At 72.1% G+C, this 52,353-nt stretch carries 73 protein-coding genes and 1 tRNA gene (1 of these 74 only partly in view); 54 read left to right on the top strand and 20 right to left on the bottom strand.

The window, feature by feature from the left end; all coding sequences use genetic code 11:
• The first annotated feature begins 180 nt into the window (after nucleotides 1-180).
• On the top strand, nucleotides 181-1,236 hold the full coding sequence (locus DQE82_RS31255; protein ID WP_233514800.1) for a hypothetical protein: 1,056 nt from the start codon (nucleotides 181-183) through the stop codon (nucleotides 1,234-1,236).
• 91 nt (nucleotides 1,237-1,327) lie between these two features.
• Here DQE82_RS31255 and DQE82_RS26990 read toward each other — a convergent pair whose 3' ends face one another.
• Complete coding sequence (locus tag DQE82_RS26990) at nucleotides 1,328-2,101, bottom strand: CPBP family intramembrane glutamic endopeptidase (protein WP_030499361.1); 774 nt, start codon at nucleotides 2,099-2,101, stop codon at nucleotides 1,328-1,330.
• Nucleotides 2,102-2,223: 122 nt separating this feature from the next.
• Here DQE82_RS26990 and DQE82_RS26985 point away from each other — a divergent pair, with 122 nt between their 5' ends.
• Nucleotides 2,224-3,345, top strand: a complete 1,122-nt coding sequence (locus DQE82_RS26985) for a globin domain-containing protein (RefSeq protein ID WP_043327787.1) — start codon at nucleotides 2,224-2,226, stop codon at nucleotides 3,343-3,345.
• Between the two features lie 66 nt (nucleotides 3,346-3,411).
• Here the strand turns inward: DQE82_RS26985 and DQE82_RS26980 are convergent, their stop codons facing one another.
• The gene (locus DQE82_RS26980) at nucleotides 3,412-4,944 is read right to left on the bottom strand and encodes a peptide deformylase (RefSeq protein WP_064448840.1); all 1,533 of its coding nucleotides are present in this window, start codon (nucleotides 4,942-4,944) and stop codon (nucleotides 3,412-3,414) included.
• A 320-nt stretch (nucleotides 4,945-5,264) separates the two neighbouring features.
• On the opposite strand from DQE82_RS26980, the gene DQE82_RS26975 reads away from it, so the two are divergent.
• Nucleotides 5,265-6,047 (top strand): hypothetical protein, encoded by a 783-nt coding sequence (locus tag DQE82_RS26975; RefSeq protein ID WP_113974597.1) that lies wholly within the window; start codon nucleotides 5,265-5,267, stop codon nucleotides 6,045-6,047.
• A 4-nt stretch (nucleotides 6,048-6,051) separates the two neighbouring features.
• Here DQE82_RS26975 and DQE82_RS26970 read toward each other — a convergent pair whose 3' ends face one another.
• The gene (locus tag DQE82_RS26970; protein WP_113974581.1) at nucleotides 6,052-7,830 is read right to left on the bottom strand and encodes a hypothetical protein; all 1,779 of its coding nucleotides are present in this window, start codon (nucleotides 7,828-7,830) and stop codon (nucleotides 6,052-6,054) included.
• 208 nt (nucleotides 7,831-8,038) lie between these two features.
• Between DQE82_RS26970 and DQE82_RS26965 the strand changes: the two genes are divergently transcribed.
• Nucleotides 8,039-8,743, top strand: coding sequence for a class I SAM-dependent methyltransferase (locus tag DQE82_RS26965; RefSeq protein WP_043327784.1), 705 nt, complete (start codon nucleotides 8,039-8,041; stop codon nucleotides 8,741-8,743).
• 53 nt (nucleotides 8,744-8,796) lie between these two features.
• Here DQE82_RS26965 and DQE82_RS26960 read toward each other — a convergent pair whose 3' ends face one another.
• The 4 genes from DQE82_RS26960 to DQE82_RS26945 all read right to left on the bottom strand — a co-directional run bounded on the left by DQE82_RS26960 (nucleotide 8,797) and on the right by DQE82_RS26945 (nucleotide 12,006).
• Entirely contained in the window at nucleotides 8,797-9,330 is a 534-nt protein-coding gene (locus DQE82_RS26960) for a YbhB/YbcL family Raf kinase inhibitor-like protein (RefSeq protein WP_043327783.1), read from the bottom strand.
• Between the two features lie 40 nt (nucleotides 9,331-9,370).
• A complete protein-coding gene (locus tag DQE82_RS26955) occupies nucleotides 9,371-10,060 on the bottom strand; it encodes a DNA alkylation repair protein (protein ID WP_113974596.1) in 690 nt (229 codons plus the stop codon).
• Between the two features lie 336 nt (nucleotides 10,061-10,396).
• The gene (locus DQE82_RS26950; protein WP_113974580.1) at nucleotides 10,397-11,581 is read right to left on the bottom strand and encodes a site-specific integrase; all 1,185 of its coding nucleotides are present in this window, start codon (nucleotides 11,579-11,581) and stop codon (nucleotides 10,397-10,399) included.
• Nucleotides 11,582-11,586: 5 nt separating this feature from the next.
• Complete coding sequence (locus DQE82_RS26945; protein WP_158560017.1) at nucleotides 11,587-12,006, bottom strand: helix-turn-helix transcriptional regulator; 420 nt, start codon at nucleotides 12,004-12,006, stop codon at nucleotides 11,587-11,589.
• Between the two features lie 264 nt (nucleotides 12,007-12,270).
• On the opposite strand from DQE82_RS26945, the gene DQE82_RS26940 reads away from it, so the two are divergent.
• The 37 genes from DQE82_RS26940 to DQE82_RS26760 all read left to right on the top strand — a co-directional run bounded on the left by DQE82_RS26940 (nucleotide 12,271) and on the right by DQE82_RS26760 (nucleotide 36,501).
• Nucleotides 12,271-12,516, top strand: a complete 246-nt coding sequence (locus DQE82_RS26940) for a MerR family transcriptional regulator (RefSeq protein WP_113974578.1) — start codon at nucleotides 12,271-12,273, stop codon at nucleotides 12,514-12,516.
• Between the two features lie 78 nt (nucleotides 12,517-12,594).
• On the top strand, nucleotides 12,595-13,029 hold the full coding sequence (locus DQE82_RS31525) for a hypothetical protein (protein ID WP_113974577.1): 435 nt from the start codon (nucleotides 12,595-12,597) through the stop codon (nucleotides 13,027-13,029).
• Nucleotides 13,026-13,373, top strand: coding sequence for a hypothetical protein (locus DQE82_RS26930; protein ID WP_113974576.1), 348 nt, complete (start codon nucleotides 13,026-13,028; stop codon nucleotides 13,371-13,373). Before DQE82_RS31525 ends, DQE82_RS26930 begins: the two co-directional genes overlap by 4 nt.
• Entirely contained in the window at nucleotides 13,370-13,675 is a 306-nt protein-coding gene (locus DQE82_RS26925; protein ID WP_113974575.1) for a hypothetical protein, read from the top strand. The genes DQE82_RS26930 and DQE82_RS26925 overlap by 4 nt, the downstream gene beginning before the upstream one ends.
• Nucleotides 13,672-13,899: a WhiB family transcriptional regulator gene (locus tag DQE82_RS26920; RefSeq protein WP_233514799.1), complete on the top strand. Its 228-nt coding sequence runs from the start codon at nucleotides 13,672-13,674 to the stop codon at nucleotides 13,897-13,899. Before DQE82_RS26925 ends, DQE82_RS26920 begins: the two co-directional genes overlap by 4 nt.
• Complete coding sequence (locus DQE82_RS26915) at nucleotides 13,896-15,188, top strand: hypothetical protein (RefSeq protein WP_113974574.1); 1,293 nt, start codon at nucleotides 13,896-13,898, stop codon at nucleotides 15,186-15,188. Before DQE82_RS26920 ends, DQE82_RS26915 begins: the two co-directional genes overlap by 4 nt.
• Nucleotides 15,188-16,831, top strand: coding sequence for a UvrD-helicase domain-containing protein (locus DQE82_RS26910; RefSeq protein WP_199496119.1), 1,644 nt, complete (start codon nucleotides 15,188-15,190; stop codon nucleotides 16,829-16,831). Before DQE82_RS26915 ends, DQE82_RS26910 begins: the two co-directional genes overlap by 1 nt.
• Nucleotides 16,824-17,075, top strand: coding sequence for a hypothetical protein (locus tag DQE82_RS26905; RefSeq protein WP_233514798.1), 252 nt, complete (start codon nucleotides 16,824-16,826; stop codon nucleotides 17,073-17,075). Before DQE82_RS26910 ends, DQE82_RS26905 begins: the two co-directional genes overlap by 8 nt.
• Nucleotides 17,075-17,302: a hypothetical protein gene (locus DQE82_RS26900; RefSeq protein ID WP_113974573.1), complete on the top strand. Its 228-nt coding sequence runs from the start codon at nucleotides 17,075-17,077 to the stop codon at nucleotides 17,300-17,302. The genes DQE82_RS26905 and DQE82_RS26900 overlap by 1 nt, the downstream gene beginning before the upstream one ends.
• Nucleotides 17,299-17,493, top strand: coding sequence for a hypothetical protein (locus DQE82_RS26895; protein WP_113974572.1), 195 nt, complete (start codon nucleotides 17,299-17,301; stop codon nucleotides 17,491-17,493). The genes DQE82_RS26900 and DQE82_RS26895 overlap by 4 nt, the downstream gene beginning before the upstream one ends.
• The gene (locus tag DQE82_RS26890; RefSeq protein WP_113974571.1) at nucleotides 17,490-18,191 is read left to right on the top strand and encodes a hypothetical protein; all 702 of its coding nucleotides are present in this window, start codon (nucleotides 17,490-17,492) and stop codon (nucleotides 18,189-18,191) included. Before DQE82_RS26895 ends, DQE82_RS26890 begins: the two co-directional genes overlap by 4 nt.
• Entirely contained in the window at nucleotides 18,188-18,760 is a 573-nt protein-coding gene (locus DQE82_RS26885; protein ID WP_113974570.1) for a hypothetical protein, read from the top strand. The genes DQE82_RS26890 and DQE82_RS26885 overlap by 4 nt, the downstream gene beginning before the upstream one ends.
• 86 nt (nucleotides 18,761-18,846) lie before the next feature.
• Nucleotides 18,847-19,722, top strand: a complete 876-nt coding sequence (locus DQE82_RS26880; protein ID WP_113974569.1) for a hypothetical protein — start codon at nucleotides 18,847-18,849, stop codon at nucleotides 19,720-19,722.
• The gene (locus DQE82_RS30590; RefSeq protein WP_147265174.1) at nucleotides 19,719-19,934 is read left to right on the top strand and encodes a hypothetical protein; all 216 of its coding nucleotides are present in this window, start codon (nucleotides 19,719-19,721) and stop codon (nucleotides 19,932-19,934) included. The genes DQE82_RS26880 and DQE82_RS30590 overlap by 4 nt, the downstream gene beginning before the upstream one ends.
• On the top strand, nucleotides 19,927-20,280 hold the full coding sequence (locus DQE82_RS26870; protein ID WP_233514797.1) for a hypothetical protein: 354 nt from the start codon (nucleotides 19,927-19,929) through the stop codon (nucleotides 20,278-20,280). Before DQE82_RS30590 ends, DQE82_RS26870 begins: the two co-directional genes overlap by 8 nt.
• Before the next feature lie 11 nt (nucleotides 20,281-20,291).
• Entirely contained in the window at nucleotides 20,292-21,506 is a 1,215-nt protein-coding gene (locus DQE82_RS26865) for a hypothetical protein (protein WP_113974567.1), read from the top strand.
• A 3-nt stretch (nucleotides 21,507-21,509) separates the two neighbouring features.
• Nucleotides 21,510-21,704 (top strand): hypothetical protein, encoded by a 195-nt coding sequence (locus DQE82_RS26860; protein ID WP_113974566.1) that lies wholly within the window; start codon nucleotides 21,510-21,512, stop codon nucleotides 21,702-21,704.
• A gap of 8 nt (nucleotides 21,705-21,712) precedes the next feature.
• Nucleotides 21,713-22,375, top strand: coding sequence for a hypothetical protein (locus DQE82_RS26855; RefSeq protein ID WP_113974565.1), 663 nt, complete (start codon nucleotides 21,713-21,715; stop codon nucleotides 22,373-22,375).
• On the top strand, nucleotides 22,372-22,854 hold the full coding sequence (locus DQE82_RS26850) for a hypothetical protein (protein ID WP_113974564.1): 483 nt from the start codon (nucleotides 22,372-22,374) through the stop codon (nucleotides 22,852-22,854). Before DQE82_RS26855 ends, DQE82_RS26850 begins: the two co-directional genes overlap by 4 nt.
• Complete coding sequence (locus DQE82_RS26845; protein ID WP_113974563.1) at nucleotides 22,845-23,171, top strand: helix-turn-helix transcriptional regulator; 327 nt, start codon at nucleotides 22,845-22,847, stop codon at nucleotides 23,169-23,171. Before DQE82_RS26850 ends, DQE82_RS26845 begins: the two co-directional genes overlap by 10 nt.
• Before the next feature lie 64 nt (nucleotides 23,172-23,235).
• Entirely contained in the window at nucleotides 23,236-23,454 is a 219-nt protein-coding gene (locus DQE82_RS26840) for a hypothetical protein (RefSeq protein WP_113974562.1), read from the top strand.
• Between the two features lie 211 nt (nucleotides 23,455-23,665).
• Entirely contained in the window at nucleotides 23,666-24,190 is a 525-nt protein-coding gene (locus DQE82_RS26835; protein ID WP_113974561.1) for a response regulator transcription factor, read from the top strand.
• On the top strand, nucleotides 24,180-25,466 hold the full coding sequence (locus tag DQE82_RS26830; RefSeq protein ID WP_113974560.1) for a PBSX family phage terminase large subunit: 1,287 nt from the start codon (nucleotides 24,180-24,182) through the stop codon (nucleotides 25,464-25,466). The genes DQE82_RS26835 and DQE82_RS26830 overlap by 11 nt, the downstream gene beginning before the upstream one ends.
• A gap of 21 nt (nucleotides 25,467-25,487) precedes the next feature.
• The gene (locus tag DQE82_RS26825) at nucleotides 25,488-25,739 is read left to right on the top strand and encodes a hypothetical protein (RefSeq protein ID WP_113974559.1); all 252 of its coding nucleotides are present in this window, start codon (nucleotides 25,488-25,490) and stop codon (nucleotides 25,737-25,739) included.
• On the top strand, nucleotides 25,739-25,984 hold the full coding sequence (locus DQE82_RS26820; protein WP_113974558.1) for a hypothetical protein: 246 nt from the start codon (nucleotides 25,739-25,741) through the stop codon (nucleotides 25,982-25,984). The genes DQE82_RS26825 and DQE82_RS26820 overlap by 1 nt, the downstream gene beginning before the upstream one ends.
• Nucleotides 25,985-26,010: 26 nt before the next feature.
• Nucleotides 26,011-27,597 carry a phage portal protein gene (locus DQE82_RS26815; protein WP_113974557.1) on the top strand — a complete coding sequence of 529 codons (1,587 nt, stop codon included), beginning with the start codon at nucleotides 26,011-26,013 and terminating at the stop codon, nucleotides 27,595-27,597.
• A gap of 3 nt (nucleotides 27,598-27,600) precedes the next feature.
• On the top strand, nucleotides 27,601-28,731 hold the full coding sequence (locus DQE82_RS26810) for a phage minor capsid protein (protein ID WP_113974556.1): 1,131 nt from the start codon (nucleotides 27,601-27,603) through the stop codon (nucleotides 28,729-28,731).
• Between the two features lie 55 nt (nucleotides 28,732-28,786).
• Nucleotides 28,787-29,521 (top strand): hypothetical protein, encoded by a 735-nt coding sequence (locus DQE82_RS26805; protein WP_113974555.1) that lies wholly within the window; start codon nucleotides 28,787-28,789, stop codon nucleotides 29,519-29,521.
• 19 nt (nucleotides 29,522-29,540) lie between these two features.
• On the top strand, nucleotides 29,541-30,551 hold the full coding sequence (locus DQE82_RS26800; RefSeq protein ID WP_113974554.1) for a major capsid protein: 1,011 nt from the start codon (nucleotides 29,541-29,543) through the stop codon (nucleotides 30,549-30,551).
• A gap of 8 nt (nucleotides 30,552-30,559) precedes the next feature.
• Complete coding sequence (locus tag DQE82_RS26795) at nucleotides 30,560-31,207, top strand: hypothetical protein (protein ID WP_147265173.1); 648 nt, start codon at nucleotides 30,560-30,562, stop codon at nucleotides 31,205-31,207.
• A gap of 64 nt (nucleotides 31,208-31,271) precedes the next feature.
• Nucleotides 31,272-33,557, top strand: coding sequence for a glycine-rich domain-containing protein (locus DQE82_RS26790; protein WP_113974552.1), 2,286 nt, complete (start codon nucleotides 31,272-31,274; stop codon nucleotides 33,555-33,557).
• A 43-nt stretch (nucleotides 33,558-33,600) separates the two neighbouring features.
• Nucleotides 33,601-34,005, top strand: coding sequence for a hypothetical protein (locus DQE82_RS26785; RefSeq protein WP_370446812.1), 405 nt, complete (start codon nucleotides 33,601-33,603; stop codon nucleotides 34,003-34,005).
• Nucleotides 34,006-34,008: 3 nt separating this feature from the next.
• The gene (locus DQE82_RS26780) at nucleotides 34,009-34,356 is read left to right on the top strand and encodes a hypothetical protein (RefSeq protein ID WP_113974551.1); all 348 of its coding nucleotides are present in this window, start codon (nucleotides 34,009-34,011) and stop codon (nucleotides 34,354-34,356) included.
• 3 nt (nucleotides 34,357-34,359) lie between these two features.
• Nucleotides 34,360-34,710 (top strand): hypothetical protein, encoded by a 351-nt coding sequence (locus DQE82_RS26775; RefSeq protein ID WP_113974550.1) that lies wholly within the window; start codon nucleotides 34,360-34,362, stop codon nucleotides 34,708-34,710.
• A 2-nt stretch (nucleotides 34,711-34,712) separates the two neighbouring features.
• Entirely contained in the window at nucleotides 34,713-35,159 is a 447-nt protein-coding gene (locus DQE82_RS26770) for a minor capsid protein (protein ID WP_113974549.1), read from the top strand.
• Between the two features lie 14 nt (nucleotides 35,160-35,173).
• Nucleotides 35,174-35,941 (top strand): phage tail tube protein, encoded by a 768-nt coding sequence (locus DQE82_RS26765; RefSeq protein ID WP_113974548.1) that lies wholly within the window; start codon nucleotides 35,174-35,176, stop codon nucleotides 35,939-35,941.
• Nucleotides 35,941-36,501 carry a hypothetical protein gene (locus DQE82_RS26760; RefSeq protein ID WP_113974547.1) on the top strand — a complete coding sequence of 187 codons (561 nt, stop codon included), beginning with the start codon at nucleotides 35,941-35,943 and terminating at the stop codon, nucleotides 36,499-36,501. Before DQE82_RS26765 ends, DQE82_RS26760 begins: the two co-directional genes overlap by 1 nt.
• 184 nt (nucleotides 36,502-36,685) lie before the next feature.
• Here DQE82_RS26760 and DQE82_RS26750 read toward each other — a convergent pair whose 3' ends face one another.
• On the bottom strand, nucleotides 36,686-37,093 hold the full coding sequence (locus tag DQE82_RS26750; protein ID WP_147265172.1) for a hypothetical protein: 408 nt from the start codon (nucleotides 37,091-37,093) through the stop codon (nucleotides 36,686-36,688).
• Between the two features lie 69 nt (nucleotides 37,094-37,162).
• Here DQE82_RS26750 and DQE82_RS26745 point away from each other — a divergent pair, with 69 nt between their 5' ends.
• The 8 genes from DQE82_RS26745 to DQE82_RS26710 all read left to right on the top strand — a co-directional run bounded on the left by DQE82_RS26745 (nucleotide 37,163) and on the right by DQE82_RS26710 (nucleotide 43,850).
• Entirely contained in the window at nucleotides 37,163-39,121 is a 1,959-nt protein-coding gene (locus DQE82_RS26745; protein WP_113974545.1) for a phage tail tape measure protein, read from the top strand.
• Between the two features lie 9 nt (nucleotides 39,122-39,130).
• Complete coding sequence (locus tag DQE82_RS26740) at nucleotides 39,131-41,089, top strand: LamG domain-containing protein (RefSeq protein ID WP_147265171.1); 1,959 nt, start codon at nucleotides 39,131-39,133, stop codon at nucleotides 41,087-41,089.
• A 10-nt stretch (nucleotides 41,090-41,099) separates the two neighbouring features.
• On the top strand, nucleotides 41,100-41,654 hold the full coding sequence (locus DQE82_RS26735; protein ID WP_113974543.1) for a hypothetical protein: 555 nt from the start codon (nucleotides 41,100-41,102) through the stop codon (nucleotides 41,652-41,654).
• Nucleotides 41,654-41,965: a hypothetical protein gene (locus tag DQE82_RS26730; protein WP_147265170.1), complete on the top strand. Its 312-nt coding sequence runs from the start codon at nucleotides 41,654-41,656 to the stop codon at nucleotides 41,963-41,965. Before DQE82_RS26735 ends, DQE82_RS26730 begins: the two co-directional genes overlap by 1 nt.
• Nucleotides 41,962-42,816 carry a hypothetical protein gene (locus DQE82_RS26725; RefSeq protein WP_233514796.1) on the top strand — a complete coding sequence of 285 codons (855 nt, stop codon included), beginning with the start codon at nucleotides 41,962-41,964 and terminating at the stop codon, nucleotides 42,814-42,816. The genes DQE82_RS26730 and DQE82_RS26725 overlap by 4 nt, the downstream gene beginning before the upstream one ends.
• A gap of 51 nt (nucleotides 42,817-42,867) precedes the next feature.
• The gene (locus DQE82_RS26720) at nucleotides 42,868-43,131 is read left to right on the top strand and encodes a hypothetical protein (protein ID WP_113974541.1); all 264 of its coding nucleotides are present in this window, start codon (nucleotides 42,868-42,870) and stop codon (nucleotides 43,129-43,131) included.
• Nucleotides 43,128-43,364 carry a hypothetical protein gene (locus DQE82_RS26715; protein WP_113974540.1) on the top strand — a complete coding sequence of 79 codons (237 nt, stop codon included), beginning with the start codon at nucleotides 43,128-43,130 and terminating at the stop codon, nucleotides 43,362-43,364. The genes DQE82_RS26720 and DQE82_RS26715 overlap by 4 nt, the downstream gene beginning before the upstream one ends.
• A 231-nt stretch (nucleotides 43,365-43,595) precedes the next feature.
• Nucleotides 43,596-43,850, top strand: coding sequence for a holin (locus DQE82_RS26710; RefSeq protein WP_113974539.1), 255 nt, complete (start codon nucleotides 43,596-43,598; stop codon nucleotides 43,848-43,850).
• A gap of 59 nt (nucleotides 43,851-43,909) precedes the next feature.
• On the opposite strand, the gene DQE82_RS26705 is transcribed toward DQE82_RS26710, so the two are convergent.
• Entirely contained in the window at nucleotides 43,910-44,092 is a 183-nt protein-coding gene (locus DQE82_RS26705; protein WP_113974538.1) for a hypothetical protein, read from the bottom strand.
• Between the two features lie 102 nt (nucleotides 44,093-44,194).
• Nucleotides 44,195-44,443 (bottom strand): hypothetical protein, encoded by a 249-nt coding sequence (locus DQE82_RS26700; RefSeq protein ID WP_113974537.1) that lies wholly within the window; start codon nucleotides 44,441-44,443, stop codon nucleotides 44,195-44,197.
• A 133-nt stretch (nucleotides 44,444-44,576) separates the two neighbouring features.
• On the opposite strand from DQE82_RS26700, the gene DQE82_RS26695 reads away from it, so the two are divergent.
• The gene (locus DQE82_RS26695) at nucleotides 44,577-44,783 is read left to right on the top strand and encodes a helix-turn-helix domain-containing protein (RefSeq protein WP_113974536.1); all 207 of its coding nucleotides are present in this window, start codon (nucleotides 44,577-44,579) and stop codon (nucleotides 44,781-44,783) included.
• Nucleotides 44,784-44,844: 61 nt separating this feature from the next.
• Here DQE82_RS26695 and DQE82_RS26690 read toward each other — a convergent pair whose 3' ends face one another.
• The 7 genes from DQE82_RS26690 to DQE82_RS26665 form a co-directional block, all read right to left on the bottom strand.
• Nucleotides 44,845-45,141: a hypothetical protein gene (locus DQE82_RS26690; RefSeq protein WP_113974535.1), complete on the bottom strand. Its 297-nt coding sequence runs from the start codon at nucleotides 45,139-45,141 to the stop codon at nucleotides 44,845-44,847.
• A gap of 214 nt (nucleotides 45,142-45,355) precedes the next feature.
• Complete coding sequence (locus tag DQE82_RS26685) at nucleotides 45,356-47,353, bottom strand: hypothetical protein (protein ID WP_113974534.1); 1,998 nt, start codon at nucleotides 47,351-47,353, stop codon at nucleotides 45,356-45,358.
• Nucleotides 47,353-47,712 (bottom strand): hypothetical protein, encoded by a 360-nt coding sequence (locus tag DQE82_RS26680; RefSeq protein ID WP_113974533.1) that lies wholly within the window; start codon nucleotides 47,710-47,712, stop codon nucleotides 47,353-47,355. Before DQE82_RS26680 ends, DQE82_RS26685 begins: the two co-directional genes overlap by 1 nt.
• Nucleotides 47,713-47,726: 14 nt before the next feature.
• On the bottom strand, nucleotides 47,727-47,957 hold the full coding sequence (locus tag DQE82_RS26675; protein ID WP_113974532.1) for a hypothetical protein: 231 nt from the start codon (nucleotides 47,955-47,957) through the stop codon (nucleotides 47,727-47,729).
• Between the two features lie 76 nt (nucleotides 47,958-48,033).
• Nucleotides 48,034-48,213, bottom strand: coding sequence for a hypothetical protein (locus DQE82_RS26670; protein ID WP_233514795.1), 180 nt, complete (start codon nucleotides 48,211-48,213; stop codon nucleotides 48,034-48,036).
• Nucleotides 48,214-48,221: 8 nt separating this feature from the next.
• On the bottom strand, nucleotides 48,222-48,365 hold the full coding sequence (locus tag DQE82_RS30730; protein WP_158560016.1) for a hypothetical protein: 144 nt from the start codon (nucleotides 48,363-48,365) through the stop codon (nucleotides 48,222-48,224).
• 1 nt (nucleotide 48,366) lies between these two features.
• Nucleotides 48,367-49,677, bottom strand: coding sequence for a hypothetical protein (locus DQE82_RS26665; RefSeq protein ID WP_113974530.1), 1,311 nt, complete (start codon nucleotides 49,675-49,677; stop codon nucleotides 48,367-48,369).
• A gap of 54 nt (nucleotides 49,678-49,731) precedes the next feature.
• Here DQE82_RS26665 and DQE82_RS26660 point away from each other — a divergent pair, with 54 nt between their 5' ends.
• On the top strand, nucleotides 49,732-50,022 hold the full coding sequence (locus tag DQE82_RS26660) for a hypothetical protein (protein ID WP_113974529.1): 291 nt from the start codon (nucleotides 49,732-49,734) through the stop codon (nucleotides 50,020-50,022).
• A gap of 205 nt (nucleotides 50,023-50,227) precedes the next feature.
• On the opposite strand, the gene DQE82_RS26655 is transcribed toward DQE82_RS26660, so the two are convergent.
• A complete protein-coding gene (locus DQE82_RS26655; protein WP_147265169.1) occupies nucleotides 50,228-50,416 on the bottom strand; it encodes a hypothetical protein in 189 nt (62 codons plus the stop codon).
• Nucleotides 50,404-50,574, bottom strand: a complete 171-nt coding sequence (locus DQE82_RS30725) for a hypothetical protein (RefSeq protein WP_158560015.1) — start codon at nucleotides 50,572-50,574, stop codon at nucleotides 50,404-50,406. The genes DQE82_RS26655 and DQE82_RS30725 overlap by 13 nt, the downstream gene beginning before the upstream one ends.
• A 206-nt stretch (nucleotides 50,575-50,780) precedes the next feature.
• On the opposite strand from DQE82_RS30725, the gene DQE82_RS26650 reads away from it, so the two are divergent.
• Nucleotides 50,781-51,020 (top strand): winged helix-turn-helix domain-containing protein, encoded by a 240-nt coding sequence (locus DQE82_RS26650; protein ID WP_113974527.1) that lies wholly within the window; start codon nucleotides 50,781-50,783, stop codon nucleotides 51,018-51,020.
• A gap of 212 nt (nucleotides 51,021-51,232) precedes the next feature.
• A complete protein-coding gene (locus tag DQE82_RS26645) occupies nucleotides 51,233-51,658 on the top strand; it encodes a hypothetical protein (RefSeq protein WP_113974526.1) in 426 nt (141 codons plus the stop codon).
• Between the two features lie 81 nt (nucleotides 51,659-51,739).
• Here the strand turns inward: DQE82_RS26645 and DQE82_RS26640 are convergent.
• Nucleotides 51,740-51,826: transfer RNA gene (locus DQE82_RS26640), tRNA-Ser, on the bottom strand.
• Nucleotides 51,827-51,922: 96 nt separating this feature from the next.
• On the opposite strand from DQE82_RS26640, the gene DQE82_RS26635 reads away from it, so the two are divergent.
• A protein-coding gene (locus DQE82_RS26635; protein WP_233514794.1) for an AAA family ATPase crosses the window boundary here: on the top strand, nucleotides 51,923-52,353 show its 5' portion. The gene runs 109 nt beyond the window's last position; the window shows 431 of its 540 coding nt (coding positions 1-431); its start codon is at nucleotides 51,923-51,925; its stop codon lies off the right edge, out of view.

Raw genomic sequence — 52,353 nt, 5'->3', positions numbered from 1 at the left:
CAGCCGCCGGCGGCCGACGCCGCAGCGCCGGCACCGCGACCACGCCCGGCCGCCGAGCCTTCGACAAACGATCCGGGTACGCCTGCCGCCGCGCAGCCCGACCCCGTGCCCGCGGAGGCCGAAGCGAGTACGCCTTCCCCCGAGCCGGCCGCGCGATCACGCCGTCCGGCCAAGGAGTCGGTGCCGACCGAGCCGCCGAGCGAGGACGAGACGCCGAAGCGGACCCGCCGTGCGACCACCGCGAAGAAGGCCGTCTCGAAGAAGGCCGCTCCCCCGGTCAAGAAGGCCGCTCCCGCCGTCAAGAAGGCAACCCGGACCGCCAAGAGCGCCAAGACCCCCACGACCACGGAGGCCTCGACGGCGGCCACGGACGCCACCGCCGTCACGGCGACCCCTCCGGCACCGGAGACACCCGCGTCAGCGGTCGACGCCGCCGAGCCCGCAGCCGCAGCCGGCGATCAAGCCCTGGCCGTCGATCACCCCGCCGTCGACGAGAGTCGCAAGACCGAACCGCCCGCCCTGGACCCGCCGGAAGAAGAGCAGCCGCACGACAAGACCGAGACCTCACCGGCCACCGTCGACGGCCGGCACGCTGCGCGTACCCCGGAAAGGGGCTGGCGGGCGGTGGGGCCGCAGCTGCGCGACCACCCCGGGTTCGCGCCGGAGCTGCTGGCCCTGGCGGCGGTGGACGCGCTCGGGCCGCGCGCCCGGGACTGGGTGGCGCAGGTCCGGCGGGCCTACCCGGAGGCGGACGCCGACGGGGTGGCCCGGCTGGCGACGCGGCGGTTCGTCCGGATGGCCGGTACGGGTGGAGCGCTGGCGGCCGGCGCCGGGATGTTCGCGCCGGTCGCGGAGCTGGCAGCGGTGCTGTGGACGCAGGCGAACCTGGTGCTGCACCTGGCCGCCGCGTACGGGCGGGATCCGGCGCATCCGGATCGGGCGGCCGAGCTGCTGGTGCTGACGTTGGTGCACCCGGACGAGGGCACCGCCCGGGCGGCGCTGGCGGCGGCTCGCGCGGCCGACGAGCCGGCGGACGGGCCGTGGGGGCGGGTGGCGGAGGCGGCGTGGCGGCTGGCGACGCCGGTGGCGGCGCAGGCGGGCGGGTGGCTCGGGCTGCGGCTGGCCGCCCGGCGCCTGCCGGGTGCGGCGGCGTTGGCGGCGGCGATCGGCGGCACGGCGACGGCCGAGCGGGTGGCCGCGCGGGCGGTCGCCCGGTACCGGCCCGGCCGTACCTGATCGACGCCGGTTCGGCGAGGTGGCGGGGGCCGTCGGGCCGCGACACCGCCACCTCGCCGACCCGGCGAAGCCATCAGGCCGGCAGCCGGGATCAGAGCCAGTCGAACCAGGACTTGGGCAGCATCGCGTACCCGACGAACGCGAAGATGTCGAGCAGCGTGTGCGCGACGATCAGCGGGGCGACCCGGCGGGTGCGCAGGTAGAACAGCCCGAAGATCACACCCATGACGGCGTTGCCGACGAACGCGCCGAAGCCCTGGTAGAGGTGGTAGGAGCCGCGCAGCAGGGCGCTCGTGGCCAGCACCGCGCCGATCCGCCAGTTGAGCTGCCGCAGCCGGGTGATGAGGTAGCCGACCACGATCACCTCCTCCAGCACGGCGTTCTGCACGGCGGCGAGGATCAGCACCGGCACCGTCCACCAGAGGTCGGGCAGCGCGGCCGGGACCAGGGTGGCGTTGAGGCCGAGCTGCGCCGCCGCCCAGAACAGCGCCAGCCCGGGCAGGCCGATGAGCGCGGTCAGGCCCGCGCCCCGCGCCAGGTCCGAGCCGGGCCGCCGGAAGTCGACGCCGAGCGTCCGCGCCGGGTCGCCGGGGTCGCGCGCCAGCAGGTGTACGGCGAGCAGCACCGGCAGCAGCGCGAAGACGATCCCGAGCAGCTGGTACGTCAGGTCGAGGTAGGGCCGGGCCGACGCGGAGGTGTTCAGCGCGGCGGTCTGCTTGGACAGCCCACCGGTAGCGGTCAGCTTCGCGATCAGCGACACCAGCGCGTACACGGCCGACTGGCCGAGGGACAGACCGAGCACGAGCAGCGTCTCGGTGCCCAGCATCCGGCGGGAGACCGGGCGGGCCAGCTCGTCAACCGTCACCGGACCATGAAATCACTTCGGCGTCCCGGCCCGGCGATCGCACAGTCTGTGCGACCGACGTACACGCTCCGTGGAGATTCTATGGCTGCCGATCCGCCCGTACGGAGAAGGAGCGTGCCCCTGTGGAGAACTTCGCGCGGCTGCTGAAGGAGAGCTGGGCCCTGGTCGAGGAGGACCGGGAGCGGCTCAGCGGTCACTTCTACGCCCGGCTGTTCCTCCTCGACCCGGAGCTGCGCAAGCTCTTCCCGGTGCAGATGAACGGGCAGGGCGACCGGATCCTGGAGGCGATCGTCACCGCCACCCAGACCGTGGGCGACCCGGAGAGCTTCGACGAGTACCTGCGGGCGCTGGGCCGGGACCACCGGAAGTACCACGTGACGGCCGAGCACTACGCGACCATGGGTGTCGCGCTGCTGGACGCGCTGCGCAGCACCGCCGGGGACGGCTGGAACCTGGAGTACGACCAGGCGTGGCGGGAGGCGTACGCGAGCATCAGCGCGCGGATGCTGGCCGGCGCGGAGGCCGACGGCAACCCGCCGTACTGGCACGCCGAAGTGCTCACCCACGAGCGGCACGGCCCGGACACGGCGGTGCTGACCGTACGCGCGCTCCAGCACCCGCTGCCCTGGCAGGCGGGGCAGTACGTCAGCGTGGAGGTGCCCCGCTACCACCCGCGGGTGTGGCGGACGTACTCGGTGGCGAACGCCCCGAACGAGGAGAACGTGCTGGAGTTCCACGTGCGTACGCCGCCCGGCGCGGCCGGCTGGGTGTCCGGGGCGCTGGTGCGCCGCACCAAGCCGGGTGACCTGCTGCGGGTGGCCGCGCCGATGGGCTCGATGACGCTTGATCCGGAGTCCACCCGGGACGTCCTCTGCGTGGCCGGCGGGGTCGGGCTGGCGCCGATCAAGGCGCTGGTGGAGGAGCTGACCCGGGTCAACCGCACCCGCTGGGTGCACGTCTTCTACGGCGCGCGCCGCCCGGACGAGCTGTACGGGCTGGCCGGCCTGGAGGACCTGGTCGCGACCCACCCGTGGTTGTCGGTGACGCCGTCGTGCAGCGAGGACCCGGACTTCGGCGGCGAACTCGGTGACGTGTCCGAGGTGGTCACCCGGTACGGGCCGTGGACCACGCACGACTGTTACGTCTCCGGCTCGGCCGCGATGGTCCGGGCCACCCTGCGGGCGCTCGCCGCCGACGACGTCCCGCCGGACCACATCCGGTACGACACGTTCGGCAACCTCTGAACCTTGCTCCCCCCGAGCCGGGTCGCGTGCCCCCGCCCCCTGGGGCACGCGACCCGGCCCCCCGTTTCAGTAGCGCCAGGGGGTGCCGGTCTCGCGGTACTCCTCCACCGGCACGAGCGGCACGCCGGGCGCCATCCGGTCGACGTAGAGCCGCCCGTCCAGGTGGTCGATCTCGTGCGCGACCAGCCGCGCCATCGCGTACTCGAACGAGGTGATCACCCGGCTGCCGTCCCAGAGCGCGTGTTCCACGTCGATCCGCAGCGGCCGGGGCACCAGGCCGCGGTGGTCGAAGAAGGAGAGGCACCCCTCGTACTGCTCGTCGGTCTCGGCGGCGGTGTCCACGACGCGCGGGTTGAGCAGCACCACCGGTTCGGCCGCGCGGTCGGCGGGCCGGACCAGCGCGGCGGACCAGCCGATGCCGAGCTGGGGCGCGGCGAGGCCGACGCCCTTGCTGAAGGGGTGCAGCTCGTCCAGCCGGGCCAGCATCGCGGCGAGCCGGTCGATGACCTGCCGGGCGTGCCGTTCCTCGGCCGGCAGGTCGAACTGGCGGGCCGGCTGCCGCAGCAGGTCGTCGCCGCGCTGCACGATGCCCACGGCACGCATCCGGTCGCTGGCCCGAACCCGGGCGCCGCCGGTGGGCGCGCTGTCCGGCTCGGCGTCCGCCTGCGGGCTGCGGAACCGCCACTGCATCCGGTAGCGGGCGTTGAGCGGCGGGTCGTCGGTCCCCCAGTCGAAGATCACCCGGTCGCCGTCGGAGGCACGCTGGATCGGCGTACGCAGCGGTCCTTCCTCGGCCGACAGCGAGGTCTCCGCGCCCCACACCTTGGGGTCGAGGTCCGCGGGCAGGTCGAGCCGCACCGCCAGGTGCCGGGTGGGCAGGCGTACGGCCCGCTGGAACCAGGGGCCCCACTTGTCCTGGCCGACCCGGTACGCGTACTCGATGGTGACCCGGTCGCCCGGGTAGAGCGGGAAGCGTCCCTCGTCGTTCTCGAAGAGCAGCCAGATCTCCTTGAACGCGTCCCGGTCGTGCTTGGCCCGCCAGTGCATCGGCTCGCGTCCGTTGCCGTCGTCCCGGTACGCGGTCAGTTGCAGCTCGGCGAAGGTGAGCGGGTGTTCCCGGTGGTGCCGGTTGGAGCGGCCCGGGTCGTTCGGGTAGCGGTCGACGGCGACCCGGACCAGGTAGCGGGTGACCGGTTCGGTGCCCGCGTTGTACAGCTCCCGCCGGATCGCGCAGTGGTAGCCGTCGCCGATGTGGGTGAGCGTGGCCACCTCGCGCTCGACCACGAGGCCGGTGCCGGGCGGCAGCCACTGCCCGGGGACCGGCGGGTCGCGGTGCGCTCCGCCGGCGCGGCCGTGCCGCAGCTCGTCGTACTCCCGGAAGCGCTGCCAGATCGCGCCGCTGGCCTCCAGGACGGCCTCGGCGCGGCGGGCGAAGTCCTCGGTGGGCCGGTGCCGGCGCCCTTCGACGTGGCTGACGTAGGACGGGTCGAAGCCCATCAGCGTCGCCAACTGCTTCTTGGACAGCCCTCGGCCGGTCCGGTGCCGGGCAAGTTCCGCCGCGAACGAGTCCGCGGCACGCTCGATCGGTGAGGTCGTCATCAGCTTCCTCGTGGCGGGAAGCCCATTTTCACGTTGGGTGGCCGAACGTGTACGGAAACTGCCTCATATTCGACATACACCTTGACATCTGAACGGAGCGCATCGATCCTTACACCGTGCGTCGCCGTTTCCGGCGGCGTTTTTCGTCTTCCGGGCCGGGTAGTACGCGACCGGCGCCGGAGTGACCGGGACCTCCCCGCGACACCGCGACGTCACTTCCCCTCCCGCCGAGGGAGTGGTTAGGCTAGCCTTAGCTTCGGTCGACGGCACGCGCCGGCCGACAGGGCGACCAGACAGGGGACGGCCAGGTGACTGCGGTGATGCCGGGGCGCGACGCCGCCACCCCGTTCGCCCCGGTGACCGCGACCCTGCGCGCCATGTTCGGCACCGACGACCTGCCCGGGCTCGCGCCCGGCCTGCTGGTCCGCGACGAGCTGGACCGCTGGTCCCCGGCCGCCCGGCTGATCGACGGCACGCTGCTTCCCGAGTTCCTGACCCGCGCCGGCCGCCGCTGGGGCGGCACCCCGCACGCCTGTGCCGCGCTCGCGTGGAAGTCCTACAGCTACTGGACGGCGCTCCCAGCGGTGCTCGGCTGGGCGTCGGCCCGGCGGGTGCCGCTGCTCGACCCGGCCGACGTCCTCGTGCACTTCGAGGACCACCACCAGCTGCTCACGCTGGGGCTGCGCGCGTCCACCCCGGTGGCGATGCTGCCCGGTGACCCGCTGGCGCTGGCCGGCGCGCCCGGTGTGGTCGTGGTGCCGGACGAGGCCGCCCTGCTCGGCGCGCTGCGCGCGTCCCTGCTCGACGCGCACTTCGCCCCGCTGATCGCCGCCATCCAGGGCGAGGTGCGGATCGGCACCCGTACGCTGCTCGGCTCGGTGGCCTCCGGCATCGCGCACGGCATCCTGCGCGCGGCGGACGCGCTGCCCGGCTCGTCCGTGGCGACCGTCGGCACGCTGCTCGGCGCGCTCGACCTGAACGACCTGGTCGAACTGGTGCCCGGCCCGGCCGGCGAGCCGACAGTGCAGCGGCGCACCTGCTGCCTGGCGTTCACGCTGCCCCGGCCCAAGGTGTGCCAGGGCTGCTGCGTCCGCCAGGGCTGACCGCTCAGTCGGCCAGCGGCCGGACGTCCCACAACCACACCCCGCCGGTACGGGTGGGCGTGATCCCGCTCAGCTCCGTCATCGCCCGGCGCAGCGCGTCGGCCTGCGGCAGCCGGGGATCGAGGATCACCGCGCCGGCCCGCCAGTAGCGCAGGTCGTCGACGGCGGCCACCCGGTCCTGCGGCGTGATCGGCGGAACCGCGTCGGTGCGCCGTACCGTCTCGAAGAACGTGCTGGTGGGACGCGGCGGCGCGGTGAACAGCGCGATCCGGTCCCCGCCGGGGCGGGTGTCCGGATAGAGGAAGTAGCCGCGGGCCAGCGGCATGTCCAGCCGGGTCTCGGCGGACCAGCGCAGCGGAACCGCGTACGTGGTGTCGGGCAGCGGCAGCGTGACGATGCTGCGTCCGTCGGCGACGTAGGGGCGCCAGGCGCCGGAGGTGACGAACGTCGGGGTCGGTTCGAGGCGCTTGGCCGGCAGCGGGGTGGGCAGGATCGGCAGCAGCGCCATCGCGAGCACGGTGACGGTGGCGAACCGGATCTGCCCGCGTGCGTCCGGATGCCGGGCGGCCAGCCGGCGGACCCGCTCGGCGCCGAGCGCGAGCAGCACGCCGATGATCGGGGTGAGCGCGAGTGACCAGCGGGTGGGCACCACCGAGTGCAGGACCGGCAGGTTCTCCAGCGCGGCCCACGGGCCGGGGATGCCGGTGTCGCGTCCGTCGTAGCGGATCTCCCGGCCGAGCGAGAAGAGCGCGAACACGAGGCCGACCGCGGCCAGGCCGAGCACCGCCGCGTTGCGGCGCATCCACCAGACCAGCGCGGCCACCAGGATCACCAGCGGCCAGCCGAAGAACGCGTTCTCCTCGGTGGCGTTCTTGACCAGCGGTTCACTGCCCCGGGCGTCACCGGCCACCGACTCCCGGGACCAGGCGACGTACGCGGCGAGGTCGGTGGAGTAGCCCCGGATCAGCGTGGAGAGCCCGCTGTACGCGCCGGGACCGAAGAACTGGACCCAGAGCGGGTACGCGAGCAGCGCCCCGGCGACCACCGCGGCCACGGCGAGTCCGGCGGCGAACGGGCGGGCCGCCGAGCGCAGCGCGGGACGGCCGAGTACGAGCGCGAGCACCACCACACCGAGGCCGATGGCGGTCATCAGCAGGATCTCCAGGTTGAGGAACGCCTGCCAGACGATCACCAGGGCAAGGAGTACGCCGTTGCGCAGCCACCGGCCGGGCTCGGCCAGGCGCAGCGTCCGCCAGATGATCAACGGCACCACGAACTGGCTGACGATGTTGGGGTGCGAGTTGGCGTGCGAGATCATCGCCGGCGCGAACGCGCAGAAGGCGGCACCCAGCCAGGCCGGACCGCGAGACCGCACGACAACTCGGGAGAGAAGGAAATACCAGGACACGCCGGTGGCGGCGAGCCCGAGGGTGAGGAAAATCAGGAATGACCAACGCGGACCCGCCCAGAGCGTGACCGGGGTCAGCGGTAATGAAACAGATAATACGGACGTATTGGCCATGAGATTGACGACATCCGGCACATTCATCCGGGCCGAGGTGAACGGATAGGCGAAATCGGTGACGACGCGCGCACCATGCGCCATCATCCATTCGAATTGCGCCTGATCTGTCCGATTGTCCCGGATCCCGTTGCGGGGGTCCACCCACAACCGGGCGGTGACCCAGAGCGCGAGCAGCACGAAGCTGAGCACGGCGAGCACATCGATCCGCCTGCCGTGCCCCGTTTTCGCCGGGTCCGCCGCTGATTCCGGAGTAGTCATGACATTTCAGAGCGTAGTCAGGGTATGACCGGCAGGTGCAATGTTCCGCAGACTCACGTACTATGTGCCGAGTTCGCCGACCGCCGATCAGGCACCCCTCCGCATCACAATTCGGCCCCCCTCCGTCCCCCGATTTCCCCCTCAGCCATCCAGATGGTTGACTCTGACGGTCCAGGCGCGGGTCAGTCATATCGTGAGGAATCGACGCATGGCAGAAATCACTGGGGACCAGCGCGTCCAGTCCGAGGTGCTCGAAGGCCTCGCGACCGCTGTCAACCACCGGCAGTGGTTCGTCGAGCTGGCGGTGCCCTACCTCGGTGACAACCCGATCGAAATCGGCAGCGGCCTGGGCGACTACGCCTCCGCGTGGGCCGAGCAGGTGCCCCGGATCACCGCCACCGAGGCGGACCCGGACCGGCTGGTCCAGCTCAAGGAGCGGCTGGCCGACCACCCGGGCGTCGAGGTCCGGCAGATGCTGCTCCCGCACCACGAGCGTGGCGACTACAGCGCGGCCGTCTCGTACAACGTGCTGGAGCACATCGACGACCACGTGGGCGCGCTGCGCAGCATGCGCGACCTGGTCCGCCCCGGCGGCGCGGTGGTCATCATCGTGCCGGCGTTCCAGTTCGCCATGAGCCCCGCCGACATCGCCACCGGCCACGTCCGCCGCTACACGAAGAAGACGCTCGCCGCGGCCATGACCGAGGCCGGCCTCACCGTGGAGCGGATCCACTACGCCAACGCGCTCGGCCTGATCGGCTACTTCATGGCCACCAAGGTCTTCCGGCTGATGCCGAAGGAGGGCCCGATGGTGAAGGTGTACGACACGCTCGTGCTCCCCGTCACCAAGGCCGCCGAGCAGCGCGTCCGCCCGCCGTTCGGCCAGTCCGTCTTCGCGGTCGCCCGCGTGTAAGGAAGGGCCCCTTGTTAACAGACGTCTGTTAACAAGGGGCCCTTCCTTACACCTCACTCCTTGATCTGGTACGTCGGGCGGATGACCGCCCGGGCCAGGGTGTGGAACGCCAGGTTGAAGCCGACGAAGGCCGGGCTCGCCCCGGCGGGAATGTCGAGGCGGTCCACGTCCACGGCGTGCACCGCGAACACGTACCGGTGCGGGCGGTCCCCGGCGGGCGGCGCGGCGCCGCCGTAGCCGGTCTCGCCGTAGTCGTTGCGGACGCTGAACGCGCCGCCCAGGTCGCCCTCGTCAACGCCGCTGGGCAGCTCGGTGACGGACGCGGGCACATTCACCAGCACCCAGTGCCAGAAGCCGCTGCCGGTCGGGGCGTCCGGGTCGAAGCACGTGACCACGAAGCTCTTGGTCTCGGCCGGGAAGCCCGACCAGGACAGCTGCGGGGAGACGTTCTCGCCGCCGGTGCTGCCGTGCGCGTACCGCGCGTCCATCGGCTCGCCGTTGTGCACGTCCTCGCTGGTCAGGTCGAACGACGGCACCGTCGGCAGCAGCTCGTACGGGTCCGGGGCGATCGGTCGTTCCAGGGTCATCGAAACGGTCCTTCCGGGTACGCGAATGTCCTGCGCCCCTTCATACCCCGTTGTCCGGGCCGCCGTGCTGTCGGCGCACCATCTCGTTGATCCAGACCGGCGCGTACGGCGACGTGCAGCCCGGCGGCGTGGGGTAGTCCTTGAGCACCCCGAGCCGCTCGCCGATGCCGATCGCGCGTTCCCGGTACGCCGGATGTTCGATCCCGATCTGCGCGAGGCAGTGGTTCATCGCCCACTGGAGGCGCTCCGGCGCGCCGGCCATCTGCGCCTCGATCTCGTCGAGCAGACCGGCCAGGTCCAGCCCGTCCGGATTGCGCGCCACCCGCTCGGTGGTCAGCGCCCAGCCGGCGCTCGCCACCACCGGATCGGGATCGGCCGACCAGGCCAGGCGCAGCGGCTCCGCGTGCGGGCTCTTCTTCACCACGTAGCTGACGAGCCAGTCGTGCACCTTCGGCGTACGCGCCTCGCGCAGCATCGCGTCCAGCTCGTCCCGCCCGTACGCCTTCGGCCGGCAGATCAGCAGCGCCAGCAGCCGCGCCGCACTGTCGCCGGTCGCCCACAGCTCCCGCGCGAGGTCCTGCTGCGTCTTCAGCCGCTTCGCGACCGCCCGCAGCTTGCCCAGGTTGACCCCGTGGTCGTCGCCGTGCCGCTCGTTGACCGCGCGGATCTTCGGATCGTCGAGCGCGGCCAGCTCGGCCGTCACCTCGGCCACCGTCGTCGTCTCCGCCACCAGGCCCTCCCGCCGCATCCGTGTCCCGCAGCCTACGGCCGCGCCCGGCGCTCCCGCTGTTCCGCCGCCCCGCCGGTCAGCGTCGTCCCGTCTCATCGCGTTCCCCCGATTCCGGCAACTCGCGCGGTGTCAGGCACATCCGGTGCGGCCGAGACTCGCCGTGGGGGTCGCCGAAGAAGAGAGCAGTCATAAGCCGCAGAGGCGATGGTTACTTCCGGGGCGACACGCCCATGTGTCCGCACGCGCGGCAGACCGAGGCGAGGCGGGGTGGGAGTTGGCGGAGGGTGTGGGATTCGAACCCGGTTCACGTCCCAGGTCAGGGGGCCGGAAGCGCCTTCACCTGCTCGTGGGATCAGGTGAGATCAGTCGATCTCCGCCCTGCTCAGTTCCCACTCCCCCCACGATCCCCCCACGGGGGGCGGGCAGCATCCCGGCCACGGCGGTGAGGATCCCCTCGTCGACCTCCGTGAGGAGATGCCCGTACACGTCCGAGGTGACGGAGATCGAGGCGTGGCCCATCCGCCGGGAGATCGCCGTCAACGGGCGGCCCGCGCTGATCAGGTGCGCGACGTGGGTGTGCCGCAGGTCGTGCAGCCGTACCCGTCCCAGCCCCGCCTCCGCCAGGATGCGGGGCCAGACGCGCTGGCGGAAGTTCCGCGTCACCGGCCGCTTCCCGTCGAGGTCGGTGAAGAGCAGATCGTCGTGCTGCCGGTCGACGAGCAGCGGCGCCAGGGCGTGCCCGACCACCGGCGGGAACGTCACCGTGCGGCGGCTGCGCTCGCTCTTCGGGTCGGTGAAGATCGGCACACCGCCGATGCCGTCGTGCATCGCCTCGACGACCTCGAGGCGGCCGGCGAGCACGTCGACCCGGCCGACTCGCAGCGCGGTCGCCTCCCCGTACCGCAGGCCGGTGGCCACGAGCAGCAGCACCAGGGGCCGCCAGTGGTCGGGGCAGGCCGCCAGGAGCCGCTCGATCTCGGGTGTGGTGAGGAACCGCATCTCCTGGCGGCGCACCTTCGGCAGGCCGGTCGACCCGGCCGGGTTGACCCGGATGAGCCGCTGCGCGACCGCAGCGTCGAGCAGTTTGTGCAGGATGGCGTGCACGTTGCGGGCCGTTTTCGGCGCCACCGGCCGGCGCAGCCACCGACCCGGCTCGGTGGGGTGCTTCTCACCGGCGACGAGCTGCCACACGAACCGCTGGATCGTCAGGGTGTCCAGCTCACCGAGCGGGATGTGGCCGAGCAGCCGCAGGATGTGGTTGCGGATCCGGCTGCCCTCGGTCCGCTGGGTGGTCGGCTTGAGCGTGCTGGCGTACGACGGCCACCACGCGTCGATCCACACGCCGAGCAGGATCTGGCCGGCCTTGGGGTCGATGTACTCGCCGCGGGCCCGGTCGGTGCTCATCCGGGCGACGGCGGCCTTGGCGGCGGTCTTGTTCGGGTAGCCGGATTCGATCGTGACCTTCCGGCCGCCGACCTGCTCACGGATCCGCCAGCCGGGCCCATGCCGCTCGACCCACACAGGGTTTAGCCAGCCCTGCGCGCGCGGCCGTCACCCGGCCGTGGAGTCGTCGCCTCGAACCACTCGGTGACGAACTGCACGCGGGCGAGCAGCTCGACGCGCCGGTTGGGGTCGGCGGTCTGCCACTGGTCGATGAGTAGCTCGATCTCGTCCGGGAGCTGGGTGGGCACCGAGGCGCGGGCGAGCCCTTCGGCTACGCCGGCGCGGGCGGCCAGGTCGTACTTGTCGACGTCGAGCGCGTCGGCGAGCTGCACGATTGACGACAGGCTGGGGCGCTGCTTGCCCGACCGCCAGTTGCTGATCACCGAGGGGTGGAACTCGGCCATCTCGGCGATGGCGGCGTCGTACCGGATGCCCCGGGCCTGCTTGAGCCGGTCGAGGTGGGCGATGAACGCCTCTCGTTCCGGCCAATCGACTGTGCGCACGCGCGCATCTTGCCGCACCGTTGCGCGCGCTGTCACATGCGTGTGATCACGCAATATGCCCTGGTCATGGCGCGGATTGTTCGGCTCGGCGGCCATCCTGTTGCCTCCCAGGGCATAGACAGTTGTGCGCTTGCGCGGCTAGCACTTTCAGATGATGCCAGAGCTACCCCCTTGTCCGGGTGTTGCGCGTGCGCAATCAAGTGCTACCTTGCATGTGCGCTCGCAACTGAGCACGACTGAGAAGCACTGAGGAAGGGAGGAATTGTGGGCGAGCAGCCGCTGACCATCAAGCAGGCCGCCGCAGTGCTCGGCATGTCGCCGTGGACGCTGCGGGACCGGGTCACCGCGGGCACCGTTCCGCACCGTCGCACCGGCAAGGTGCGCGGGGTCGTCTTCGACCCGGAGCACATCGAGGCCATCAAGAGGGCGGACTCGCGCCCGGCTCTCGGTACGCCGTCCCGGGCCGCGGCCCGTACGCGGGTTCCCCGCCAGCGGCGCACCGCCGCCTGAAAGACGCGAGCCCCCGGCCGCCGCGAACGGCCCAGGGGCTCCCTTCACCCGGATCCAAGACGCGATCAAGGAGTCCAGATGCACCCGCAGAGTACCGAACCGATCGCCTGGGCCGCTGGAGCCCAGCCGGCGCCGAAACCGGTGCCGCAGCCGAAGCCGACCGTCGAGAACCCGATGCCGTCCCGCATCGGCCCCCAGCACAACGCGATGCGCTACGACCGCGCCGACCTCGACGACACCGTCCCCGTCCCGCCCGGCGTGCAGACCATCCCCGCTGGCACCCGCCACCCGGCCACCGTCACCGTCGCGGACCCGCTGTGCGGGCACCTGCCCGGCGAGCCCCACGACGATGAGTGCGCGTACTGGCGCGGGGTGGCGCTCGGCGAGTACCCGGCCCCCGACGGCACGTACATGACGCCGGTGGTGTCGCTGCCGCCGTTCGACCTGCGGGCTCTGGCCGAGCAGCACGTGACGGCCGCCGAGCAGGACCGCCGCGAGCGAGGTGCCGCGTGATCACCCTGATCCTCGCCTACCTCGCCGTCGTGCTGCTCCTGACCACCGCCGGTCTCGCCCTGGCCCTGCACCGCAGCGACCGACAGATCACCGGCCTGTCCCAGCGGTGCGCCCGCCAGGCCGCCCGGATCCGCTCCTACCGCGCCAAGGCGCAGCTGCTCGGCGAGGCATGCGACCGGCTCGCCGCCGACCTGGACCGCGAGCGGGCGAAGGTCCGCCACCTCCAGGAGCGCAACGCCGACCTGCGCGACGAGCTGGACATCGCCACCGGTGCTGTCGAGCCGTCCGCGATCGCGGAGATGACCGCGTTCCTCGCCAACGTCGACCCCGAGGACTTCCGATGACCACCACGACGCCGCGCCGGATCACGACCCTTCAGTACCTCAAGGCCGCCGTCGCCACCCGCCTCGGTCTGGAGCCGGAGCACGAGGGCGCGACCCCCGAGTGGGCCGAGCTGCTCCGCAACGGCCTCGCCGAGCGTCCCGCCGCCGGCCGCCGCCGACTCGCCGCCCCGGCCCGCCCGGCGCTGCCCGCCATCGCCGCCGTCCCGCACCGCGAGGTCGTCGACGAGCACCTGGGCGTCCTGCGGGTCGCGGGCCTGGAGCCCGCCCGCATCCACGACGCGCTCGCCGGAGGTGCCCGGTGAGCACCGAGGCGTGGATGGCCGAGGGCATCTGCCGCCAGGTGGACGGGGACCTGTGGTTCCCGGAGAAGGGCGGCTCGCCCCGGGCCGCAAAGGCCATCTGCTTTCGCTGCCCGGTCCAGGAGCCGTGCCTGCGGTACGCGCTCGACCACGACGACCGGTTCGGCATCTACGGCGGCAAGACCAGCGAGGAGCGCCGCGAGCTCAAGAGGAAGGCAGCAGCATGACCGCCCTGAAGACCCGCAAGCCGACCGGCCGCGTCCCGTGGCCCCTCATCCTCATCGAGGGCGGCGAGAAGTCGGGCAAGTCCTGGGCCTGCGCCCAGTTCTCCACCTCGCCCCGGATCGGTCAGATGTACTGGATCGACCTCGGCGAGGGCGCAGCCGACGAGTACGGTGCGATCCCCGGCGCGAACTACCTCGTCGTCGAGCACGACGGCACGTGGGCGCAGATCCAGGGCGCGGTCGACGCCGTGAAGGCCGAGGCCGCCCGCGCCGCCGACGCCGGTCAGCCGCCCGTCGTGCTGGTCATCGACTCGATGACCGCCGAGTGGGACCTGCTCAAGGACTGGGCGTCCGACAAGGCCCGCCAGCGGCACAACGCCAAGGCCCGCAAGTACAACAAGCCGCTGCTGGCCGCCGACGAAGAGCCGAAGATCAGCATGGACCTGTGGAACGAGGCCGGCGCCCGTCACCGCAAGCTCATGACCACCCTGATGACCTTCCCCGGCATCGTCCTCCTGACGGCCCGCGGCAAGGACGTCGCGGCCCTCGACGACAAGGGCGCGCCGATCGCGGGCACGAAGGACTACCGGGTGGAGGGCCACAAGACGCTCGGCTTCGACGTGTCGTGCTGGATCCGCCTCGACCGGTCGAAGCCCGGCACGGTGATCGGTGTCCGGTCGGTGCACGTCGGAATCCGGCCCGGCTACGACGACCCGATCGAGCTGGCCCGGGACTGGACCGTCGAGAACATCGTCTTCGAGACGTTGCGGTGCGCGCCGGCTGAGGCGCACACCCGGGACCTGGTCGCGTTGCAGCCGGCCGAGCCGGACGACGAGCGGCCCGTGTCGGCGCCGCCGGCCGCCCGGCCCGTCTCCGGCCCGCCCGCCGCCCTCTCGGCCGCCGCGACCGGGCTGCTCGACGATCTCGCCCAGTGCACCGACGAGACCGGGCTGCGCCGGGTCTGGCGGGCCGCCGGTGAGGCCGTCAACGACGGCCGGATCAGCCAGGCCGAGGCCGAGCACTTCCAGGGCCAGTGGCGGATCCGCAAGGAGCAGCTCATCCCGTCCAACCCGGCCACCGAGCCGATGCACAAGAAGATCCACGCCTTGTGCCGCGAGGTCGACCTCACCGACCGGGATGACCGGCTCCGGTTCCTGTCCGAGGTCACCGGCCGGCAGATCACCACGCAGCGGCAGCTCAGCCTCCCCGAGGCCGACAAGGTCATCACCCGGCTGGAGGCCGTCGTCGCGCAGAGCAACCCGCCCGCCGAGCAGGAAGGCCAGGCCGCCTGATGAGCCACACCCCGACCCCGGAACAGGCCGAAATCATCGACGCCGCCCGCGCCGGCCACGACCTCACCATCGAGGCCGGCGCCGGAACCGGCAAGACCAGCACCCTCAAGATGCTCGCCCGCGAAGCCGGACGCCGCCGCGGCGCCTACCTCGCCTACAACCGCAGCATCGCCACCGACGCCGCCAAGGAGTTCCCCGCCTCGGTGACCTGCAAGACGGCACACTCCTTCGCCTACGGTGCCGTCGGCCGGCAGTACGCCCACCGCCTCAACGGCCCCCGGGTGCCCGCCCGGCAGGCCGCGATCATCCTCGGCCTCAACGAGCCGGTGAAGGTCGGCCAGGTCACGCTCGCCCCGCAGCAACTCGCCCGCCTCGTCGGCGAGACCATCCAGCGGTTCTGCTACAGCGACGACCGCACCGTGCAGCGGATGAACGTGCCGCTCGTCAACGGCCTCGACCGGGCAGGCCAGGCCGAACTCGCGAAGTACCTCGTGCCGGTCGCCCAGCGCGCCTGGGACACCGACCTGACCCGCCTCGACGGGCAGCTCCGCTTCACCCACGACATGTACCTGAAGATGTGGATCCTCGCCGACCCGGTGATCCACGCCGACTACGTGCTGCTCGACGAGGCCCAGGACTCCAACCCGGCCGTCGCCGGTCTCGTCTCCCGGCAGCCCGCCCAGCGGATCCTCGTCGGCGACCGCGCGCAGGCCATCTACGGCTGGCGCGGCGCCACCGACGCCATGGCCAGCTTCGACGGCCGCCGCTTCCAGCTCAGCCAGTCCTTCCGGTTCGGGCAGGCGGTCGCGGACGAGGCCAACAAGTGGCTGTCGCTGCTCGACAACACCGACCTGCGGCTCACCGGCTACGACCGGATCCCGTCGCGGGTGGAGCCGGTCGCCGTACCGGACGCGGTGCTGTGCCGCTCCAACGGCGGCGCGATGGTCCGGGTGATGGACGCCCTGGGGCAGGGCCGCCGTCCGGCGCTGGTCGGCGGCGGGCAGGACATCCGCCGCATGGCCGAGGCCGCCCAGCGGTTGCAGGCCGGCGCGCCGACGGACCACCCGGAGCTGTTCGCCTTCGCGACCTGGCGGGAGGTGCAGGAGTACGTCGAGATGGACGCCGCGGGCGCGGACCTGCGGGTGTTCGTCCGGCTGATCGACCGGCACGGCCCGCACGAGGTGATGCGGGTGTGTGACGCCCTGGTCGACGAGCGGTACGCCGACGTGGTCGTGTCCACCGCGCACAAGGCGAAGGGCCGGGAGTGGCAGTCGGTGAAGATCGCCGACGACTTCCCGGAGCCGAAGGTGCAGGAGGACGGGTCGGCGCGGATCGCCGCCGACGAGGTGATGCTGGCGTACGTCGCGGTGACGCGGGCGCAGCGGCAGCTCGACCGGTACGGGCTGGCCTGGGTGGACCGGTACACCAGCGGTGGCCGGTCGCCAGATCCGGTGACGGGGAAGGTGTACCCGGAGCACGCGATCCTGCCGGACGCCCCGGACCCGCTCGCCGAGCTGGCCGACGAGCACGCCGGCAGCAGCCCGGCGCCGCGGTGCACGGGCTCCCGGCCGTGCTTCCTGTGCGACCCGGCCGTGCGCGCCACCTGGCCGGCCCCGGTCACCGCCGGAGCCCCCCGTGGCTGACGTCATCCAGTTCCCCGGGGTCGGCGCGCTGCCGGCCCCGGGCCCCCGGCCCGCCCCGGCCGACCTCGACGCGATGGGGGAGCGGTACGTGGCGTACTGCGAGGCCCGCGACACCCCCGGCCGGGAGCGGGACGCCGACCTGCTCGCCCGGGCGGTCGCCGACGACACCCCCGCCTGGCTGGGGGAAGTGGCCCGGCTGGAAGCCCGCATCGCCGAGCTGGCCCAGGCCCGAGGCGGCGCGTGATGACCGACCAGCGACCCGGCCACATGGGCTACTGCAACACCCACGCCAAGCGGCTCTACTCCAGCCGCCGCCAGGCCCGCAAGGTCATCCGCGAGCACCGCAACCGCGCGGGCATGCGCGAGTACCCATGCACCCTCGTGGCCGGCCACTTCCACATCGGCCACCTGCCCAAGGACGTGGTGAAGGGCCGGATCACCGCCCCCGAGATCTACGGGGACCGGCCGTGACCCGCCGCAGCCGCCGGCCGGTCCGGACGCACCCGTACACGCCGTCCGGGGTGATCCCCGCGGACCACAACGGCAACCGGCCGTGCATCTGCGGCCGCGCCGAGGCCAACGCCGCACACGACCAGGCGGCCGTCGAGCAGGTCGACGCCGCCCACGCCGAACAGCTCCGCCGCATCGGAGGCGACCAGTGACCCGCCGACTCCCCGACCTGGGACGCATCGACCCGAACTGCGCCGCGCCCCGGCACGGCGACAACTCCGCATACCGGCAGCACTGCCGCTGCCCCCACGCCCGCGAAGACCACCGCCTCTACAACAAGCGCCACCGGCAGGGCCGACCCCAGCCGGCGTACATCGACGGCACCGGCACCCGCCGCCGCCTCCAGGCCCTCGCCGTCCTCGGCTGGCGGTGGGAAGACCTGGGGCAGCGGCTGGGCACCAGCTGGCGCGGGGCGCAACACCTCGCCCTGGACACGGGCGGTGTCCACCACAGCAGCGCCGCCCGCGTGGCCGCCGTGTACCGGGAGCTGTGTGACCGGCCCGGGCCGTCGCCGATCGCCGCTCAGCGGGCCGTGGCGAAGGGCTGGCATGGGCCGCTGGCCTGGCACGACATCGACGACCCCACCTGCGAGCCGGACACCACCGACCCGGACGCGCCGGTCATCGACGAGTGGGCGGTGACGGAGCTCCTCGCCGGTCGGCTCGGCGCGGACCGGCTGGGCGAGGTGGACCTGATCGAGGCGATGCGTCGCCTCCTGGCCGACGGGCTGACGCCGGGGCAGGCCCGGTACCGGCTTCGGCTGACCAACGCGCACGCCCGCCGCCTGATCAAGGCGATCAACACCACGACCCGCACCATCCCGCCCACCGAGGAGACCCGAGCCGCATGAGCACCGACACCCCGACCACCGACCCGCAGACCGTCGTCGACGAGTTCAACGCCGAGCACGGCAGCGTGACCTGGGTCCGCTACTGGACCGGCACCCGCGACGACGCCCCCAAGTACGACCTCACCGACGGCAAGGCGTGGCTGCTCGGCGGACACACCCCCGTCGTCCGGGTGCGCGGCGAGTCGTCCTGCATCGCCCTGACCCACGTGGACGTCCTGCCGGGCCAGCCCGACGACATCGCCGACGACAGCCGCGACCTGCCCGACCCGGTCGACGCCGCACAGCGCGTGAAGGAGTACATCTCCGCCACCGGCGACGGCATCTACGACGTGGTCGACGGCGAGGTGCTGTACGCCCGCGACCTGGAGGCGCTGCGCCGCGCAACCGAACGGGCCAGCGAGGTCGAGATGTGCGCCGAGAAGACGCAGGCCGAGCTGGAGAAGGTCCGCGCCGACCTGGCCGCCGAGCGCCGGATCGCCGACGAGCTGCGCAACGACCTCCGCGTCTCCGATCAGCAGTACGCCGACCTCCAGCAGTCCCTCGCCGCCGCCCGCAACGCCGACGAGTGACCCGGTGGCCCGGGCGTCACGCCGGCGCCCGGGCCACCACCCCGCACCAGACCGCACCAGACCGCACCAGCAGACCAGGAGCACCGGTGACCGACCTTGAGAACGCGACCGTACGCGAGTGGACCGACCTACTCGCGCGGATCCGCTTCGGCACGGTCAAGGTGGCCGGCAAAACCATCACCGGCCGCGTCATCAAGGCCGTCGGCTACCGCGCCGCGAACTACGCCGACGCCGACGGCTCCCGTGTCCGCCCCGGCCTGCCCCGCCTCGCCGTCGACCTCGAAATCGACCACGGCACCGCCAAGCGAGCCGTCCAGGTCATCGTCCGCGCCGGACTGCTCCGCCTCGTGCGAGCCGGAGCCCGCCCCGGCCTCGCCGACGAATACCAGCTCACCATCCCGAACGACCTGCTCGACCGGACCGGCCTGGAGGTGTGGTCGCCCGCGAAGCACCGCCTGGAGGTCGAGCGGGTGCGCGAGCAGACCCGAGGCCGGTACCGGAAGCGCCCCGAGCCGTCCGCAGACGCCGACACCTGCAGGTCCCAGGAGGACCCGCAGAAATCCGACCTGCAGGTCCCGGAGGGACCCGCAGACACACCCGCCGCCGACCGACCTGCAGGTCCCGCAGGGACTGACATCACCCGACCTGCAGGTCCCGTGAGGACTGACCTGCAGGTCCCGGAGGGACCCGCCACCCACCACGGACCTAGACACAACACCACCCACCCAACCGACGAAGAGGTCCGTACGGCCCTGACAGGTCCGCGCGCGACCGAGCCCGAAGAGCCGGAATTTGTCGATGAGGTAACGCCGGACCCGCAGCCCTCCGGCTGCCCGACACACGGCCGCGCCTTCGCCGCCGGCAACCGCCCCGACGGCCGACCCCGCTGCCCGCTCTGCCGCCGCGCCCCCGCAACCGGACTCGCCCCCGTCATCCCCCTCAGCCGCCGGAGCGCCGGATGACCACCCCATACCGACACCTGACCCCCGGCATGAAGCGCGCCCGCGCCTCCGCCCAGGAAGCCATCCGCCGCGCCCAAGCCCACGCCACCCCGCCGCCGGCCGCCGACCCAGACGACCCCTGGGACGGCGCATGGCCACCCAGCCCGCAGGCCTGGCGCGCCCGCTGCCGCCAGATCCGCCACGACATCGAGGAGACCCGCCGCCATGGCTGAAATCCGCACCATCCGCACCGCCCGCAAGCCCCACGACTGCCAGGCCCAGCCCTGCGAGAACACCATCCAGCCCGGCGAGCAGTACCTGTACGCCGAGATGCCCCCAGGCGACGAGTACATCGGCAACACCGCCTGGGAGCGCATGAAGGTCTGCCAGCCGTGCGCCGAGCGGTGGGGCCAGAGCATGGCCGAGCAGGTGACGCCACGGCGCGCGCGCCGTTCCCGCCGGGGACAGATCGCCCGCCAGGCCGACGCACTCGACACCGCGCCGTCCCGCCGACACGTCGACGAGCCCCGCCTCCACCGCCCCATCCAGACCATCCACGCCCCCGCCCTGAGCGCCTGAGGAGACCCGCCGTGACCACCAACCCGACCCCCGACCACCGCACCCCCGCCCGACGCCTCGCCGACCTCATCGGACCCGACAACGCCCGCAACGCCATCAACACCGCCGCCCACGCCCTCCAACGCCTCAACAACGACCAGACCATGCCGATCGTCCACCCCGGCCGCGTCGACTACGTCGCCACCATCGCCCTCCTCGCCGCACTCCCCACCACCCGGCACGCCACCCAGCCGACCCCGGCCAACGACCGCATCCCCACCCGCGACCTCGGACTACCCCTCGTCGAGCAACTCCGCCGCGAGCGTGACGAGGCCCGAGACGACCTCCGCGACGCCCAAGCCGACCGCAACCACAAGAGCGCCGTCCTCAACGCCACCGCCCAAGCCCTCGGCATGCTCCCCGGCGACAAGGTCGACGACACCCCGGCCGCCGCCAGCCGACTCCGCGCCGAGCTGGACGAGATGCGCGAAGCCCGCGACGTCCTCCGCCAGCAACTCACCACCCACAAGACCACCATCAAGGCCCTCAACGAGCAGGTCGCCACCGCCCACGGCACAATCCGCAGCCTCGCCCGGGCGTACGCCGACGCGGTGCCCGGCGCCCCGGAGCCCGTCCTCGGTTCTGCCGATTCCCACGCGCGGGGTATCCGTCCGGCCGCCTGGGAGCAGCACGCCATCGACGCCGCACAGGACGGCCTCGGCGAAGCCTGGTCGATGCTCGCCACCGACCCCACCGCCACCCGCCGGCTCGCCACAGCCGCCGTCCGCGCCATCGTCGACGCCGGGCTGGCCGGTCCGGGCGGCCGCTGCCCGACGTGCGGGGAGACGTACCCGCGCACCATGCCGGCGGGCGAGGACCAGCGCTGCTGGACGTGCTCGACGCAGGAGGTGGTGGGGCTGCCGGAGTACGGCGGGACGGCCGAGGATGCTCGGCGTCGTCACGCCGTGGTGTTCAACGCCCTCAGCCGCACGCTGACCCTCGTGGACCCGTTCATGCCGTTGTCGGTGCGGGAGCGGTGTGCGGAGGCTGTCCTGGCCGCCCTCGACGCGCTGGAGGACGCCGCCGAGGCGCAGACGCAGGACGGCCGCCAGCACGACGCCATCACCCGGCTGATCCGCGCCGCCCTAGGCGTGCACGCCGCCCGCGACACGGTCCTGCCCCGCAGAGAAGCTCTCGGCGAGCTGGCGGCAGCAGCCGACGCCTACGGCTCTCAGTGGGAGGACTGACCGGTGCCCGCCCGCACCGCCGCCGCCGTCATCGCCCTCGCCCTCATCGCCGGGGTGACAACCGTCCTCGCCCTCGCAGCCGCCAGCGACGCCCACCTCAACCCCGCCGGCGCCATCCTCACCGCGCTGGCCGCCGTGTGGGTGTCCCTCGCCATCCGCCCGCTGTTCCGCCTCATCCGCACCCGCACCACCCGCTGAGGAGCACCGTGACGCCGCACCACCTGCACGCCCTGGCCGCCGCCTGGTCCCTCCAGGCGGCCCGCCAGACCCTCGCCGACCTCGCCCGCGACGAGGCCGCCCAGATCGCCGCAGAGCACCTGGAAGCCCCGTCGGTGCTCCGCTCCCCCGTCTACGGCTCCCGACACGCCAGCGGCGGCCACAGCGACCCCACACCCCGCATGATCGCCCTCGCCGACCGGCCCGAACGCCGCAACCGGTGGGCCGAGATGCGCGAGCGGCTCGACGGCAAGCTCGACTGGCTCGCCGATACCCTCCGCCTCCCGTACGGACTCGACGACGGCATCGACCGCATCATCGAGTGCACCCCCGCGGTGTCACCCGGCACCGCCGCCGCCCTCGGCCGCCACCTGGCCGACGAGGAGCGGTGGGTACGCGACGCCATCCGCCAACCCCGCCCCACCGCACCGCTCGTCGGCGTCCCCTGCCCCCACTGCGGCGAACGCCAGCTGGTGGTGCAGACCGCCGGCCCCGTCGACGCCTGGACCGTCGTCTGCGCCACTGGCCGCCACTGCACCGGCGCGGGCTGCCGCTGCGGGATGCCGGGCGCGGTCGAGGGCGTCGCGCACATCTGGCCCCGCCACGTCGTCCTCAGCCCAGCCGCACAGACGCTCACCCGAGGCCGACCATGACCCGCGACCGCGCCGCCGTCGACAACGCCGTCACCGTCGCCCTCGGCGCCCACCGCGCCCACGCCATGCGCCTACTCCACACCGCCCGCAGCGAAGGCTGGCACGCCGACCTCGTCGAGCGCGCACTCGCTGACTGCGCCGACCAGGTCGAGCACTACCGCAACGCCTGGGCCAACGTGAAAGTCGACGCCGAACGCCGCGAACGCGACGCCGCCGCCCGCGCCCTCGACTGCACCGAACACGGCCACATCATCGACGGCCTGGAAAAGCAACTCACCGCCTCCGACAACTACGGCCGCTCCGCCGACCGGTCCCGCCGCGAATACATCGGGGGCGTCACGCGCCTCGCCGAAGCCGTCGACCGGATCCGCAAACGCATCGCCGACGGCGACACCGACGGCATCCCCGACCTGCCCGACTTCCTCGACACCCTCGCCGAATACCTCGACAGCATCCAGAAGGAAGCGAAATGGCGATGACCAACGACCCCGACCTGGCCCGCGTGCCCGGCTACCGGCACGTCCGCGCCCGCGTCACCAACGGAGCCCCCGAGGTAACCGGCGGCATGTGGCGCATCCGCGAGTGGCGTCGGCGGGCAGGGCTCACGCAGCAGCAGGCGGCGGACTTGCTCGGTGTGCATCCGGGCCGGGTGTGCGCGTGGGAGACCGGCCGCACCACCGTGCCCCTCGCGGTGCTCGCCGCGGTCGCCGACCTCGCCGCGGAGGAGAGTGCTCGGCACCCGCCCGCCGTCAAGGTCAACCATTCACAGCCAGCACTCAGAAAACGCGCACCATAACCACCGCTATGGTGTACCACCACGATTGCGGGGCCGACTGGCCTAGGAAGGTACGATGAGGGCCATGATCCGCGTGGACGGCCGCGAGTGGGGCACCCCCGCCCAACTCGCGGCCCGGCTCGGCCCCGACATCACCCCCGCCATGATCCGCCGCTGGCGCGAACGCAAGAACCTCACCACCACCGCCGGCCTCTCCCCGCTCGACGAGGCCGCCGCCATCGAGCGCGACACCCGTACCTCGACACGCGGACGGCCCCGCCGACTTGACCTTGCCGCAGCCTGACCGCATGATTTGTTCACACCCCACGTAGGTGGAGTGTCCCCACAGCCCGGTTGAGCGATCCGCTCCCGGGCTGTCGTGCGTCCAGGGTCGGGACGCCAGGGGCGGGGAAAGCGGGCCGGCCACCGCGGCGGGAGGCCGGCCCGCACACCCCCATCACCGACCCGCCCCACCCGACCCCCTGACCGGACAAGGCTCCGGGAAGAGGTGAACCATGCCCCGCACCCCCGGCCGCCCCGTCACCCAGGCCGACCACGACCGCGTCCGCGAGCTGCACGCCGAAGGCCTCAGCCGAAACGCCATCGCCAAGGAGATCGGCCGCAGCGGCAAGACCGTCTCCGAGATCGCCGTGAAGCTCGGCCTGACCTTCGACCGCACCCGCACCCGGGCCGCGACCGAGGCCCGCCGGGACGACGCCAAGTCCCGCCGCGCGGCCCTCGCCCTGGCGCTGCTCGGCGACGCCGAACGCCTCCGCGCCCAGCTCTGGAAGCCGGCGCACTACGTCGACCACGGCGGCAAGGAGTACGACCGCGTCGACTGGACCCTCGACGAGCCGGCGTTCGCCGACAAGCTGAAGCTCATGCAGTCCGTCGGCATCGCCGTCGACCGGGCCGTCAAGCTCGACCAGTACGACGCCGACCCCGGCATCGACGCCGCCAAGAGCATGCTCGGCGCGCTCGCCGCAGGCCTCGGCGCCGCCTACGACCAACTCACCCAGCCCGCCACCGATGGCGATTGACACCACCGCGGTCGCCCGACAGCTCTCCCCGGTGCACATCCGGTCGATCGTCGAGTCCACCGCCCGCCTCAACATCTGGCAGGGCTCGGTCCGGTCCGGCAAAACCGTGGCGTCGCTGTTGCGGCTGCTCATGGCCATCGCCGCCGCACCCAGCTCCGGCCGAGTGCTCCTCTTCGGCAAGACCCGCGAGTCCGTCAACCGGAACGTGTTCTCGGTGCTCGGCGACCCCGCCCTGTTCGGCCCCCTCGCCCGCCTGATCAAGTACAACCCGGGCGCGGCGATGGGCACGATCCTCGGCCGTGAGGTCGACGTCCTGGGCGCGAACGACTCCAAAGCGGAACCGAAGGTGCGCGGCATGACGCTGTGCATCGCGTACGGCGACGAGCTGACCACCGTGCCGGAGGCGTTCTTCACCCAGGTCCTCGCCCGGCTGTCGGTGCCCGGGGCGCAGCTGTTCGGCACCACCAACCCGGACGCCCCCAACCACTGGCTGCGGAAGAAGTACCTGCTCCGGGCCGGTGAGCTGAACCTCCGCACCTGGCACTCCACGCTGCGGGACAACCCGCACCTGGACCCGCAGTACGTCGCCGACCTGGCCCGCGAGTACGTGGGCCTCTGGTACAAGCGGTTCATCGAGGGCCGCTGGGTGCAGGCCGAGGGCGCCGTGTTCGACATGTTCGACGAGGACCGCCACGTCGTCACCGACCTGCCCGCGATCGTCCGCTGGATCTCGCTGGGCATCGACTACGGCACCCGCAACGCCACCGCCGCCCTCATCCTCGGCGCAGGCGACGACGGCCGCCTCTACCTCACCCACGAGTGGCGACACGACCCCGCCGTAGCGCGCCGCCAGCTCACCGACGCCGGCCTGTCCCGCGAGCTACGCGCCTGGCTCGGCCGCCTCCAGGTCCCCGGCGCGACCGGACTCACCGGGCTACGGCCCGAGTGGACCGTCGTCGACCCCGCCGCCGCGTCCCTGCGGTTGCAGCTCCACGAGGACGGCATGACCCCGGCCCTGGCCGACAATGCGGTCCTGGACGGCATCCGGCTGATGTCGTCGCTGCTCGGCAACGACCAACTCCGCGTGCACGCCTCGTGCCGGGGCCTCATCGACGAGATTCCTGGATACAGCTGGGATGACAAGGCTGCCGAGCGGGGCGAAGACGCCCCGATCAAGGCCGATGACCACAGCATCGACGCCGCCAGGTACGCGATCAAGACGCCGGAGGTGCTGTGGCGTCCGCTGCTGCGGTCCGCCCACACCCTCGCAGCATGACCCGACCCGAGAGGAAGCCCCGTGCAGCAGCCCAGCGTTGGCCGCATCGTCCACTACGTCAGCCACGGCACGCCGCCGCGCAGCGACGGCACCCAGGCGTTCCAGTCCGAGTGCCGCGCCGCGATCATCACCGAGGTCGGCGAGAACGACACCGTCGGCCTGTGCGTCCTCAACCCGACCGGACAGTTCTTTCACTCGCTCGCCGCCGGTGGCTGCCACCACCAGGAGAACGAGCAGGCCGGCGGGTCCTGGCACTGGCCCGAGCGGGTCTGATGGACAGCCTCGCCGAGCTGGCCGCCGCTCTCACCCCGCCGCAGTACGGGACCAACCTGCACTACCCGACCTGCCCCGGCTCGTGCACCGGATGCCTCCCGCCGCTCCCTGAGGTGCAGCAGCCGGCACCGCTGAACCTCAGCCTGTTCCGTCCACCGCCGGCCATGCGGATCACCACACGACCGCAGGACTGGGCCGCGCCGGCTCGCGCCATCCTCCGTGAACGCGGTGCCTGGCGTACCTGACCATCGACCTGACCGAGGAGGGCCAGGTGCCGATCCCCACCTCCGGCGCCTGGCCGCCGCCCCACGTCACCCCCGCCTACAACGCCTACCGCGACTGGGACGCCTGGTACGCGGGGGATCCCGACCGGCTCCGCGAGGTCTACGCCAACCGCACCACCGCCCGCCCGAAGACCCGGCCCGGGCAGCACGCCGGCGGCCTCTACGGCATGGTGTCCCGCTGGCTGTGGGGCGCACCCAGCCCCGACACCGGCCGCGACGGACGACTCCACGTCCCGCTCCCCGCCGACCTCGCCGCCACCAGCGCGAACCTCCTGTTCTCCGAGCCCCCGAACCTCGACCACGAGGACCCGGCGGTCATGGCCCGGCTGGAGCAGCTCGTCGACGACGGCCTGGCCACCGTGCTGCTGCACGCGGCCGAAGCCGACAGCGCGCTCGGCGACGTCTACCTCCGGCCCGTCATCGACGAGGAAGTGCTCCCCGGCCGGGCGTTCCTCACGGCCGTGCACGCCGACGGAGCGGTCCCCGTCATCCGGTGGGGGAAGCTCACCGAGGTGACGTTCTGGTCGACGCTGCTCGTCGACGGCGACACCCACGTGCGGCTCCTGGAGCACCACGAGGTCGTCAACCGGGCAGGCCGGATCGTGTACGCCCTCCACGTGGGCACCAGCACCCACCTCGGCCGGGCCGTGCCGCTCACCGACGCGGCTGCTTCCGCCTACCTGGCCGACCTGGTCGACGCGGAAAGCGCCCAGCCGACCGGCCTCGACCGCCTCGACGTCGTCCGGGTGCCGAACGCGGGCCCGAACCGGCTGTGGCGCACCGACGGCACCCTCAAGTACCTCGGCCGGTCCGATTACTGCGGCAACGAGCAGTGGTTCGACGCCCTCGACGACGTGTGGACGTCCTGGATGCGGGATCTGCGGCTGGCCCGCTCCCGGATCCTCGTCCCGGAGTACATGCTCCAGTCGCAGGGGCCCGGCCGCGGAGCGACCTGGGACGCGGAGCAGGAGGTCTTCACCGCCCTCAACGGGCTGCCCGGCCAGCAGACCGGCAACGGCATCACCCTGAGCCAGTTCGCGATTCGGCACGCCGAGCACAAGGCCACCGCTGACGCGATCGTCGAGACCGCGCTGCGGCACGCCGGCCTGTCCTCGCAGACGCTGGGCGAGGAGGGTGACGTGGCGGTCACCGCCACCGAGGTGCAGGCCCGGGAGCGGCAGAGCTTCACGACGCGCGGGAACCGGATCGGCACGTGGGCGCCCGCGCTCGCCGAGGCCGTCGAGCTGCTCCTCGCCGTAGAGCGTGCCCAGCTCAACGGGGCCGCCGACCCGGTCCGCCCGAACGTCGAGTTCGGCGACTCCGTCAGCGAGTCCCCGGAGCAGGTCGCCCGCACCGTGCAGCTCCTCTCCGCCGCCGGTGCGGTCTCCGTCGACACGATGGTCCGCATGGTGCACCCCGAGTGGGACGACATCCAGGTCCGCGAGGAGGTCGACCGAATCAAGGGCGACGCCCCGCCGGTCGTGGACGTCTCGGGCAGCCTCGACGCGCTGGCCGGCAACACCCCGCCGCCCGGCGACCAGCAGCAGCCCGAGGACGCACCGCCCGAGGAGTAGCCGGTGGCCGTCGACCCGGAACAGATCGCCGCCATCACCCGCAACACCGTCGACCTGTACCGGGCCGCCGAACAGCAGATCCTCCAGCTCGTCACCCGCTACCTGCGCGACGGCATCGACGGGCCGACCTGGGCCGACGACCGCCTGAACGCGCTCGCCGCCCTGCGCCGGGCTGCCGCCGACGTGCTGCGACGCCTCGACGCCGACGCGCCCGAGCACATCGTGCGGGCCGCGGCGGAGGCGTACCGGGCCGGAGACGCATCACTGCTACGGGAACTCCCCGAGGGCCTGGCCGAGCGGCTCGCTGCCGCGCGCGCCGCCACCATCGTGCCCCGAACCGGGGTCATCGAGTCCCTGGCGGCTGCGCTCGCGCGGGACGTCGGGGAGCGGCACTCCAACGTGCTGCGGCACGTCCTGGACGTGTACCGGTCCGTGATCGCGCAGGCCACGGCGGTGTCGGTGGCCGGTGGGCAGACCCGCCGGCAGGCCGCGCAGTTCGCGTACGCGCGGCTCGTCGACCAGGGCCTCACCTCGTTCACCGACGTGCGCGGGCGCCGCTGGCGGTTGAGCAGCTACGTGGAGATGGCCGTCCGGACCGTCACCCAGCGGGCCGCCGTGCAGGGCCAGACCGACCGGCAGCAGCGCCTCGGCCTGGACCTCGTCCTCGTCTCCGACAGCCCGCGCGAGTGCGCCCGCTGCCGCCCCTGGGAGGGCAAGGTGCTCGCCATCTCCGGCGCCCAGCGCGGCCGGGTCGAGATGGACAGCATGGTCGGCCCGGGCACCGTCACCGTCGACATCGCCGGCACCGTGGACGAGGCCCGCGCGGACGGGCTCATGCACCCCAACTGCACGCACAGCCTGCGCGCGTACCTGCCCGGCGCGACCCGCCGACCGCCCCGACCCACCGCCAACCCAGCCGGCTACGACGCCAAGGACCGGCAACGCGCCATCGAGCGGCACATCCGCCACTGGAAAGAGCGCGAGACCGCAGCCCTCGACGACGTCGGCCAGACCGCCGCCCGGACGAAGGTCCGCCAGTGGCAGGCCGCGATGCGGCAGCACCTCGCCGCGAACCCCGAGTTGAAGCGTCTCCCCTACCGGGAGCAGATCGGTGCGGGCAGTACGCCCCGCTGACCACCTGGCCGGCAAGGACCGGCCGCCATCCAACCCGCCTCAAGGAGGCACCACCGTGGACCCCAAGACCCTGCCCGGCTTCGTCAACCCGCTCACCGGCCACCACGTCATCCCGGGCACGGTGCTCGGGTACCGGCGCGACGGCCGCCCGATCCTGCTCCTCGCGGGCGGCTCGGGCGAGGGCGACAGCGGGGAGGCCGGCGAGACCGGTGAGGGCACCACCGACGACCAGGACGGCGACGCCGGCCAGGACGACGGCAGCAAGACCCCGAAGTACGACGGCGAGGTCGACAAGGCCCGCCACGAGCGCGCCCTGGCCGCCGCCCGCGAGAGCGAGAAGAAGGCCAAGGCCGAGGCCAAAGCCGAACGGGACCGCGTCGCCGCGATCCTCAAGGCCGCTGGCCTCACCCCGGACGGCAAGACCGACCCCGCCGAGCAGCTCAAGGCCGCTGCCGCCGAGCGGGACAAGGCCGTCGCCCGGGCCCGCGACACCGCAATCGAGCTGGCCGTCTACAAGCGCGCGGGCAAGGCCGGCGCCGACCCGGACGCCGTACTCGACTCCCGCGGCTTCCTCAGCTCGGTCGCCGAGCTGGACCCCGACGCCGCCGACTTCGACGACAAGGTCACCGCCGCGATCAAGGCCGCGGTGAAGACCAACCCGAAGCTCTCCGCCACCGCTGGCCAAGGGGCCGGCAAGCAGGGCGCGGACCACTCGGGCGCCGGCAGCGGCAACAAGACCAAGCCCAAGGGCCTTGCTGGAGCTGTCACGGCAGCACTCAGCGGGAACTGACCAACCAGACGAGGTAGCCATGCCCGTAACCCTGGCCGAGGCCAAGCAGAACGCCCAGACCGACCTGGACGTCGCCGTCATCGACGAGTTCACCAAGAGCAGCGACATCCTGGACCGGATGACCTTCGACGACGCGGTCAGCCCGACCGGCGGCAGCACGCTGCTGTACGGCTACCGTCGCCTGACCGCGCAGCGCGGCGCCGCGTTCCGCGCGATCAACACCGAGTACACCCCGGCCGAGGTCACGACCACGCCGCAGTCCGTGGAGCTGAAGCCGCTCGGCGGAAGCTTCCAGGTGGACCGCGTGATCTCGCGAGTCGGCCCGGCCGCCTCCGGCGCGGTGACCCTCAACATGCAGCAGCTGATCAAGGCAAGCAAGGCCAAGTTCGCCGACGCAGTGATCAACGGCGACACCGCCGTGGACGCCAACGGCTTCGACGGCCTGTCGAAGATCCTGACCGGGTCGACCACCGAATACCTGCCGCTGTCCAACGGCGTTTCCACCGGCTACGTGGACTGGACGGCCGTCAACGACAAGGCCACCGCGCTGGCCGCGCAGCGTCACATCAACAACTGGCTCTCGCTGATGGACGAGGACCCGGACGTCATCTACGGCAACCGGCTGACCCTCAGCCTGTTCCACGCCATCGCCGCCTGGGTGGGGCAGATCAGCACCACCGAGGACTCCTTCGGGCGAACCATCACCCGCTACAGGGGCATCCCGCTCGTCGACCTCAAGTCCAAGGCCGGTTCCAACACCGACGTGATCGCCCTGGCCTCGAAGGACACCGACGGTGCGGGCTCGGGCGGCACCATCAGCGGCCTCGGCGACCTGTACGCCGTCCGGTACGGTCTCGACGGCTTCCACGGGGCATCCATGGCCGGCGACGCCGAGCTCACGCGCACCTGGCTGCCGGACTTCACCAAGGCCGGCGCCGTCAAGACTGGCGAGTGCGAGCTGGGCCCGGTCGCTCCCGTCCTCCGCAGCACCAAGGCGGCGGCGGTCTTCCGCAACATCAAGAGCGCCTGATCATGGCGATGATCATCGCTCCGAATCGGGAGTACAACGGCAAGGTCGGTGACGTGCAGTTCAAAGACGGCACGGCTGAGACCAACGACCAGGCAGTGATCCAGTACTGCCGGAGCGCCGGCTACGAGGTGGACGGCGAGATCGCCTCGCCGCCGGAGTCCCCGGAGCCGCCCGACCCGCGCGAGGTTGGCGACGGTCTGATCGGTACGCCGCTGCGCGACGCCGCCGTGGACCCGCGCGAGGGCGACTTCCTGCCGCCCACGAACGCCGGCCAGGCCAACCCGCACGGCCCCGAGGTCGTCGCCCCCGGCATCCACGCCGTCTCCGGCCCCGGGCCGATCGTGCCCGGACCGGTCGGCCGGATCGAGCAGACCGACGAGGGCGGCCAGGTGGTCATCACCGACACCGCCGAGCAGCAGCGGCGGGAGACCACCGCCGCCGAGCAGGTGTTCGTCGAGCAGCGTCCGGTGCCGGAGGTGACCGCCGACCTGGGCGACCGGGCCGACGCCGCCCGGCCGGACGCTCCGGCCGGGAACGCCTCCCAGGAGGCATGGGCGGACTGGGTCATCGCCACCCACCCCGAGCTGGACGAGGCGTCCGTGCGCGGCATGAAGCGCGACGAGCTGCGCGAGCAGTACGGCCCGAAGGCCGAGTGAATCGTGGGGGTGGCCGGACCACGGCCGGCCACCCCCGCCACCCCTGTCACCGAAGGGCAGCAGCATGGCGCGTCTCACCGGCCCGGACGAGGCCTCCCGCGTCGTTCAGACAATCGTCGGGGGCGTCTTCCGAGGCAAGGCCACCCGGCCGGTGCAGCTCTGGGCAGACCAGGCGGCAACCGTCCCGGCGAACGTACTGACCCTCGGCGGACAGGCGATCCCGAACAGCACGGTGACAGTCGACGCCACCTCGATGCTCCCGCTGATCCAGTTCCCGGACAACGTGGACGTGATCTACGCGACCTGCGACGGCGGCCCGGCCTGGCCGGTCTACGCCCGCACGGCAGACCGGCTCGACGTCCTGGGCAGCGCCGTCGACACCTTCGGCATCCGCGCCAACAACCGCCGCTACGGCACCCCCGGCACGCGGCAGGCGTTCATCAACGCGCTGGACGACGCCGAGACCCGCGGCAACTACACGGTGGTGCACATCCCGGCCGGAATGACGATCGACGTGCAAACCACGCTGAGCATGTCCGGCCGCACCTGCCAGATCCTGGGCGCCGGTGCCGGCCTGTCCGGACTGGTGCCCAAGGCCAGCGTCATCAAGGCCTCCGCGCAGACCGGGCCGGTGCTCGACTTCACCGGCTACATCGCGCCGTCCAATTTCATGGGCAAGGTCACCCCGCTGGCGCAGGTGCTGATCGTCGGCTCGGGCGCGCCCGACCCCACGCGGAACAACGCCGGTGTGCGCATCCGCTACATGCAGTCCGCGACGTTCCGGGACATCGCGATCATGAACACCGGCGGCCCGTGCCTGGAGCTGGCGGAGAGCCCGGGCGCCGGGGCGTACCTGTGCGACTTCGAGCGCATCATCATGTCGACGCCGGTCTCGGCGCGCGACAACGACGTCCCCTACTTCTACGCGAACGAGCCGAACGGCAACCGCTTCCGGGGTTTCGGGTTCCGGTCGGTGATCCCGTCCGGCGACGTCGGCCCCTCAGGGGCGGCGATCGTCGAGTCCAACGCGCAGTTCGCCTCCCGCTTCAACCTGTTCGACGCCTGGTGGTACGAGTACCTGCACCCGTCGGCGGGCAGCACACTCTTCCACCACGCCGGGAACGGCAACGTCATCCGCGACTTCCAGTGGTGGGACATCCGGGAGGAGCCGGCGGCTGCCGGCACGGGCACGAGCTACATCCGGTTGGTGCCGCCGCCGTCGCTCGACCTCGGCGGCAACGAGATCTACGGGATGATCCCCGGCGATCAGAACGTGGCCACGTGGATCGACACGGGCGTCGACGTCCGCCAGTCCCGCAACCGCATCATGGGCGTCAAGGGATACCGGGCGAAGAACGTCACCCTCGCTGCCGGCGTCGACTACACGTACGTACACCTGGGTGGCGGTGAGGCGGCGGTGGCCGGCGCTCCGTCCGCGTTCGTCAACAACAGCGCGGCCACCCACAACGTGCTCATCGACGAGGTCAACGGCGACGAATTCCGCAACGGCACCTGGGCGCGGCAGGCCGGGGTCCGCAAGGAATCCGGCGCCCCGGACGTCCAGACGTTCCAATTCGCCGGCACGTGGACGAAACCCGCCGGAGCGGTGACGGTGCAGATCACCGCCATCGGCGCCGGTGGCGGTGGCGGATCGGGCCGCAGGGGTGCGACCGGCAGCGCCTGCTCGGGCGGTGGCGGTGGCGCGGGCGGCGCGATCGTGTCCGTCACGCTGCCCGCTTCGGCGCTGGCGGCGACGCACGCCGTCACCGTCGGCACGGGCGGCACCGGCGGCGCGGCCGTGGCCACCGACGACACCAACGGGGCCAACGGTGCCGCCGGAGGCAACAGCGTCGTGGCCAACGTCCTGGTCGCCTACGGCGGCCTGGGTGGCGGTGGCGGCAACAACTCCACCGGCGCGGCCGGATCCAGCCTCGCCCCGGCCAACGCCAACGGGGCGTTCGGCAACACGGTTGCTGGCGGAAGCGCCGGCAACGCGGTGAGCGGCGGGTTCGGCGGCGCAGGCGGCGGCGGCATCAACACGTCCAACGTCGCCGCGAACGGCGGCGCGCAGGGGTTCTCCACGTACGCGCAGGGCGTCACCTCCGGCACGGCCGGGGTGGTCGACGGCGCTCCGGCCGGGAACGGCAACAACGCGCCCACCGGGTCGCCGCTACCGGGCGGCGGCGCGGGCGGCGGTGCGGCCTCCGTCACCGCGGCAGCCGGCGCGGGAGGCAACGGCGGCCGGTACGGCTGCGGCGGTGGCGGCGGCGGCGCGTCCCGCAACGGCAACAACTCCGGGGCGGGCGGCAACGGCGCGAACGGCATCGTCCAGATCGTCACCTTCTTCTGAGGCCCGCCGCCCAGCCGTCAACTGCTTCACCTGGAGGTGTGCTGTGCCGATTCCCGCCGGACCCGACCCGCAGATCCCGGGCTCCTACGCCACCGTCGCTGAGCTGGCCGACAAGCTCGGCCGCACTCCCGTCAACGCGGCGCAGCTGCTCATCCGGGCGTCGCGGGACGTGGACCGGGCGCTGCTGTGCGCCGTCTACGACTCCACCGACACGGCCGTCGTGGCTGCGATCAAGGAGGCGACGCTGGAGCAGGTCGCGGCGAACCTGACCCACGGCAACAGCACCGGCCTCGGCGGCACCCGCCGCGGCGGCTTCTCCATCGGCCGGCTCAGCGTGCAGGCGGGCAGCAGCGACGACGCGCCGGTCCGGATCGGCTCCCTCTGGGAGCAGGCGTGGACGATCCTCCAGGCCGCCGGGCTGACCGGCCACGGCCCGCAGAGCAGGTGACCTGTGACGTGGGAGGAGTTCTGCGAGCTGCACATCCCGGAGCCGCGGGTGGTCCGCGTCCAGGCGCTCACCGGCTCCGGCGCGTACGGCGACGAGTACGCCGACCCCGCCGACGTGGCCCCGTGCGTCGTCGACGACACCACCCGCCGGGTCGTCGCGCAAACCCAGGACGCCGAGGGCGGCGAAGCGGTGTCGAGCACCACCGTGTTCGCGCCGATGGCGACGGTCGCGCCGCCCGGGTCGCTGGTGACGCTGCCCTGGACCGGCCGCACCGCCCGCGTCCTCGCCGTGTCCGTGATGGAAGACCACGGCCTTGGGCTTCCCGAGCACGTCGAGCTGTCCCTGGAGTGAGTCGTGGCAGACGAGTTCCGCATCGACTGGGACGGCGACAAGGTCCTCGCCGTCCTACAGGATGCCTCCTTCGATGGCACCGAGCTGGCCGCCGAGCACCTACTCCAGGTGGCCTCCAGCCTCGCCCCGCACGAAGAGGGCGACCTGGAACGCTCCGGTGACGTGTCCAGCGAACGAAGCTCCGGCACCGTCGCCGTGTCCTTCGACCGGCCGTACGCGGTCCGGCAGCACGAGGACCTGACGCTGCGGCACGACGACGGCCGCCAAGCGAAGTACCTCGAGGAGCCGATGGGCACCGAGCGGGACACCATGCTGGCCCTGATCGCCAGGGCAGCCCGCAGCAAGGGAGGCTGACCATGGCGACCGGTGACGGCTGGACCTCCCGACTCCTCACCGGCTGCGCCGAGCACCTCCAGGCCGCTGGCGTGGCAACGTGGCGGGCCTCCGGCGCCTACCAGGCGAACGAGGTCGGCATCTACATCCGCGCCATCCCCGCCACCCCCGACCGGATCATCACCCTGGCCCCGTACGTCGTCGCCTCACCGACCGGCCTCGCCGACTACACCCAGGGCGTTCAGATCCGCGTACGCGGCACGAAGGACCCCCGGGTGGCCGAGGACATGGCCGACGCCATCTTCGAGGCCCTCGACAGCGCTCACGGCCTGTCCTGGGGCGGAATCCCGATCGTCCAGTGCTACCGGCAGTCGTACACGGCGCTCGGCGCCGACGACAACAGCCGGTGGGAGAGCAGCAGCAACTACTACGTCGAGGCCATGCGCCCGACACCCAACCGCACCGACTGAGCGAGGAGTACGTCATGCCGACGACCCCCACCACCCGCGTGACCGCCCTCGCCCGGCGGATGCGCGTCGACATCGACACCGCCACCTACCCGGCCAGCCAGTACCAGCAGCTCATGGGCATGCAGGAGGTCAAGCTCGTCGAGGAGCTGCGCACCGAAGGCGACGAGGCGTACGAGGACGACGGCGCCGCCCGCGAGCAGGTCACCGGCTACAGCTGGCGGCTGGAAATCAAGCTGCTCCACTCGAAGAACGCCGCCGGCAGTGCCCTCGACACCGTGCACCGGTTCCTGCGCACGAAGTTCGAGGCCGCGAAGCTCGGCGCGCAGGGGGCCGCCGAGTTCGGGGTCCGCTGGTACGACAAGGACGGCCTGGACGACGGCAACGCCAAGGAGGGCCGCGCCTTCGTCAAGGCGTTCCCGCCGGACGGCGGAAGCCCCGGCGCCCTCGACGTCATCTCCCTGGTCATCCAGGGCCAGGGCAAGCTCCTCCCGATCAGCAACCCGGCCGGCAACGCGCTGCCGGCGGTGACCGGGCTCGTCCCGTCGGGCGGCTCCACCGCCGGCGGGAACCTCGTCCAGATCTTCGGCGCGAAGTTCACCGGCGCGACCGGCGCCGCTGCGGTGAAGTTCGGTGCGAACAACGCCACCAACTACACCGTCGTCACCGACTCGCTGATCGTGGCCACCGCCCCGGCCGGCACGGCAGGCGCGAAGGACGTCACGGTCACCACGCCGGGCGGCACCTCGCCGAACACCACCGCCGACGACTACCTGTACGCCTGATGGCGACGCTCTCCGGGCTCAGCCAGTACTTCGACCCGGGCCTCACCCTCGGTGGGGTGCCGGGCCGGGACGGCACCGAGCGGGAGTACGTGGTGCCCCTGCCCGACGCGGAGCTGGGCCTGTGGTGTCAGCTCCTCGCCGAGGCCGGGGGGCGGATCCACGCCGCGTCGACCGAGGAGGAGATGCAGGCCGCGATCGGCCGCATCGAGGCGCTGCCGGAGCTGAAGGGCGACGACCTGACGCTGGCGCAGCGCACCCTCGGCGACGCCTACCAGGCGATGATGGCCGACGGGGTGTCTCACCCGCACATCCAGTACTGCGGCGCGACCGCGTACGCGTGGATCGTGGGCGGCGAGGAGGCCGCCGAGCGGTACTGGAAGTCCGGTGGCCGCCCGGAAGCGTGGCGCCCGGCGAACCGCAAGGAACGCCGGGCAGCTGGGCAGACCAGTACGGGCGCGGCCGGCAGGACCCGCACACCGGCCTCTACGAGTGGTACGACATCCCCGAGCAGGTCGTCCGGGAGAGGACGGGCGAGGGGCTCTCGTGGGCGCAGATCCTGACGCACTGGCCGCTCATCGAGGCTGACCTCCAGTCGGAGTACGGCATCGACGTCGAGGACCGGGCGCTGATGCGCGCCCGGCCGTGGCGGTGGCTGGAGGCCCGGATCGTCGGCCTGCTCGCGGCGGACACCCGGCTGCACCGGGCGCTCGCCCCCGAGCCGGAGACTCCGGACCTCCCCGGCCGCTAGATCGCCTTGACGATCGCCACCATCCCGGCGCGGGCCTCGTCGCTGGTCAGGTCCTGCTCCCGGGCCGTCCACGACAGCACGTAGCGGCCCGCCTGGCGGGTGTCACCCGCCTTGCCGAGTTCCTTCGCCCACCGGGCGGCGGTGGCCTCGTCGGCGAACTCCAGCACGGTGACCGCGTCGGTGGTGACGCGGGACTCGCAGCCCTTCGCGGTGTCGCCTTCCTTCGCCCGGCACCCGTCGGAGGTGTCGCGCGGGTTCGGGGCCGGCCACTTGGCGGCGATGGCGTCCACGGCTTGCTGTGCCCCGCTCTTCGCCGGTGCTGGCGCGGCCGGCTCGTCGGTTCCTCCGCATCCGGCGAGCGCGCCGACCAGCGCAACACAGACCAGAGCGTGACGTGCCCTCATAACTACCTCCCGTAGCGGTACGTGACCCGAGCACGGTACCGACGTGCGTCCACCGAGGAGGTCATCCGAATGGCGCTGAAGCTGGGCGAGCTGGTGGCCTACCTGAAGGCCGACGACACACACCTGGCGCGCGGCGTGAAGGCCGCCCAGGACCGGATGCGGCAGGCCGGCCAGAAGGCCCGCGAGTACGCGCCCGTCGTCGGCGCCGCGATGGCCGCCGGGATCGGCGCGGGGCTGCTCGGCGGCATGAACCTGGAGGCCGCCCGCGCGAAGCTCAGCGCGCAGGTGGGCGATCCGGCGCTCGCGCAGCGCATCGGTGAGGCCGCCGGCCGCGTCTACGGCCGAGGCTTCGGCGAGACCGCCGCAGACGCCATGCTGGCCGCCCGAGCGGTCATGCAGTCCGGTCTCCTGCCGAAGAACGCCGACGCGGCGATCATCGAGGACATCACCGTCAAGGCCCAGACCCTGGCGCAGGTCTTCGACCTGGACGTCACCCAGGCCGCCCGGGCGGCCGGACAGATGGTCAAGACCGGCCTGGCGCGCAACGCCGAAGAGGCCCTCGACATCATCACCAGGGGCTTCCAGGAGAGCGGCGATCAGGCCGGGGACCTGCTCGACAACTTCAGCGAGTACTCCACCCAGTTCCGCAAGCTCGGCCTGTCCGGGGCGGACGCGATGGGCCTGATGAACCAAGGCGTGCAGGCGGGCGCGCGTGACCTCGACACGGTCGCGGACGCGCTGAAGGAGTTCGCGATCCGGGCCGCCGACGGGTCGAAGAGCAGCGCGGAGGGCTTCAAGGCGATCGGCCTCAACGCCGACAAGATGACGGCGATCTTCGCCAAGGGCGGCCCGGCCGCCCGCGACGCCCTCGGCACCGTGCTGGAGCGGCTCCAGGCGATGAAGGACCCGACCGAGCGCGAGGCCGCCGCGGTGGCGCTGTTCGGCACGAAGGCCGAGGACCTCCAGGGTGCCCTCGGGGCGCTGGACCTCGACACCGCCGCGAAGTCCCTGGGCAATGTCGGCGGCGCCGCCGGGCGGGCCGGAGATGCCCTGGAGAAGACCTCCGCGCAGAAGCTGGAGGCGTTCAAGCGGCAGGTCCAGTCCGCGCTCGTCGAGAAGATCGGCGAGGCCATCCCCACCCTGGAGAAGGTCGGGAAGTGGGCCATCGACAACTCGTCCACCCTGCTCACGGTGGGCGGTGTCATCGCCGGGCTGGCGGTCAGCGTGTGGGCGGTCCAGGGGGCGATGGCCGCGTGGAACGCGGTGACGCTGATCTGGACCGGGATCACGAAGGTCGCGACGGCCGCGCAGTGGCTGTGGAACGCCGCGATGATGGCCAACCCCATCGGTCTGGTCATCCTCGCGATCGTCGCCCTGGTCGCCGGGATCTACCTGCTCTGGACGAACAGCGAGGCCTTCCGCAAGTTCTTCATCGGCCTGTGGGAGCACGTGAGCAGCTTTGTGGTGGCCGTCTTCCAGAAATGGTGGTCGGTCTTCTCCGGGTTCTGGGGCGCGGTCCTGTCCGGCATCGCCTCCGCCGGCCGGTGGATCAGGGACAAGGTCGGTGACCTCGTCGGGTGGTTCACCGGGCTGCCGGGGCGGCTGCGTCGTGGGCTGGCCAACGTCGCGTCGGTCGTTTCTGCCCCGTTCCGTGCCGGTTTCAACGCGGTAGCGCGCGCGTGGAACGCGACCGTGGGCCGGCTGTCCTGGTCGGTGCCCAGCTGGGTGCCCGGGATCGGCGGCCGGTCTATCAGCGCTCCGCGCCTGCCGATGCTGGCCAAGGGCGGTCACATCCTCGGCGCGGGCATGGCGATCGTCGGCGAGGCCGGGCCGGAGCTGGTGCATCTGGGCCGCGGCGCGACCGTGCAGCCCCTGACCGGCGCCGGCAGCGGCGGGGGTGGGGGTGGGATCGGCGTGCTTCGGCTCATCGTGGCCACGCCCGACGGCCGCACCCTCAAGAACGAGCTGATCGACGCGGCGAGCCTGCGCGGGCAGACCGTGGGCCGCTACCTCGGCGTCACCACGTAGGAGAGCCCGGTGAATCCCGACATCCGTGTGCGCGCTGCCCTGGACAGCGACCCAGCCGACCCGTCACCCGCGTGGACCGACATCACCAGCAGAGTTCACTACGGCGACGGCGGCCAAGAGGTACGAGTCACCATCGGCAGGCAAGACGAACAGGCCGACGTCAAGCCGACCGAGATGAGCTGGGCGGTCCGCAACGGCGACAACGCCATGACACCCAACAACTCGGCCAGCCCGTACGCTGGCCGCTGGGAGCAGGGACGCCGCGTCCAGATCGCCGAAGTTGTCGGCGGAAACGAGTACTTGCTCGGCACCGGCTTCCTGGAGATCCCCGACATGCAGATCGTGGACCCGCGCAGCTCCCAGCCGGTGACTGTCTCGGCAGTCGACTGGATGGGCCGGCTGGAGTCCGCGCCAACCTTCGAGGGCACGCTCGCCGAGCACATCAGGTCGCACGGCGGGCCGATGGTGCTGCACTTCCCGCTCACCGACCCGGGCATTCCGATGATGGCGTCGAACGCGGCTGCGCAACTGAGCATGCTGGTCGGCCAGGTTGGTGCCTTCCCGCCCCTACCCAACGTCGACCCGGAGCAGCTGATCAGCCCTGCATCGCTGGACGGGCCGCCCGGGGATGACCAGTCCTACCCCCAATGGCTTCAGTCAATGTCCGAGGACGGGCTGACGTTCAACGGGAACGCGAGTCTGGTGTCTCGCGACCTGAACGTTCAGGTCGCATCGGGCCAGACCATCGCAGTCACCTTCTGGGCGTACCTCGAATCACACAAGGTCAACGCGGGCATCACCCCGCCGAACAGCAGCGCCCTCTGGCTGACCACGGACGACCACGATGAGCAGATCACCGTGGGCGGCGACCCGAGCGCGAACATCTGGCGTGCGACCGTGTCTGTCAACGGCGGTGCCCCTACCGCCGCGGTGAGCGGCCGTCAGCTGGAGACTGAGGCGTGGCGGTTGGTGACTGTCCGGTACACCCTTCCGTCCGGTGCGATCGACTTCTGGGTCGGAGCCGACGTGCAGGTCACCGCGACGACGCCATCGCCGCCTGGGTCGATCACGTTCAACCAGCTCCACATCGGCTACGCCTTGTGGAAGGGCTCGCTCGGGCACGTGCAGGTGCGGGTCGGTCCAGCCGCCTCGACGATGCCGTGGGCGGAGCATCTGGCTCAACACCGGCACGGGTACCGCGGCCTTGACCGGCAGACGGTGGCAGAGCGCATCGTGACCCTGGCGGGCTACGCCGGCGTGCCCGCCACGGAAGTCGTCGTGCCGGAGGCGTGCTCGACGCCGATGCAGGCTGCCCGCCTCGCAGGTCTGGGCCCCGCTGAGGGGTTGCGGCGGGCGGCAACCACCGGACAGGACATCCTTATCACGGACGGGGCGGGCCGGATCACTGCCGTGCCCCGATCTCGCCGGTACAACCAGGCGATCGACCTGGCGATCCCGTTCGGCTGGGTCGGCTACCGCGGTCTGCGGTACCGGCCTGACAAGCCCGTCACTGATGTGACCGTGACCCGGACCGGCGGGGGTGCTGTTCGCCGCAGCAACCGCGCCTTGGCGCTGCGGTACGGCGTCACCGGGCAACAGTACGAGCTGGACAGTTCGATCGACTCTGACCCGGCGAACCTGGCCTCGTGGGCGCTGGCGGCGTTCGGTCAGTCGCGGACCCGCGCGCCCAGCATCCGCATCAACATGCTGCGACGCACGCTCTCGGAGCGGCAGCAGCTGCTCGCCCTGAAGGTCGGCTCCCGGATCCAAATCACCGGGCTACCCGCTGGCAGCCCGGACGACGTGGGGCATCTCATCGTTCAGGGCATCGATCACACGATCGGCCCGGGAGCCCGTCGGTTCATCCAGTTCAACACGTCGCCGCTACTCGGCCCGGCCGCCGGCCAGCCGCCAGCGGGCGTGATGGTCGGGGATCTGGCCGCTTCTACCGCCGTCATCGCCTACTGAGGAGGTGTCCGTGCCTTCCGTACCCGAGACCAAGGCCGCCTGGACCAACGGCGTTGACGCCCTCAGCTCCACGAACCTGCACGCCTACCTGCGGGATCCTCTGCGGTTCCTCATGCACAAGCCCGCCGCCGTGCTACGCCAGTCGGCCGCGCAGTCCCTGACGAGCGCCACGTGGGTGGCGTTGACGATGGGCGTGGAGGACCTGGACGACGACCCGGATGGGGCGGGTGGGCACTCCACCGTGTCTAACACGAGTCGCTACACCGCCCGCTACCCCGGCTGGTACTGGCTTGGCGGCGGCGTGACGATCACGGCCAACGCCACCGGCACGCGCGGCTGCCGGTGGGCGGTCAACGGCACTCCCGTCAACGGCGGCTCCGTGGTGCTGCCACCCACCGGCAGTGGCGGTACCCGGGTGCCCGCCCGCGCGCACCTGGTTTACCTCAACGAGGGCGACTACGTGGAGTTGCAGGGCACCCAGTCCTCTGGCGGATCGCTGAACACCATCGTCATCGGTGAGGAGCAGGCCAGCATGTGCGTGTCCTGGGATCGGCTGGCCGCCTGATGGCCGCATACCTGCGGCTGGAGACAGCGGCCGCCGGTATCCACCTGCACGAGCTGCCCGACGGGCACAGCGACGAGGACCTGGCCGCGCTGCGCGCCCGGTACGGGATCCCCAACGACTGGCAGGACCACCCTGACCGGGGGCAGCCGACAACCCGGCTGCCGGGCGGGGGCTACGCCCCGCCCTCAGGGCAGGGCTGGGACGTGTCGCTGATCGACGGCCCGCTGCACCCATCGCTGCTGGCCATCGCCACGGTGCACGCACTGGCTCATGACCCCGAAGACGCCTTTCCTGAGGAGAACCGTCGATGACCTCTGCGCCCCCGAACCTGCTCGCTGTCCGCACGCTGCTCCTGACCTACCTGAACGTCGACAAGGATCGGACGCGCGTCGACGACCTGGAGCCGGCCGAGGTCGGCATCGTCGGCGACGCCGACCACCGGGGCGGCTACCACTGCGGCTCCAACCGGGTCGTCACGAACGACTACTCGGTGATCGAGTCGTCCCGGGACCGGTCCGGGTTGACGCTGTTCGCGTCGGCGCTGGACGTCGGCCCCTTCTCGGTGCGCTCCGGCGGCGCCACCCACAATCTGCGGACGTTCTCGGCGTGGTTGGTGGCGCAGTGCGTGGCGAACGCGGCCGACGCCCGCGACATCCGGGAGGTCATCTACTCGCCGGACGGGCGGACGGTACGCCGCTGGGACCGGCTCGGCCGCCGCGCCTCGGGCGACTCCAGCCACCTCTGGCACACGCACATCAGCTTCTTCCGGGACGCGACCCGGGCGGGCCGGGACCTCACCCCGCTGTTCCGCCGCTACCTGATCCACATCGGCCTGATCAAGGCTCCGGCGCCGAAACCGGCACCGGCCACACCAGCGAAGGAGATCGACGTGCAGCTCACCGACAAGGTGCCGGGCACCGACAACCCCAACCGGACCGTCGGCGCGATCCTCGCCGACCTGTCCAACCTGCGCAACGAGCTGGTCACCCCGGCCGGCCGGTACGAGGGCCCGGGCCGCGCGGCGGCTGGCGCGCTGGTGCTCGCGCCCGCGCAGCTCGTCGAGCAGCACGCCGCCCTGGTCGCGAAGGTCGAGGGGATGGCCGCCGACATCGCCGCGATCCGCGAGGCCATCACCACGCCCACCACCCCGCAGCAGCACTGACGACCGTCCAGCGCACGTCTGGGCAGGTCAACCGGAAGGGCAGGCATGTGAGTGACACTGCAGCAACGCATCCCGCTCGTGCGGGATCTCGCCACCCTCGCAGCCGGGCTGGCGGGGTTCGCGTACAGCCTGAAGACGGGCGCTGGCCTGCCGCCTCTGCTGGTGAGCGCCGCTCTGATGGCCGGTCCGGGCGTGCTGCAGCTCGTCCTGGCGGGGCATATCCCGGGCGGTGGGCTGTCGTCGGCACCGGCGTCGCCGGAGCCGCCGCCGCCCTCGTCATCGCCGTCTCCCGTGCCGTCGGTGGGTGACCGGTGAGCCCGCACAGGCGGCCGGTGCCGCTCTGGTATGCGCTGCTCGCCGTGCTGGTCTCCGTCCTTGCGGTGTCGGGGGCGGGCATCTGGTACACGCACCACGCGCAGCAGGTCGCGGACCGGCGCTGGTGTGAGCTGTTCTCGGTACTGGGGGAGGGCGGCCCGCCGGCGGAGACGGACCGGGGTGTTCGCATCGCCCAGGAGGTATCGCAGTTGCGCGCCGAACTCGGCTGCTAGCTCGGGGTAGCCCGGCCTCGGTGTTCGTGCTGGTGCTGCGTGGTCTTCCCGCAGCCCGGCTGTCGGCAGCGCCACTGCCGGCCCATCTCCCTACAGCCCTCCACCGGGCAGGCACCCCACGCCGGGACGGTGTCGGTGTGCCCGTCCGGGCAGGGCTGCGGGATCTCTGCCAGCCCGTCTGGCGTCCGTACGTACCGCTGCACCATCCGACCGTACCCAGGAGGAAGCACCATGTGGACTCGCACGTTCTGGAAGCAGGCCCTCGAACGGGCCTTCAAGACGTTCGCCCAGGCCGCCCTCGCGCTGTTCGCCGGTGACGGCCTCGGCGTGCTGGACATCGACTGGGGCGCGGTCGCCTCGGTGGGTGCGCTCGCGGCCATCGCGTCGGTCCTGACGTCGGTGGTGTCGGCTCCGGCCGGTGAGCCGGCCAGCCCGTCGCTGGTGGAGCTGCCGTCGTCCCCGGCCCCGTCGCGCGACCTGGCCTGACCGCTGCACAACGAAGCGCCCCCGCTCGGCTCCGGCCGGGTGGGGGCGCTTTCGTGTATTCAGAAGCGGGCGGCCAGCTCGGTCACCATCTCGTTGATGCGCCGCTCGATCGCGTCGTGCAGCCGGTCGGCCTGCCGTTCGGTCTGCCCTGCCGCCGCGCTGCCCAGCGCTCGGTAGCGGCCGGCGGCGTCCTTGGTGCGGCCGTACTCGCGGATCAGGTCCATCAGGGTCGGCTCGGTCATGTCACGGGTTCCTCTCGGACAAGTTGACCCTGGGCAGGGGGTGGGGCGGGGGTGGGGAATGGGAGCGCTCCCAGGATGGGGGTGGGGCAGGGCCCCCGCCCCTCAGTAGTAGTCGTCCCAGCCGTCGGCCGCCCGCTGCGGGCTGCACCGCCGGTGGATGACCTCGCCGTTCTCGACGCAGATCAGGCTGTCCGGGCCGGCGACCTGGCCGCCGCAGTCGGCGCACGGGCCGTTGCTCTCGCAGTCGCCGCAGGTGGCCTCGGTGGCGTGGACCTCGGCGCTGCACAGGTCCGAGCCGGGGATCCAGGTGTAGGTGTAGGTGTCCGTCGCGGTCTTGATGCCCTTCGCCATTTCCGTCTCCCTCGCTCGCTCCCTTGTGCCTATAGCTTAACGCATGGAGTGGACGATCGTCAACTACTTCCCCAACCTTTTTCCCTACGGTTTTTGGGTTGACGTTCGTCCACTGGGCGGCTATGTTTGTAGCATGGGAAACCCGACCCTCGACCCCGACATCCCCCGCCTCTACTCCCTCGCCGAAGCCGCCGCCGTGCTCGGCTACGGCTCCAAGCAGGGCCTCCACAGGCGGATCCAGGCGGGCGAGATCCCCTGCCGGTACGTCGGCACCACGCTGGTCCTGCGCGCCGACCTCATCGACGCCCTCGCCGCGCAGGAGAACCCCGCCACCGAGTAGCTCGCACACGACAGCGCCCCCGCCGGCACAAGCCGCGCGGGGGCGCTCACGCACTCCAGCACTACCGCAGCCAGTACACCGCTCCGCCCGCCAGCGCCACCAGCACGAGGCCACCCAGGGCGAGCGCCGGCCGATGCAGGCCCATCCGGACCGACCACCGCCAGCGCCGCCACAACCACAGCGCCACGCCCAGCCCAGCCGCCGCCGCAGCGAGCGCCGTGAGCCGGGGCAGCCACCACGCCGACCACCGCAGCGCCAGCCACAACGCCATCCCTGCGGCGGCGACGAGCATCAGCGTCGGCAGCACCCGGCGCATGAACCACCGGACGCCCTCCACTACCGCGAACCACCGCCACATCCGGCGCCCGAACTCGTTCGCAGCACCCCGCCGGGCCGTCCCGAACCACTCCACAGCTCACTCACTCTCCGTCGATCTTCACGGGCTTCACGGACTTCACGCTTCACGGACTTCACGGCCCCGGAGATCGCGCGCACGCGCACGCGTAGGGGCAGGTTGCGGGCCTGCACGTGAAGCGCGTAAATACACGCCTGACGCGCAGGCCCGCGTGACGCTACGTAGCGGACGCGCCCACCAGCTCGGGCATGAGCACCTCGTAGACCCCGCTGTTGGCACCACGGCGCAGCATCTGCTCCGGGCCCGGCTGGCAGAACTCCTTGAGGATCTTCGTGATGGTCGGCGGTCGGAGCCCGTCCTCGCCGACGATGTCGACGATCGGCGCGAACGAGGACGGCTTGACGTACTGGATGCCCTGCTCCCGCGCCTGCTCGATGGCCTGCCGGAACAGCGACCGCACCTCAGCCGGAGTGAACTTCTGGCCCGACGCCGGCTCCACGAACAGCTCGATCCGGGGCCGGGAAGGCACGGTGAGCGGCTGCCGCGGGTCCTCATCGGGTGGGCAGTCCGGGTCGACCTGCAGCGGCGGGCACTCCGGGTCGTCCTCCTCGCCCAGGCCGCCATCCTCGTCCGGCTCCTCGATCTCGCCCGGCTCACCGGCCGGCACCGGCAGGTGCGGCGCGGGCTGCTCGTTGGGCTGCTCGACGGCCGTGAGGTAGGCCGTCAGCTCGGCGATGACCAGGTCGCGGTCCGGCCGGAAGGTTCTGGCCGGCAGCGAGTAGTCCTCTTGGTCGACGCCGGGCAGCTCCGCGTACAGCGCGCCCGGCATCTTGTTCTGCCACTGGCCCGGGTCGGCGCCCGCGAGGATGGTTTCCTCGCTGAGTACGCGCCCGGCCTCCGCGGTGTTCTTCACGCCCATGCAGATCACGCCTCCGATGGTGGATCGGACCGAGGTCGGGAGCCGGTCCCCGGTCGCGCGCTGGATTCCGAGGAGCATGAAGATGCCGACGGACCGGATCGACTCGGCCAGCTCGACGAGGGTGTCCTCAGCCTCGATGAACTTGCTGGCCTCGTCGACGATGACTACCTCGAAGGGCGGGCACTTCGCGCATCCGGCAGTCCACTGCTCGTGGCCGTGGCCGCCGATCTGCTCGGCGCGGCGCGCGACCAGGTCGACCAGCGAGTCGAGGAACCGCTCGCCCTCGGTCGCGTCGCAGATCATCGTGTGCATCGCGGCCCGGAACTCGGCGGGGAGCTGCTTGCCCTTCCGCCCGTCGATGTACGTGACCCGGGCGTCGACCCGGGACCGGGCCTCGACAGCCAGGGTGATCTGCAACTCGGTCTTGCCCGAGCCGGACTGGCCGAGCAGCACCAGCACACCGATCGCGTTGCGGCCCTCGCCGCCGGGCAGCAGCAGGGGCAACGCCTTGCCGGTCTGGTAGACGGCGAGCCGGAGCGGCTCAGCGATGGACCCACCCGGGGACGACAGGCCGGGCCACGCCGGCGGGTTTTCCAGCATGTCCACCGGGCTGATCTCGATGCGGCCCGGGCGCGGGCTGCGCCGGTCGGGCACCATCCGCACGCCGCCCACCGGCACGTTGTGCTGCGAGGCGATGGCGGTGCGCACCTCGGGCTTCATGAGCTGCCCGAAGTCGCCGCCCGGGTTCATCTCGACCTCGGTGATGACCCGCCCGTCGACGACCTTCGGACGGCCGGTCTTCCCGACGTCCTGCAACTCCTTGACCCGGTCGGCCAGCTCACCGAACAGGCTCGGTCGTGAGTCGGTGCCGTCGCCGCGCATGAGCCGGGTCACGGCCAGGCCGACGCACGCGGTGGCCGACACCATCAGGTAGACCATGACCGAGTCGAAGGTCCAGCCGCGGAAGGTGAGGACCCACAGCCCGGCGCACGAGGTGGCCGACATCAGCATCGACATGAGCCGCAGTTCCGGTCGGGCGGTGCGGGCCCGGCCGACTTTCCAGGTCGCCCAGACGATGGCCGTGGAGCAGGCGAGGAGCAGCGCGGAGCGCCACGCCGACTGCCAGGGTGTCGGGTGCGCGTGGGCGCCCCACACCATGGACAGGACGCCGGAGGCGATCAGGCAGGCGATGGACGCCGCGGCGGGCACCAGGTACGGCAGGGGGTTGGCCTGCACGGTGTAGGTGGCGCCGCGCGCGGCGTGGCCGATCGCGGTCGTGGTGGTGGTGCGGCTCATCAGGAGGCTCGCTTCCGGGTGCGCGCGGTGACCTCGAAGTCGGACCGGTCGGCGGCCTCGTCGTCGAGGGCGGTCACGAACGCCTCGAAGCGGTTCTTGCAGACCTTGGCGTAGCTGGCCACGGCCAGCATCGCGTCGGCGCACTTGACCAGCGGCAGGGCGACCATGCGTCCCCACCAGGCGGCGCGGGCGCGGCCGAGGCCGTGGCGGCGGCCGTACCGCTGGATCTTCATGCGGATCAAGCCGGACAGCTCGTCGAGTTCGTCGTGGCCGGCGACGCCGACCTGGCGGATGCCTTCCAGCATCTTGATGAGGTCCTCGTCGGTGCGGATGTCGTCGTCGGGCAGGAGGCGGGCCATCTGGTGCTCCTCGGTCAGTTGGCGGGGCGGCGGTAGGCGTAGGCGATGGCCGTGAGGATCGTGACCACCGCCAGGACCAGGGGGAACGTGCGGGACTCCAGGGTGAGGCGGCCGGCGGTGGACGCGGCGAACGCGGCGGCGGCGACCAGGGCGGCGAGGCTGGCGGCGGTCCAGAAAACCGGGCCGGGGCGCGGGGTGGGCGGGTCGTCGAGGGCCAGGTCGATGTCGTCGTCGAGGTGCTGCATGATGGGTGTCTCCTTCTGGGAGGCGGCGCCCGGTCCGGCTGTAGGAGGTGGGGCCGGGCGCCGCAACTTTGGTGGGTCAGACGGTGAAGTCGATGTCGAGGCGCTTCCACCACGGGAGGCGCTTCTCGGAGGCGATGACGCGGGCGTTGGCGTCCAGGTAGGCGTCGGTCTCCTCCCGGTCGCGCTCGCTGATGCTCGCCAGCTCGCGGCGGGCCGCCCGGTGCGCGGCCCGGGCCTTGCGGGTCTTCTCGCTCATGCGGAACATCAGCGCTGGGCCTTCCTCTGCTCGGCGATCATTCGGGCACCGCGACGGGCCAACGGGGTCTCGACGCCGGCCGCCTTGTCGGCCTGCTCCTTCCGCTGCGCTCGCAGGGTCTCGGTGATCGAGGGGATGGCGGACTCGGACATGTCACTGCTCCTTCGGGGCGTTGTCGGCCATCCACCGGTTGGCGGTGGCCTTGCTGACTCCGGCCGCCTCACCCAGCTCCGCGCCGGTCGGCCGCCGGCCGTGCCTCTTGCTGAGCCGGTTGAACGCGGCCCGGATGCGCCGGTCGTTGTCGCCCGACGCGCCGGTGGTGAGTCGCTCGGTGACGCGCCGCTGAGCCGGGCGCTGAGTCGCTGCGGCGGGTCGCGGTGAGTCGGTGACCGGCTCAGCGACCGGGCCGGGAACCGGCTCACGGACCGGCTCAGCGGGAGGCTCGGGGGTCGGGCCGATCTGCGCCGCGATGTGAGCCGGCATCCGGATCCCGCCCAGCTCCACCACCGGCTCACCGGGCGGCCGCCGGAACGCCCGGTCGTGCTCGCCCCGGAGCCGGTCGGTGGCCTGCCGCATGATGAGCCGAACCTCGTCGAGGGTCTGCCGTCCCCGCTCGTCGAGGTCGTCCTCCGTGCGGAACAGCTCCCGCTCGGCGGACAGCGTTAGGCGGATCTGGCGGCGGGCGGCCTCGACGTCGGCGGGCGTGGCCGCCTTGGTGAGCTGCTGCACGCGCTTGCGGGCGGCGACGAGCGGGTCACGGCGCGGGGGCGCCTTCTTCTGGTCGGCGCGGGCGACGGCGGCTTGCTGCTGGGCGTGCAGCTCCAGGCCAGCGTCGACCAGGGCGGCGATGCGCCGCTGCGCGAACACCTCGCTGAGGTCGTCGACGGCGCCGGGCTTCTTCCAGCCCCACCGCACCAGCAGCCGGTCCGGCGTCCAGATCCAGTTGGACTCCTGCCGCGCGCCAGTCCGGGCCCTGCGCGCCTGGAGCTTCTGCGTCCACAGGGCGGCGCCGACCAGCGGGGAGAAGAACCGGAAGAACCACGTGGCGGCGTTGCCGCCGGCGAAGCTGACGGTGATCGACGCGGCCGAGGACAGCGCCCAGATGATGAGCAGGTAGCTGCCGATGCGGGCGTTCGTGTCGTCGCGGAGCTTCCGCAGCGCGGATGCTCCCTGCGAGTAGATGACCACGTCGTACGCGGCGAACATCACCAGCGTCAGCGGGATCGGCACGCCGAGCTTGTGGTGCACCACCTCGAACATGCCTTCGGTGGTGACGACCAGGAACAGCAGTACGCCGAGGTTAGCGGCCAGCTCGTCGTGCTGGTGGTTCTTGGCGAACCGGCGGATGGTCCGGGCGGCGATGAGCGCGCCGATGATCCCGGCGCCGACGGCGACGTGCTGCGCGTTCTGCTGCGCCAGGTCGAGTGCCGGGCCGACCCAGCTGAGCCAGTCGGGGAGGTTCATGCCCAACAGTGTGCCACACTTACAACGGATGCCACAGTTACCACACTACGGAGGATGATCGTGCCGGTACTCGCCACGCTGGCCACAGCCGCTACGATCACCACGATGGCCGGCACAGTCGAAGAGCTTGAAGCCCGCCTCGACCGTGGCGACTGGTTGCTCCCCGGCGAGGTGGCGAAGCTGCTCGGCATCGACCGGACCACGGTGATCCGCGCCTACCTCAACCCGGAGCCGCCGAAGATCCGTTTCCGGCGCCGGGCTGGCTCGGGTGGGTACCGCGAGTGCCATCCCGGGGATGTGCGCGCCGAGCTGGACCGGCGCCGCCAGGTGCACGGCGAGTCGTAGACCCGACATAGAGACGCCCCCGACCGGACTGGTCGGGGGCGTCTTCTTGTTCAGCGCCGGCTATTCGTCTCCCGCCCGGCGGAAGGCCCGCAGCCAGGGGTCCGGCAGCCGCAGTACCCGCCGTACGGAAGCAGCTCGCGGTCCCCGGCGCAGCGGTGGGTGCCGGACGCCATGGCGCAGCCGAGGCAACGCGGCTGCGGGGCGGTCATCGGCGGCCGAGCGCGACGGCCCGGGCCGTCCGGTGGGCGGCGAGCTGCTGGGCGGCGTGCCTGCCGGTCTCGCATCGGCCGGCCGCGCAGTCCCGGCACCGGCGGTGCGCCTCCACGATCATCGCCGCGACCGCCACGTCACCGCGCTGCCCGATGTCCGGGCACATCGCGGTCACAGCGTCCACCCGGCGATCCCGGCCACCATGAGGACCAGGACGACGGCGGCCACGGTCCACCCGGCGAGCAGGTGCCGGCGTGCGGGCGGGGCGGGGCGGGGAGGCTGGGGGACGGCGGCGCCGTCGGGGCAGCGGCCGCCGGGCCAGGTCATCCGGTGCGGGTCCACGGCCGCCTCCTTCGCGGTGGAGGGTGCCGGGCGGGGCGGTGTGATCGGGGGGACCGCGCCGGCCCCCGCCCGGCCGGGCCGCTTCGTTGCTGACGAGAGGCCCTCAACCGGCAACCTAGAACGCAGTGCATGCAGAGTCAACACTGCATGCACAGTGGGTCACGATCAGTGGGACGCTCAGAGGGCTGACGAGAGGTGGCCCCGCCATGCCCAGACGACCCGTGTACGAACAGGTGATCGACGACATCACCACCGCGATTCGGACCGGCCAGCTGAAGCCGGGCGACCGGCTGCCGTCGATCGCCGACCTGTGCGTCCAGTACGAGGCGTCGGCGACGCCGATCCGGCACGCGCTGCTGCTGCTGGACGCCCGCGGCTGGATCGAGACGCATCAGGGCCGCGGGTCGTTCGTGGCTGCCCATCCGCCGGGTACTGCCGCCGGGTAGTTGCCGCAGGTAAACTAGCGGCCGTCGATCGGTAGCCGCATGATCACTCATTCTTCGCTATCTGAACAGTTTGCCGACGCAAGTTGCACCACCACCAGTCCCATAGGAAAGACTCCCACGATGAAAAACCCGTGGGGGATCGATCTTCAGCACTTGCCCGGCCGCCGTGCCGGCCGGCACGGAGCGGAGGTGGCGACACGTTGTATCACCACGTGAAGCGCCCGACCCCGATCCTGTCGGGCGTCGCCGGTGGCATCTGCGCACTCGGCGTCATCGCCGTCGTCGCCCGAGCTCTGCACACCTTCACCGACTTCACCCTCGCCCCACCCTTCGACACCTTCTCCTTCCTCCTCGCGCTCGTATGCTGGTTCGCCGCCCCGGCCATGGTCGGCTGGATCCGCACCCTGTCCATCCGGCAGCAGAACGCGGAGCTGAGGGCCGAGAACCGCCGGCTGCTGGCCGAAGCCACGGAGCGCGAGTCGCTGCTGGAGAGGATCCGCCTCTGCGACCAGGAGGTCGAGGTCGTCAAGGTGAAGGTCGGCAAGGTGCTGCGGATGCTGGAGCAGCAGCAGATCCCGGTCGGGGACACCCAGGATCTCCGGCGTCTGCACTCCATCAACGGCGGCGGTGGAGCATAGTCCCCCCACCTGCCCCCCACCAGCGAACAGCCCCCGCCTGAAGGCGGGGGCTGAGCTGCATAGAGGGAGATCCACTCTCGGCGGAGGGTGTGGGATTCGAACCCACGAAGACATCGCTGCCTTACCGGTTTTCAAGACCAGCGCCATCGGCCACTAGGCGAACCCTCCCGGCACGCCCCCGAGGGGTGCGCGACCGGGACCCAGTCTGCCACGAACCCCGTACCGGGCAAGCCGCCGTCCCACCTCCGTTGCGAGAATGTGTGCGTGTGGGAGAGTCCGGCAGTGGTGCTGATCAGCGGAATCATGGCCGCAGGCAAGTCCACAGTGGCCGAAGGGCTGGCCCGGCGGCTGCCCCGCTCGGTGCATCTGCGCGGCGACGTGTTCCGCCGCGTGATCGTCAACGGGCGGGCCGACATGACCGCCGAGCCGACCGACGAGGCGCTGCGGCAGCTCCGGCTGCGCTACGACCTGGCCGCCTCGACCGCCGACCGGTACGCAGCGGCGGGCTTCACCGTCGTACTCCAGGATGTGGTCCTCGGCGCGGACCTGCCGGCCATGGTCGGCCGGATCCGGCACCGGCCGCTCGCCGTGGTGGTGCTCGCGCCCCGCGCCGAGGTGGTCGCGGCCCGCGAGCGGGACCGGCCCAAGACGGGGTACGGGGACTGGCCGGTGGCGGACCTGGACGCCGGGTTCCG

It is taken from the genome of Micromonospora sp. LHW51205 (assembly GCF_003315815.1).
Classification (GTDB): Bacteria; Actinomycetota; Actinomycetes; order Mycobacteriales; family Micromonosporaceae; genus Micromonospora; species Micromonospora chalcea.
This window is presented reverse-complemented; position numbering and strand designations above follow the sequence as displayed.

Coding starts and splice junctions, on each gene's coding strand:
- DQE82_RS26760 (WP_113974547.1), top strand. CDS start 35,941: ATGGCGACGCTCTCCGGGCTCAGCCAGTACTTCGACCCGGGCCTCACC.
- DQE82_RS31525 (WP_113974577.1), top strand. CDS start 12,595: ATGCACCCGCAGAGTACCGAACCGATCGCCTGGGCCGCTGGAGCCCAG.
- DQE82_RS26820 (WP_113974558.1), top strand. CDS start 25,739: ATGGACAGCCTCGCCGAGCTGGCCGCCGCTCTCACCCCGCCGCAGTAC.
- DQE82_RS26960 (WP_043327783.1), bottom strand. CDS start 9,330: ATGACCCTGGAACGACCGATCGCCCCGGACCCGTACGAGCTGCTGCCG.
- DQE82_RS26840 (WP_113974562.1), top strand. CDS start 23,236: ATGATCCGCGTGGACGGCCGCGAGTGGGGCACCCCCGCCCAACTCGCG.
- DQE82_RS26970 (WP_113974581.1), bottom strand. CDS start 7,830: ATGACTACTCCGGAATCAGCGGCGGACCCGGCGAAAACGGGGCACGGC.
- DQE82_RS26745 (WP_113974545.1), top strand. CDS start 37,163: ATGGCGCTGAAGCTGGGCGAGCTGGTGGCCTACCTGAAGGCCGACGAC.
- DQE82_RS26850 (WP_113974564.1), top strand. CDS start 22,372: ATGACCCGCGACCGCGCCGCCGTCGACAACGCCGTCACCGTCGCCCTC.
- DQE82_RS26705 (WP_113974538.1), bottom strand. CDS start 44,092: ATGACCGAGCCGACCCTGATGGACCTGATCCGCGAGTACGGCCGCACC.
- DQE82_RS26830 (WP_113974560.1), top strand. CDS start 24,180: ATGGCGATTGACACCACCGCGGTCGCCCGACAGCTCTCCCCGGTGCAC.
- DQE82_RS26845 (WP_113974563.1), top strand. CDS start 22,845: ATGGCGATGACCAACGACCCCGACCTGGCCCGCGTGCCCGGCTACCGG.
- DQE82_RS26765 (WP_113974548.1), top strand. CDS start 35,174: ATGCCGACGACCCCCACCACCCGCGTGACCGCCCTCGCCCGGCGGATG.
- DQE82_RS26660 (WP_113974529.1), top strand. CDS start 49,732: ATGATCGTGCCGGTACTCGCCACGCTGGCCACAGCCGCTACGATCACC.
- DQE82_RS26690 (WP_113974535.1), bottom strand. CDS start 45,141: ATGTGGCGGTGGTTCGCGGTAGTGGAGGGCGTCCGGTGGTTCATGCGC.
- DQE82_RS26750 (WP_147265172.1), bottom strand. CDS start 37,093: ATGAGGGCACGTCACGCTCTGGTCTGTGTTGCGCTGGTCGGCGCGCTC.
- DQE82_RS26900 (WP_113974573.1), top strand. CDS start 17,075: ATGACCGACCAGCGACCCGGCCACATGGGCTACTGCAACACCCACGCC.
- DQE82_RS30590 (WP_147265174.1), top strand. CDS start 19,719: ATGACCACCCCATACCGACACCTGACCCCCGGCATGAAGCGCGCCCGC.
- DQE82_RS26910 (WP_199496119.1), top strand. CDS start 15,188: ATGAGCCACACCCCGACCCCGGAACAGGCCGAAATCATCGACGCCGCC.
- DQE82_RS26925 (WP_113974575.1), top strand. CDS start 13,370: ATGACCACCACGACGCCGCGCCGGATCACGACCCTTCAGTACCTCAAG.
- DQE82_RS26770 (WP_113974549.1), top strand. CDS start 34,713: ATGGCGACCGGTGACGGCTGGACCTCCCGACTCCTCACCGGCTGCGCC.
- DQE82_RS26700 (WP_113974537.1), bottom strand. CDS start 44,443: ATGGCGAAGGGCATCAAGACCGCGACGGACACCTACACCTACACCTGG.
- DQE82_RS26725 (WP_233514796.1), top strand. CDS start 41,962: ATGACCTCTGCGCCCCCGAACCTGCTCGCTGTCCGCACGCTGCTCCTG.
- DQE82_RS26965 (WP_043327784.1), top strand. CDS start 8,039: ATGGCAGAAATCACTGGGGACCAGCGCGTCCAGTCCGAGGTGCTCGAA.
- DQE82_RS26650 (WP_113974527.1), top strand. CDS start 50,781: ATGCCCAGACGACCCGTGTACGAACAGGTGATCGACGACATCACCACC.
- DQE82_RS26795 (WP_147265173.1), top strand. CDS start 30,560: ATGATCATCGCTCCGAATCGGGAGTACAACGGCAAGGTCGGTGACGTG.
- DQE82_RS26710 (WP_113974539.1), top strand. CDS start 43,596: ATGTGGACTCGCACGTTCTGGAAGCAGGCCCTCGAACGGGCCTTCAAG.
- DQE82_RS26915 (WP_113974574.1), top strand. CDS start 13,896: ATGACCGCCCTGAAGACCCGCAAGCCGACCGGCCGCGTCCCGTGGCCC.
- DQE82_RS26675 (WP_113974532.1), bottom strand. CDS start 47,957: ATGCAGCACCTCGACGACGACATCGACCTGGCCCTCGACGACCCGCCC.
- DQE82_RS26695 (WP_113974536.1), top strand. CDS start 44,577: ATGGGAAACCCGACCCTCGACCCCGACATCCCCCGCCTCTACTCCCTC.
- DQE82_RS26670 (WP_233514795.1), bottom strand. CDS start 48,213: ATGAGCGAGAAGACCCGCAAGGCCCGGGCCGCGCACCGGGCGGCCCGC.
- DQE82_RS26685 (WP_113974534.1), bottom strand. CDS start 47,353: ATGAGCCGCACCACCACCACGACCGCGATCGGCCACGCCGCGCGCGGC.
- DQE82_RS26835 (WP_113974561.1), top strand. CDS start 23,666: ATGCCCCGCACCCCCGGCCGCCCCGTCACCCAGGCCGACCACGACCGC.
- DQE82_RS26680 (WP_113974533.1), bottom strand. CDS start 47,712: ATGGCCCGCCTCCTGCCCGACGACGACATCCGCACCGACGAGGACCTC.
- DQE82_RS26870 (WP_233514797.1), top strand. CDS start 19,927: ATGGCTGAAATCCGCACCATCCGCACCGCCCGCAAGCCCCACGACTGC.
- DQE82_RS26975 (WP_113974597.1), top strand. CDS start 5,265: ATGCCGGGGCGCGACGCCGCCACCCCGTTCGCCCCGGTGACCGCGACC.
- DQE82_RS26790 (WP_113974552.1), top strand. CDS start 31,272: ATGGCGCGTCTCACCGGCCCGGACGAGGCCTCCCGCGTCGTTCAGACA.
- DQE82_RS26730 (WP_147265170.1), top strand. CDS start 41,654: ATGGCCGCATACCTGCGGCTGGAGACAGCGGCCGCCGGTATCCACCTG.
- DQE82_RS26980 (WP_064448840.1), bottom strand. CDS start 4,944: ATGACGACCTCACCGATCGAGCGTGCCGCGGACTCGTTCGCGGCGGAA.
- DQE82_RS26800 (WP_113974554.1), top strand. CDS start 29,541: ATGCCCGTAACCCTGGCCGAGGCCAAGCAGAACGCCCAGACCGACCTG.
- DQE82_RS26665 (WP_113974530.1), bottom strand. CDS start 49,677: ATGAACCTCCCCGACTGGCTCAGCTGGGTCGGCCCGGCACTCGACCTG.
- DQE82_RS30730 (WP_158560016.1), bottom strand. CDS start 48,365: ATGTCCGAGTCCGCCATCCCCTCGATCACCGAGACCCTGCGAGCGCAG.
- DQE82_RS26885 (WP_113974570.1), top strand. CDS start 18,188: ATGAGCACCGACACCCCGACCACCGACCCGCAGACCGTCGTCGACGAG.